Here is a 54,989-nt window from a genome sequence, read left to right on the forward strand (position 1 = left end):
AGGAAGGCATCGGAGACGGCAACCGCCTGGTCCAGCAGGCCGCCCGGATTGAGGCGAAGATCGAGCACGAAGCCCTTGAGCTTGTCGGCGGGAACCTTGCTCTGGATGTCCTTGATCGCCTTCTGCAGGTCTTCAAAGGTCTGTTCGGTGAAGGAAATCACCCTGACATAGCCGACATCGTTCTCGACGCGGTACTTGACGGCCTTCACCTTGACCACGTCGCGCACGATGGTCAGCTTGATCGGCTTGTCGGCGCCCTGACGGATCAATGTCAGCTCGATGGGGGTGTTGACATCGCCGCGCATCTTGTCGACCGCATCGTTCAGCGACAGGCCGCGGACATCGGTTCCGTCGATCTGCGAGATATAATCGCCGGCAAGAACACCGGCCTTGGAGGCAGGGGTGTCTTCGATGGGGGCAATGACTTTCACAAGCTCATTTTCCATCGTGACTTCAATGCCAAGGCCACCAAACTCGCCCTTGGTCTGCACACGCATATCCTGGGCCTGGTCGGCGTTCATGTAGGACGAATGGGGGTCAAGCGACGTCAGCATGCCATTGATGGCGCTTTCGATCAGCTTCTTGTCATCCGGCGGCGTCACATACTGGTTGCGCACCCGCTCAAAAATATCGCCGAAAATCGACAACTGCTTGTATGTGTCAGTGCCCGCAGCTTCTGCAACGGTTGTGGGCAGTGCACCCTGCACAACCACCATTGCCGTTGCACCCAACAGGGCTCCGGCCATGAGAAGCGTTAACCTACGTATCATTTGTGGTCCTTCCAGCGAGCCTATCCGCCCACCAGGGAGCGGGATTAACAGGTTTTGTATCTTTTCGGAACTCAATGTAAAGCATTGGCGCTCCATTTCCCAACGGAACGGTGCCGGTACTCGCAACAAGTTGCTCGTTCATCACACCAACCGGCTCTCCCGCCAAAACAAACTGATTCTGCGAAACATTGATTCTCTTCATTCCTGCCAACACGACATGATAGCCATTGCCGGCATCCAGGATCAAGAGTTGGCCATAGGAACGAAAGGCGCCAGCATACAGCACCACGGCGTCCGTGGGCGCGGTAATTGTTGCGCCTGCCGGGGTTTCCAGCGTGTCGCCCTGAACGACACCGCCCAATCCGTCCTCGTCGCCAAAATGCCGAACCAGTTTTCCGGCACCCGGCATGGGAAGATGTCCCTTCAGCGAGGCAAAATTCACCTTGGCTGACAGGCGTTCCTGGTTGGAGGCGAAATTGTCGGCCCGCTCCTTGCTGGCTGCAAGCTTCTGTTCTTCCTGCTGGTTCGCCGCGCTGGCTGCCTTGCGCGCCTCTTCCATGTCCTGTTCCATCGAGGCGATCAATTCGCGCAGGGATGTCGCCCGCCGGGCCAGTTCTTCCGCCCGCTGCTGTTCGGCCTTGCGCGTTTCCTCGGATGTTGTCTGCAGTTTCTGCTTTTCGGTCAAAAGCAGATCGAGGCGCTTCTTTTCCTCCGCCTGTCCTGACAGGGAAGCGGTCAGACGGGTCTGCTCATCGGAAATCGATGTCCTGATCCGCGAGAGCTCCTTGAGATCGGCAATCAGCACTTCCGTCTGTTCGCGCATTTCCGGAACGACAGCGCCCAGCAAGACGGCGCTGCGGACCGACGCAAGGGCATCGTCAGGGCGAACGAGGATGGCGGGGGGCGGATTGAGCCCCATGCGCTGCAAGGCGGCAAGGACCTCAGCGAGCGCCGCGCGCCGGCCCTTGAGAGAGAGCTTTATTCCGTCTTCCCGTTCATGCAGATCGGTCAGCTTGTCGCCGATAGCGGCTATATCTTCAGTCAGTTTTTTCTCGGTCTTGGCCGACTGGATCAACGCGGCCGTCAGGGTGGTCTGATCCTTCTTCAGATCGGCAATTTCCTTGTCGAGGGAAGCCAGGCGATCAGCAGACAAACTGATTTGGCCGGTGAGTTCGTCCAGTTGTTTGACGGTTTCAGCGCGCTTTGCGTCGACCTGTTCCTGCGCGTGCACCGGCGAAACGCAGGCAAACAGCAGGACAAGGAGGCCAGCACCCATGCGGGAACTCTTCCTTGAACCAATGATTGCATCTGTAACCCGAAAATGCATATGCGGACCGAAATGAATTAAGATTAGAGCCCGACAATAGGAAGACTTCGATTAATGAACTATTAACCATAGAGCATCCACGCGGGATATTAACGTGATGCTAGCATTTTAGTGCCGATCGGGATGGCGGAATTACGACGTCAGCTTCACTCTTGCGTGAAACCGCGGCGGGATCAGCCGGTATAAGGGGAAGCGGTTTCCGTTCGAAGCGAACATTTGTTTTGCTTTCTCCTTTTGAATGCTATGGGAACGGGCAGAGAACGTATCGAACATCCTGACGCATTGCGCCGATGCAATGATCTTTCGAAGCTGACCGGCATGACCGGATTTTGATCGTAGTGCGGAAGGTTCACCTTGGTTTCTGGATTTTTCAAATGACCGATCTGTCAGTCGTAATTCCTGCGTATAATGAATCCGGAAACATCGGCGCCCTTGTCACCGAGATCAATCAGGCTCTTTCGGGTGTGGTCAGCTATGAGATCTTGATCATCGATGACGGCTCGAATGACGGCTCGGCGGAGGAAGCGTTGAATGCGGGTCGCCACGTTCGCGTGCTGCGCCATAAAAACCGCACGGGCAAATCCAGGGCTCTTGTCAGCGGTTTTCAGGCCGCAAAGGGACAATGGATCGCGACGCTGGACGGTGACGGGCAGAACAATCCGCTGGATCTGGCGCGCCTCTGGCCGCGTATTGCGCAATCCCAGCCTGCGCTGTTTGCCGGGGTCAGAAAACGCCGCAATGACGGGGTCGTGAAGTTGCTGACATCGAAATCCGCCAATTTCATCCGCAAGCGCCTTCTCAGGGACAATTGCCGGGATGCGGGGTGCGGATTCAAAGTCCTGCCGGCGTCCGTGGCAAGAGGGCTGCCCTACTTCGACAACATGCACCGTTTTCTTCCCGCCCTCTCGATCCGGGCCGGGCTGACTGTCGTCGAAGTTGATGTGGAGGATCGTCCCCGGCTGGCCGGTGTCTCCAAATACGGGTTTTTCGATCGCGCTGCGGTTGCGTTTCTCGACACTGTGGGTGTCTTCTGGCTTATCCGCCGATACTCTGATCCGGCAGGGGTAAGTGAGATGAATAACGCTGAAAGCTGAACGTCCTGATCTGGCCGTTGAAGTTTCTCAATGGGCTGTCAACGCGGGTCATGGGGCCGGTCGCGGCCGCATCGGCGGGCAGGAGTTCGAGCGTTTCTTTATCCGGTGCATCGCCGCCCTCCCAGACAAGGACGATATCGTCGGCCTTGCCGCTTGCCGGCGGCCAATGGAGCTGCACGGCGATGTTGGCAGCGTCATCCTGCCGCTTCGCTGCTATCCGTGCTGGGGTTGAATTTTGCTCGTGAATGGCATTGGCAACCGCATCGAATGGTATCGATAGGCGATCGTCACCGAACAGCAGCACAATGGCGAAGGCAACGGGCGCCAATGCGTAGAAGCCGCCGGATATGATCAGCAGGTTTCGCGCGCCATGCTTTTGCGGAAAGTACAGCGCCAGCAAAATGGCAGTCGGTGCCAGAATGGGTGCCATATAGCGCTCTGCGACGGAATGGTAGTCGGCAAAAAAGACGATCAAGCCAAAGGCCGTCAAACCGAGTACGACGGTACGGAACAGGACTTTCCTGACGTCAGTGTCTCCGTCCGGAGCGGGTTTTGGATCGTCCTGCCAGCGGCCGACCAAAAAGATCACAAGAGCCGGGCCTGACCAGAGAAAGGTCGAGATGAAGAGACTGAGAAGCCCGTCCACCCCAAACCCAGGAAGATCAAAAGGCTGGAGCATCGGGATCAGGTGGTTGAGCTTGACCATTCGGCCGGCTGTCGCAGCCAGGGGTGCATTCAAGGAGGCCAAGGCCACAGGGCTCATGGCAAGCAGGAAAATGCCAAGGGATATCAATGCAGGTCTGCAGAAAATCTGACGGCGAATGGTCCTGTTGAGCGCGCAGGCGATCAGAAAGCTGAACAGGAACATGAAGAAGTTATACTTTGCCAGCCCGCCAATGGCGGCCCATAGACCAAGCCAGACATAGGCGCGGTATCCTCGTCCCGATCGGATCAGAGCCAGAGCATGGATCGTGCCGATGGATGCGACGATCACCAGAAGCGTATGCGCCGTTGTCTGGATCGACATCCAGACAATCTGCGGCAGAAGGGCGGATGCCGCCAGGGCCAATACCCCGGCACGGTCGCCGCCCAAGCGGCGTGCGGTATCGAATGAAAGCCAGTGATAGAGGCCAAGCAGGCAAAGACGAACCAGAACCGTCGCAACAACCCAGTTCCAACCGGTAAGATCGAGGGCCAGCCGCACCAGCCAATTGTAAAGCGGCGGGTGCGAATTGCCGTAAATCCAGGAAAAATCAACCGATCCGACAAACTGGGCTTCATCGATGTCGAGGAATGGCGACAGTGCCAGCCTGATCGCGATAAGGCCCGCTGTGTAGCATAGTATTGCAAGGGGGATTCGCCGGGCGAGGCAGGTCCAGTTGATCATCGGGCCGTCCAGTTTCAACGCTGCATGGAATCGAGAGGTGAATGCAGCCTGACCGTCAATTTCACATGTGTCGTATCCCACTACAACCAAGTGCCGGTCGCTGCAATGCTACAAATTTCCAATGAGAAACCGCGCCAATAAACAAAGGCCACCGGCTTGATGCCGGCGGCCTTTCACGCATTCAAATTCCTGTGACTATGCCTTGCGAAGCAGACCGGCGATCAAGGAGACGAGCAGCAACGCCAGGAACACAAAGAAAACAATCTTGGCTATCCCGACAGAAGCCCCGGCTATTCCGCCAAAGCCAAGTGCACCGGCCACGAGGGCAATAATAAGAAACACAACCGCATAATATAGCATTATCAACTCCCTATCCTGTTGCATGCACAACGATCTCGGGGGTGCCTTTGTTCCATGCGGCAGCAGGTGCGAATGCTTTGCCGGCTCCTATGCCTTTGCCTTGCTGCTTTCCTTGAAGAACAGCGCCTGTGTAATCAGGGCTTTGACCATGTCAGGGTTGAAGGGCTTGGTGACAAGGAAGGTCGGTTCCGGCCGCTCGCCGGTCAGGAGCCGCTCAGGAAACGCTGTGATGAAGATCACGGGAACCGCGTCCTGGCTCAGGATGTTGTTGACCGCATCGATGCCTGAACTGCCGTCGGCGAGCTGAATGTCGGCAAGAATCATGCTCGGATGTGTTTCCGCATAGAGTTTCACGGCCTCGTCGCGGGTACGGGCGATACCGACAACCCGATGACCCAGACTTTCCACCATATGTTCGATGTCCATGGCGATCAGCGGTTCGTCCTCGATGATCATGATATCGGTGGCGATCTGCTTGGAGATGCCGACGGAAGCCTCGTCGAGGAGAGCATAAAGCTCCTGCTCGTCTATATCGAGAATATCGAGGGTTTCAGCCTGGCTGAAGCCTTCAAGGCTGATGAGAAGGAAAGCCTGACGCGCGCGGGGGGCGATGGCCGTCAGGTTAGCCGCTGCGTGCTTTTCCCAGCCGAATTCCGATTGCAATTCGAGCGGGCGGACATTGACGGAATTGAAGTGCTTGATCAGCAGCTTGTAGAGGCTGACCCGGTCAGAGGTGGCTTCAGGAAAAAGGGAGACATCGCTGATAAGGATTTCGAGCGTCGCCGCTACATAAGCATCGCCTGATGATTGCGACCCGGTAATGGCGCGGGCGAAGCGGCGAAGATAGGGCAGATGTGGAGCGATCCGAGTGGACAATGACATTATGGTGATTTCCCGTTCCCGTTTGGGCATTGAAGACTAGTACGAACCAAAACACATTGGCGAAAAAAAAGTTCCCTGGCATGGAACTTTTCCTTCTCCAGGGGATTATCGACATTAATGTGCCTGCCAAAAGCTTTTGCGACGAACGACCAGCAAAGATAGTAGAATGAACGCCAACAAAAGTATCTCAGACGGCTCCGAAAAGGGTCGTGTCCGCCGCCGCGACGTCAGAAACGCGGAATCAGAAATTGGTTTGAAGCTGCGTGCGCTTTATGCCTCCGTACAGGAGGAGGAAATACCGGCACGTTTCCTCGACCTTCTGGAAAAGCTCGACGAAGCTGAACGTAACCATGCTCAGTCGTCAAAATAACAGGCGGTCGAATGGTACATGAATCCCCTGATTTCAAGAGAAATCTGATTGCGTCCCTGCCGAAGCTGCGCGCATTCGCAGTATCGCTGATCGGCAATCCCGACCGCGCGGATGATCTTGTCCAGGACACGATCATGAAAGCGTGGGCCAAGCAGGATTCGTTCGAGCCCGGCACCAACATAAAGGCCTGGCTGTTTACGATCCTGCGCAATGAATTTTATAGCCAGATGCGCAAGCGCGGGCGCGAAGTGCAGGACTCGGATGGCATTTTCACCGAACAGCTTTCGGTGCATCCCTCGCAATACGGCGCGCTTGATCTGCAGGATTTCCGCAAGGCTCTGGAAAAGCTGCCCGACGATCAACGCGAGGCAATCATTCTTGTCGGTGCGTCCGGCTTTTCCTATGAAGAGGCGGCGGATATCTGTGCATGCGCCGTTGGCACAATCAAGAGCCGCGTCAGCCGTGCAAGAACACGGTTGCAGGAACTTCTCGATGTCCAGGGAGAGGTTGATTACGGCCCAGACTCCATTTCCACGCAGGTAACATCAAACAAGTTCGCCTGACGCGCCGCCTTCTTTTGCCGGCAGTGTTCTCGGAGCCATTCTGGCAAAAGCGGTGGTGACGGCTTGCAGGATCTGGGTCTTGCCATAGGGCTTCAAAACCACGGGAACATCGGCAAAACCGGCAATGCCGCTCCTTTGCTGATCATAGGCGGTGGCAAAGACGACGGGAACGCCCCGTTGCAGCATGAGGCTTGCGGCGTCCAGAGAGGAGGTGCCGCGTGCCTTGACTTCGAGAATGGCGATGTCGCATGGCGGCTGGCTCTCAATCCAGAATAGAAGCTCTGCAACGGTCGAGACGACATGAACGGATTTTGCGCCACATTCCTCCGCAATGCGCTCCAACTCGAGTGCGATCAGATATTCGTCCTCCAGAACCAGAAGTCGCTTGCCGGTCAATTCCATATCAACTGCTCCTAAAAGCAGTGCTTATGCGCTGAACGGAATAGGGTGTCATTTAACTATGACATGTCGAACGCGAAGAATTATCGGTCATTTCAATGGCAGCATGTTAGCGTGCTCAACAACTCTTAATTGAGAAATCAAATGAAAACAGCAACAGCTTCAGCAGTACGGCAATTCCCCTGCGAAAAATGCCCCTTGCAGGATTTCCCGCATTTCCAACCGCACGACAAGGACGAACTGGAGTTCCTGTCGGGCTTCAAGACGGGCGAGCTTGTTGCCGATGCCGGGACGACATTTCTGGTCGAAGGTGCCAACAGCGCGCACCTTTTCACGGTTCTGTCCGGCTGGGCGTTTCGCTACAAAACACTGGAAGACGGCCGCCGGCAAATCCTCAACTACGTACTGCCCGGCGACCTCATCGGGCTGCAGGGATCGCTGATGAAGGAGATGCAGCACTCCATCGAAGCCATGTCGCCCGTGATTTTGTGCGTTTTCCAGCGTGACAAACTCCCCAACCTTTTCCGCACCTTTCCAAGCCTTGCCTACGATATTACCTGGCTGGCGTCCCGCGAAGAACAGATGCTGGATGAAATCCTGCTCAGTGTCGGGCGTCGCACCGCATTGGAGCGCGCGGCCTATCTGTTTGCCTTCATTTTTCAGCGTGCCAAGTCGGTCGGCATGGTCAAGAACAACAAGCTGTTTGTGCCGCTGAGACAACAGCACGTTGCCGATACGCTCGGATTGTCCATCGTGCATACGAACAAGACGCTCAAGAAACTAGCGGCGCGCGGTGCTTTGCGATGGGTTGACCGGGGCTGTGAAGTCCTCGATGAAACGACCCTTCTGGATATATCGGGATGGCAAGGTTTGCCGAAGCTGCCAAGACCCTTTATCTAGTTCGTGTATATGGCGGGCCGAGCATACGAGGCCTGTTTTGGCAGGAGCAGTGCAGTTGGTGCAGTGGCGCAGAGTTTTGGCAGGTTTTTCGGAGAGACCCCGGCGCGGGTTGGCCATCATCATCTCGCTTGCCCTGATCATCACCGCTGCGACGTCGACCATCATCCTGACCCGCGGCTTCAACAACCAGATGGACGACGTCATTGCCACCTACCGGGTCCGGGAGCAGGCGGATGGCGCACTCGCCCTCTTGAACGAAGCGCATACCAGTCAACGCGGTTATCTCCTGACCCAAAACCCCGCCTTCCTCGATCTCTACCGTGCGGCCGCATCCCACCTTGCCGAATCGCTGAATACGCTGAACGAGATGACAAGAGGCAATCCCCGGCAACAGGCCATTGTCAGCCAAATTCAGGATTTGGCGAAGCAGAAGCAGCAAAAGGTCGAAGCGGCCATATCGATGTCTCTTGCGGGGAACAACAGCGAAGCTCTGGCTTCACTCGGTTCCGATTTCGGCATCGGCCAGATGGATGAAGTCAGGAAAACCATCAACAGTTTCCTGGGTGAAGAAGATCGTCGGCTTATTGCCCGCAACATAGCCATGGACAAGTTGCGCTTTTGGCTGACCATTGCCTCGATCCTGGCCCTCGCAGGTGCACTGATACTCGCCTATATCCTTGCCAGCCGCACCAAGCGCTATGTGCGCAAGCTGACCGAAGGTCAATCGACGCTGCTTTCTGAAAAATCGCAACTGGAAGAAATGGTTCAACTGCGCACCGCCGAGCTCGAAAAGGCGATGCTGATTGCCAAGCGGGAGAGAGCGCGCGTGGAAACGCTCCTGCAGGATTCCGATCATCGCATCGGTAATTCGCTGGCGACCGTGTCATCGCTTCTTGGCATCCAGATGCACGGCGTTTCGTCAGACGAAATCCGAGTGGCCCTCGGCGCGGCGCGTGATCGAATCCAGACGATTTCTTCGGCACACCGTCGGCTCCGGCTGGGAAAGGATCATGAGACCGTTCGGGCCGATGAATATTTGCCGGAGATTATGGCCGACATCAGGGAAGCGCATTTTCACGGCCGGGATATCCGGATCGAAGCCCATTTCGAACCAATTGATCTGAGCTCCCGGGATGCCACAACCCTCGGTATCATTATCGGTGAGCTGACGATGAACGCGATCAAACACGCATTTCCGCATAGTCGCGCGGGGTTGATCGAAATCGGCCTGCAGCGCGATGCCCACGGCATTATAGCCCTCACCATTGCTGACGATGGCATCGGCATCCAGAAAAAACTCCACAAGCGGGCGACAGGTTTGGGCTCCGTGATCGTCGCACAGCTCTGCCAGCAATTTGGTGGTGCGGTGACCTATGGCGCCAAAGATGGTGGCGGCACGATCGTGACGGTCACGTTCCCCTCCCTTCACAGTGCAGCTGCGCCCGAAAATGCGAAGGCGGAAGACGAATGAGTGGCAGTCAGAGGGTTGCCGCCCCGGTTTCCGGCATGTCGGCGTTCAGCTGTTCCAGCGCAAGTTCGATGTCGCGCAAGGTCCGGGTGGAGCCATCCTCATTGTCCATTCCGCCTTCCGTCGCTGCCCGCTGCAATCCTCTGGCTTCGCTGAGCAGTTCCCGCAGCTTTTCGATTTTCACGGTCCTGTCCAGACTATTGTCCGATAGAATGTCCTTCGCGTCGCGCATAGATTTCTCCTTTGCATTCTTCACGCAACAGAAACGACGGGCGCTATTAAATGTTCCGGGCGGGGAACAAAGGGGTATGCGTTGCGTTGATAATCGAAGCTGTTTCAACGTTAAGAGTAAGGACGGCTCGATGAGGGGCGTCATGTGACTATGAAGTCAGACCAAATTTCAGAAAACATGTCAGGATTTCTGTCAGAGCCCGCTCGTCTGGATGCTGTTTCCGTGCTGAGCGGCCTTGAATTTCAGCCTGAAAGCGAGCTTCACGGACTGGCCTCCCTGGCCTTGTCATTCTCGAATGCCGATGTTGCGCTGATCGTGGCGGTCGGTGAGACGCAAATCCGGATACTGGCGCAGGCCGGAAACGCGCCGGCGGGACGCACCGATTTCTGGGCATTCGGCGCAAATGCGCTGGTCCTGCCAGAGGGAGAATCGCTGGTCGTTCCCGATGTGACGGCAGACAAGCGATTTTCCGGGGGTGTGGCGGGCTCGGCCGGCAACGATGTGCGGTTTGTTGCAGCGACGCCGGTCGAGGTTGGTGGCGCGCGTGTAGCTGCGCTTGTCATCGCCTCGGCGCAGCCCGGACAAACGGCAAGCACGCTGCTGCAATCCCAGTTGAAGCAGGTGGCCAGGCTTGCCGGTTCCTTTCTCAAGATGAAGTGCGATGCACAAAGCAATGTTCGGTCCATCGAAACCCTGAACAGGGATGAACTGCGCCATGATATGGCACTGGAAGTCGGGAATGTCGGCAGCTGGGTTTGGGACCTGAAGACCGGAAAATTCACCGGCAACAAGATGGCTTATTCCATGCTCGGCCTCAGCGACGACAAGCCGATAAGCGGCGAAGATGTTTTCCGCGCCATGCATCCGGATGATTTTCCATTGATGAAATCGGCGTTCACCCGCGCAATGGCACATAACCAGGATTACGTCGGCGAATTTCGCGCCGCATCCTCCGGTCAGTGGCTACTCGGACGCGGCCGTGTTTTTGAACGGGATGCCGCCGGCAGGCCGCTTGTAGCCGTTGGTGTCAATATCGATATCACCAGCACGCGAAATGCCGCCGAGAAAACCCGGCTGCTGTTGCGGGAATTGAACCACCGGGTGAAGAATACGCTGGCCATGCTGCAATCGCTGGCGCGGCAGACCTTGAACCGGACCTCGGATCCGGCGGAATTCATGGAGGCTTTCTCCGGCCGGCTGCGGGCGATCTCCGAGGCACACACGCTTTTGTCCGATCGTGAATGGAGCGGCATCAGTCTCGTTGACCTCATCACCAAGCAGGTCGAACCCTATGCGATCTATGATCCGGCCCAGGTCGTGCTGGAAGGCGAGGACATGATTCTCCCGCCCGATCACGCCTTGGGACTTGGCATCGCATTGCACGAACTTGCCACCAATGCGGCTAAGCACGGTGCGCTGTCCTCCGCGCGCGGCAGGGTGCGTGTGTCATGGCAGACGGAAACCGGGCTCGATGAATCCAGGGTTGTGATTCACTGGGTCGAATCCGATGGCCCTCGTGTCATACCTCCGGCCGCCCGAGGACTTGGCGAGCGGCTGATTGAACGCAGCCTGGACAAGGTTCTGTCGAGCAGTGTTCGGTTGAGTTACCCCGAAACCGGCATGGAAGTTCTGATTTCGATGCCGATAAAGGAAGGGTCAGCTGCTGTCGTTGGATGATGGTTTCTTCTTGGTGAGAAGCGAAAGTCCGGCAAAGGCGATGACCGGTACGGCCAGCATCAGCAACCCCCGCGATTTCAAGACGGTTGGTGCGGCGGCAAGTGCAGCGACGGTCAGTAGGGTTGATGTATCGACCTTTGACCGCTCGCGCTGCCGCTTGCGTGCAACCGTTTCAGCAACTTTCATGATGATGTAGGCCAGAAGCGCAAGGGCGATCGCGCCGCCGGCCAGGATCAGGGCTGAGTACAAATCGCCGAAATGCCGAGAAAGCGCGATATAGCCCGCGACGAGCAGGAAGACGCCGGCAATCGCCAGCAGAATGCCGATCAGCGCAAGGAAGACCGCACGGCGCTTTGCCCGGCTCACAGCGGAACCGAGCTCTCCAGAAACCGCACTGGACAGAAGGGGGGCCAGCAGTTTCAGCATGTCAGCGGCGGGCGATCAGAGCCAGAAGAAATCCCACGCCCGCAGCGACGGCAACGGTTGTCAGGGGGTTCTCGCGCACAGTCTCTGTCAGTTGATCCTCAAGCGCCTTGGCCTGGGACCGTATTTCATCCAGAGCGTCTTCGCCGCGTGCCCTGGCGTTCTCGAAGGTCGAGGATGCATTGCTGCTCGCCTCTTTTGCCGAGGTCTTGCCAATTTTGGCGAGTGTTGCCGCAATGTTCGCGATGTCCTCTTTCAACGCGGCAACCTGAGCTTGCAAATCCGGGTTGGACTCCGTTGCATCGTCCACGGCTTTGCGAACTTTCGAAGAAACTGACGCCATTAAAGGAACTCCTTGAGAAATATAAGTTTCATAGGGATTGAAACGCCTCACATGCGGGTTGGTTCCATGCGGAAGCGGAGACCGCTGCGTGAGCAGCGGTCTCCCGGCATTGGGCTGCAAACACTGTTATTCGGCGCTGCCGCGCAGCAGGATTTTCTCGCTGTCGGCTTTGTATGCTTCCTCGCTATAGGCGGGATGGGCCTGCAGCTGCTGCTTCGTGAAGGGGGTGTAGACGGCGATCTTGCCGTCCTTGTCCGACAAAAGGTCGAGATTCTCGATGGAAATGGCGATGGGTTTCTTGCCCAGGCCAAGGAAACCGCCGACGTCCACGACGAAGGCTTCCACCTGACCGTCTGGGGTCATCAACGCGTCACCCACGGAACCAAGGGTCTCGTCATCCGAGCCATAGACGGTCGTGCCGATCAATTTTTCCGCGCTGACGGCAGTTGCCGGTACAGCTTTCAGCCCGTCACGCGTCGCCATCGTGGCTTGCGGTGCCGGCTTGGCAGGCGCAAGAGACGGCTTCAGAACATCGGTCGCGGGGTGCCCATCGAGCAAAGCCGCCTTGTCAAAGGCAGGCGCCTTTTCCAGCTCTTCCTTGCTGGTGGCGATGACGAGCCAACGTGTGCCGTCCGCCCGGTCAGCCCAGGCCAGACCATCCAATCCAACGGCCACATCCTTCTCGCCGATGCCGACAAATCCACCAACGCCGATGATTGCCGCATCAGCCGTGCCATTGGCGTCAAGCACCAGATCTTTGACCGCGCCGATCGAGACCGAATCGTCCTTGGCTCCGTTATAGACTTTCTGCCCGATCAAGCCGGAAGCCAGGATTTGCCCGGCTGCAGATTCGACATAGCGCCCGGCATTTTGTGCCGGCTTGCTTTTGTCGTGGAAAATGCCGTGCGTTGCCGCTGAACCGGGTTCCTGGGCCTGGGCGAAACCGGATGTCGCCAGGACAGTGATCAAGGCAGTGGTCATCAAGAGACGTTTGGTCATGCGAATATGATTCCTGTATAATATCGTGATGTGAAGAAGCACCGGGACAATGGCCGGCATGAAGGCAGCGCCGCGCAACGTTCCTACGAGAGATAGCCGAGGAACCAGAGAATCAGGATGATCGGTAGTGGCAGGCCGATGAGCCAAAGTAAAACTCCACGCAGCATAGTGTGTCGATCCTTTCGTCAGGTCTGATCCGGGCAATCAGAGTTCAAACAGTTCCGTTAGATGCGGCCCAAAAGCAGCAAGATGAGCAGAATCACCAGGACAATCCCAAGCAAACCGGAAGGGCCGTAACCCCATGCCCGCGAGTGGGGCCAGCTTGGAAACACGCCGATCAGCGCCAGTATCAGAATGATGATCAGGATCGTTGTCACCGGCATTCTCTGCTTCTCTCCTTTGAGCGGCCCGATGTATTGAAAACTTCCGATATCGATTTTTGTTCCGGCCGCTGCAGCGTTTCGGTGCTGCTCCATGCAATGCGAAGGAACGGGTTGGCGTCGTTTTCGCAGGTCTTGGCGGGGGGCATGCAACCAAATTCAGCCGGCTTCGTTTCAGAGTGTCATTGAACGGAGAGGGATTTTCATGAATTCGGAGAAGCGGGCTGGTTATGCCGTCTGAGAATGTAAGGGAGGCGTCGCCGCGCGCCGTTGAGCGCGTCAGTCAAAGGTCAATTTATGCGCCTGCTCCTCCCGATACCGACGGGCGAATGCAGTTCCCGCCCATCATTGTGGCCATTGCAGTGGTCGCTGCGCTGTATTTTGCCCGGGATATTTTTGTCCCGCTGGCGCTGGCGCTGCTCTTGACCTTTGCCTTGTCGCCGCTGGTCACGCAGCTTCACCGCTTCGGTGTGCCGAAGATTCTTTCGGTTATCGCCGTGGTGCTGACCGCGTTTATCGCCATATTCCTGTTTGCCACGATTGTGGTTGGGCAGCTCACGGTTCTGGCGCAAAACCTGCCAAGCTACCAATACAACATTGAGGCAAAGATCAGGACCATCAAGGACGCGCAGTCCGGTAACGGTATTTTTGACCGCGGTGCGCGCATGTTCAAACGGCTCAATGAAGAAATAGGCCGCTCCGATGAAGTGGAGCGGTTTCCCGCACAAAACGGTGCGGGCACACAGGCACAACAACCTCCCGAGAACGTGACGCCGAACAATCAGGCAGAAAACAAGTCTCCCCTGGCGAAAGGTGATCCGGATAAACCCGTTCCGGTTGAAATCCGTTATCCGGCCCCGGATCCCCTGCAATTGCTGCAAACCGTCGCCGTGCCCTTGATTCAACCGCTGGCAACGGTCGGCATTGTCGTTGTCTTTGTCATCTTCATGTTGCTGCGGCGGGAAGATCTGCGTGACCGCTTCATCCGGCTTGTGGGAGCCAGCGACATTCACCGCACGACCACTGCATTGCATGATGCGGGGAAGCGGGTCGGGCAATATCTCCTGATGCAGCTTGTGATCAATATCTGCTTTGGTGTCCCGATCGGCATCGGCCTTTGGCTGATTGGTATCCCCAATCCGATGCTGTGGGGCCTTCTCGCCATCGCCCTGCGTTTCGTGCCCTATATCGGACCATTCATTGCCGCATCTTTCCCGCTCATGCTTGCGTTGGCGGTCGATCCCGGCTGGATGCTCCTGTTGTGGACCGCCGCCTTGTTCATCGTTCTCGAGTTGATCAGCAACAATGTCATGGAGCCGGTGCTCTACGGCTCGAGGACCGGGCTCTCGCCGGTTGCCATCCTGCTTGCGGCGATCGTCTGGACCTGGATATGGGGCCCGATCGGGCTCCTGCTTTCCACGCCGCTGACGGTCTGTCTCGTGGTGCTCGGGCGTCACGTGCCGCGCTTCGAGTTCCTGGATGTGCTGCTTGGCAACGAACCGGTGCTGTCACCGCCGCAACAGCTTTATCAGCGGTTGTTGTCCGGCGATCCCGACGAGGCGACGGAAAAAGCGGAAGACTATCTGCAGTCATCGGCGATTGCGGATTACTACGCATCCGTTGCTGTCCCTGCGCTGTTTCTCGCCGAACATGACCGGGGACGGGGCGTGCTGGATGCTGCGCGCCGCAGCCGCGTGGCACAAAGCATGATACGCCTTGTGGAAAATCTCTCGGAACATCAGGATATGCAAGGCGAGGACGGTGAAGATCATGTCGAACCGGCCGGGAGCGGGCGCAGCAAGAGCGAAGAGCCAAGGACGATCATTTCAGCGGGTGGGCGAGGCGATCTCGACGACGCGGCAGCGGTGATCATTGGCGATATCCTGGAGCGGGGTGACTTCGAGGTTCGCGACATCACGCATGACGAGCTTGAAGCCGTGAATATCGGCAAGCTCGACCTTGCCGATGCGAGTGCGATCTATATCAGCTATCTCAATATGTCTTCGGTGGCCCATGCCCGTTATCTCGTCCGCCGCATTCGCAGGCGGAATGCGCGCATCAAAATCATTGTCGGCTTCTGGGCCGAGGATGCGGGCACTGTTGAAGGTGACAAGATCGTTGGATCAAGCCGAAACTGCTATTTTGCCTCAAACATCGAAGCGGCAATCAAACAGGTTGCCGGGTGATATCCGAGATATTCGGGAAAGCCTTCCCGCGGATGGGAACCAAGATGACTCTGTGACGTTTCGCAGAAGCTGGTCACACGTTGACCGGCACGTTCAGAACCCGGTGCCTGTTCCCCCGTGGGCACCGGGTTTTTGCTTTGATCTGAAAAATTATCCTTTTAATTCAATATTTTAAGTATTCTCGATTTCACGGGAACCGGAAGCGTCACCGCCCGTTTACCTCTGGTGAGTGAACATTCAAGGAGTGTACCGATGGGTAGCACAGGTGACAAGATTTCCGGGCTTGCCAACAAAGCCGCTGGCAACATCAAACAGGCAGCGGGCAAGGTAACAGGCTCCAAGAAGCTGCAGGCCGAAGGCAAGGCTCAGGAACTGAAGGGCGATGCCCAAGAGATGAAGGGCAAGGCCAAGGATGCCGTGAAGAAGGTCGTTGACCGCGCTTGACTGTTCCTGTGGCTGAAGTTTGAACCGGCTCGCAATCGAGCCGGTTGCTTTTTGCGCAATAGTCTGTCGTGCTGAGCTGCGATTTTCAAAAAGCGATATTCTTATAGGTTGATGGGGATGTGTTCATGAGACTGAATGTCGGGTGTGAATTGCGTTTTGATTTTGTTCAGGAAACACCCTTGATTGCCATCTTGAACGTGCACCATTCGCGCGTCGAGGACATTGAAGGCATCGAGACATTCCAGTCGACATTCGGTTCGAGCGTCGACGGTTATCACGACCAGTTCGGCAACTGGTGCAACCGCGTCCTGGCTGCGCCCGGCCCGTTCATCTGTTCGACCAATGCGATTGTCCGCGATAGCGGTATGCCGGATCCTGTTGTGCTGGAGGCTGTTCAGCACCGCGTGCAGGACTTGCCTGCGGAGACACTGGTCTATCTCCTGGGCAGCCGCTATTGCGAGACGGATGTCTTGAGCGAAGAAGCATGGCGGCTGTTCGGCAATACGCCAGAGGGTTGGCAACGGGTGCAAGCCGTTTGCGACTACGTCCATAATCACATCACATTCGGCTACGCGTTTTCCAATCCGACACGGACCGCCGCATCGGGCTATGCGGAAGGCCGAGGCGTTTGCCGGGATTTTACCCATCTGGCCGTGGCTTTTTGCCGGTGTCTCAATATTCCGACGCGCTACAGCACGGGCTATATCACCGATATCGGTGTGCCGCCGCCCCATTCGGCGATGGATTTCTGCGCCTGGATGGAAGTCTATCTGGGTGGACAGTGGCATGCGTTCGATCCGCGCAACAACAAGCCCCGTATCGGACGGATCAAGGTGGCGCACGGAAGAGATGCGGCCGATGTTCCATTGACCAATATTTTTGGTCCCAATGTGCTGACAAAATTCACGGTTTGGGCTGAAGAGGCGGTGTGATATCCTGCTTTTTTCGCAACCTTCTCCGCTGCCAGCAGTTTTGACTGGTGATACATAGGAGGAAAGCATGAGCCAACGTGCGATTGATTTCGTCAATAGCTGGATAGAAGCCAATGTTCATGCCACGCGTCCGGCGGATATGGCGCATCATGATCCAAGGCCCAAACAACTGGTCGCCAAATGCACCGCCGCAGCGGAGGCTATCGGCATCTCGAAGGAAGAGATTCTGGATGGCTTGGGGGATCTGGAAATTTGCATGATCGCCGCCATTGACCGGGCTGCTTTGGCCAAGGATATCAAGCGGGCCTAGGCTGCGACTCAATGAAAATCCCGGGATTTTGGCAGAATCCGGACCTTGCGCGGATGACGGGCTCTCGGTTGATCGGGAACCGGATGAACCACTTCATCGGCATGCAATACCGGAAAGGGCGGCAGGTGTTCCGAAAGCCGATACACATCCGCCGTCCGGTCAATCAGTTTCCGGGCAACGATATGCGTGACATTATCGCTGCTCTGGACCGTTCCCTCGATCAGGATGAGGCGGGAACTCATCACTTCCTTGCGATAGGTGGCCATTGTCTTCGCCCAGACGATGATGTTGGCAATGCCGGTTTCATCCTCGATCGTCATGAAGACAACACCTTTGGCGCTGCCCGGCCTCTGGCGGACCGTGACCACGCCGGCAAGCTTGACGCGCCTGTTGCTGGCCAGAGCAGTGGCCTGTCTGCAGGTCACGACGCCTTCACTGCCAAGCATGCCCCGCAGAAACTGCATGGGGTGTCCCTTGAGCGATAGCCGGAAGGATTCATAGTCGGCAATGACATGCTCAGCCATCTGCATAGGCGGCAACCGTGTCTGCGCTTCGACTGCAAGTTCGTTGGTTTCGGCAATCTGGAAGAGTGGCAGGGTTGTATTGTCGGGAAATCTGCGCACGGCCCAGAGTGCTTCGCGCCGGTCAATGGCTAACGAGCGAAACGCATCCGCATCGGCGAGCAGGACAAAGGCGCGGCGCTCCAGCCGCGTCAGACGGCGAACCTCTTCAATGTCCGCATAGGGTTTTTTCCGCTTTACGCAAATTTCGTCGGCCCAGGCTTTCGAGAAGCCGTCGACCTGCCGAAAGCCCATGCGCATGGCAGGATTTCCACTGCTTTTCTTTTCCAGCGTGTTGTCCCATTCGCTGAAATTGACATCGACAGGACGCACTTCGACATCGTGTTCCCGCGCGTCGCGGATGATCTGGGCCGGGGCATAAAAACCCATGGGCTGCGAATTCAGGAGAGCGGCGGCAAACACTTCCGGATGGTGGTATTTGATCCAGGAGGAAATGTAGACAAGAATGGCAAAACTTGCCGCATGGCTTTCCGGAAAACCATATTCACCGAAACCCTTGATCTGGTTGAAGCAGTTTTCGGCAAAGCTGCGCTCATAGCCGCGGCGTACCATGCCCTCGACCATCTGCTCCTGCATCTTGTGAATGGTGCCGCGGTTGCGGAATGTTGCCATGGCGCTGCGGAGCTTGTTGGCCTCATCGGGGGTGAACCCCGCCGCTTCAATGGCAATGCGCATGGCCTGCTCCTGAAACAGGGGAACACCCAATGTTTTAATCAGAACTTTTTTCAGTTCATCCTTGTCGCCATATTCGGGAGACGGCGATGGGTAATCGACGTTCTCGATGCCTTTGCGGCGCCGCAGGTAGGGATGAACCATATCGCCCTGAATCGGACCCGGGCGCACAATGGCGACCTCGATGACCAGGTCGTAAAATTTCTGCGGGCGCAGGCGCGGCAGCATGTTCATCTGGGCACGGCTTTCCACCTGAAACACCCCAAGGGAGTCCGCCGCGCACAGCATATCGTACACCTTCAGATCACCTTGCGGGACAGTCGCAAGTTCTAAGCGCTCGCCCCCCTTATGCAGATGAATGAGATCGAAAGCCTTGCGGATACATGTCAGCATGCCGAGTGACAGCACATCGACCTTCATGATCCGGAGCGTGTCGATATCGTCCTTGTCCCACTCGATGAAGGAGCGGTCCTCCATGGCTGCGGGGCCGATGGGAACGGTTTCATCAAGCCGCTCCCGCGTCAGGACGAAGCCGCCGACATGCTGCGAGAGGTGGCGCGGAAAACCGAGCAACTCCGTTGCCAGTTTAACGGCACGGCGGATCATGATGTTGTCGGGGTCAAGACCCGCCTGCCGCACATGCTGCCGGTCCACGGTGGAGCCCCAGCTGCCCCAGACCGTGTTGGCAAGCGCAGCCGTCACATCTTCGGTCAGCCCCAGGGCCTTGCCGACATCGCGGATGGCGCTGCGCGGGCGGTAGCTGATAACCGTCGCGACGATGGCTGCACGGTCGCGGCCGTAGCGCTTGTAAACCCATTGCATGATTTCCTCGCGGCGCTCGTGTTCGAAGTCGACATCGATATCGGGCGGTTCCTTGCGCTCGGCCGAGAGAAAGCGCTCGAACAGCGCATTGCCGTTCGTCGGATCGACAGCGGTGATGTGCAGGCAATAGCAGACGGCTGAATTGGCTGACGAACCCCGGCCCTGGCACAGGATATTCTGCGACTGCGCATAGGTAACAATGTCGTGGACCGTCAGGAAATACGGCGCGTATCCCAATGTTGCGATCAGTGTCAGTTCCTTGTTCAGGAGGTCGCGGACCATTTCCGGAATGCCGTCGGGATAACGTTTCGCCGCGCCCTTCCATGTCTCGTCAGCCAGATGCTGCTGCGGGGTTTTGCCCGGCGGCACGGGTTCATCGGGATAATGGTATTGCAGTTCACCAAGAGAGAAGGTGACCGGCGCGGTGAAACGGCGGATTTCCTCAAGGGCTAAGGGAAAGTGCCGGAAGAGATGCTGCATTTCTTCCGGTGATTTCAGATGCCTTTCTGCGTTCTTCTCCAGCCTTCGCCCGGCCGTATCAATGGTGACATGGTCCCGGATGCAGGTCAGCACATCCTGCAGGGGGCGGCGGGAAGGGGTGTGGTAGAGCACATTGTTGACCGCCAGCAGCGGAACACCGGCTGTAGTGGCGATACGCTCCAGCTTTTCGCCATGACGCCGGTCAGCGCCTTCGTAAGACATGGCAAGACCAAGCCAGACACATCCCGGCGCGACGACGCTTAGTTTTTTCAGTACAGGTCCGAGATTTTCATCCGGCTGTCCTGATGGCATGACCACCGTCTGGAAATCCTTGGCGCGGAAAAGGAAATCCTCCAGCACCAGATGGCACTCGCCCTTGATCTCAGCCCGCTTTTTCCCCTCGCTCAAAAGGCGGCACAGCTGCCCATAGGCCGGGCGGTCGCGCGGATAGACGACCAGATCGGGCGTGCCATCGATGAACATCAGCCGGCAGCCGATAAAGAGGTTGAGCTTTATTCCCTGCTCCTCCGTCAGTTCCTGATGCGCCTTGTAGGCCCGGACAACCCCGGCAAGCGTGTTGCGGTCGGCGATGCCTATGCCTTCAAGGCCGAGCAATGCTGCTGCCTGCACCAATTCCTCCGGCTGCGAGGCGCCTTCGAGAAAGGAGAAATTGCTGGTGACGGCAAGTTCCGTGTAGCCGGGCATCAGGCAAAAAGCCCATGCAGATACCAGCGCGGGGTGGTCTGGCCGCGCTCGTACAGGCCTTCGCGAAAGACCCAGAAACGGTGCCCCTGATTGTCTTCGAGACGATAATAATCCCGTGTCAGCGCCCCGGCATGTTCCCGCCACCATTCCGGCGCGATGCGCTCCGGCCCTTCGGCCAGGACGATATTGTGCCGGACCCGCCGCCAGACGAATTGTGCCGGGGCGCCATCGGGAATTCCCGCCGTGGTTTCAATCTGTTCCGGCGGCTGGAACAGCCGGACCGGGCGCTCGGGCGGCTCGCCCGGGTGCTGAACGGGCGCCCATTCGACCGGCAGATTTGCGGTGGTGTGAACAGCCGGTTCCAGTGAAACGGCGCGTTCGGGAATATGCGTATCGACGGGGTGCGGACGCAGAACCCGGCTGGTGCCGAGACGAATGGACAGGCGGTCGATCAGCCCGCCGATCTCTTCGGTTTCCTGAACAGTGCTATCGAGGCTTTTTTGCATGGTTTGGGTTCGCTCGGCCCGCACCGCCGCAAGACGGATGATGTCAAAGCCGTAACCGGCATCGAGCGGTTCTGCGAGGGTGGTGAGCCGCTCCTTCAGCAGCCTGAACAGGGTTTTGGTGTCGGTCAGCGGCCGACCGGCCTGAATGCCGATCCGCCTGACTTCGCCATCGACGCGGAAAAACGAAGCCTCGACTTCCCGCGCGCCCTCGACACGCTGCTGCAGCTGCCGGAAAAGTTCATCGCCCAGCGCATGCAGCACCAGCTCAACACTGTCCATGACAATCAAGGGTTCGGCCATGCGCCGCTCGACCATGCAGGCGGGTACGATGCGTCGGGGGGAGATCGGGTGGTGCGCATATCCGAAAAGGGCATCGAGGCGATCGACCAGCCCGGCGCCGAAACGCGCGGCAAGGGCAGCACGGGGAAGCACTTCGACATCGCCGACCGTGCGCAGTCCGGCCCTCTTCAGACCGGCCAGATGAACATCCTCGATCTCGAGGCTGACGAGGCGCAACCGCCGCAATTTTTCCTTGAGCGCGGAATCCTCGATCACATCTCCCGGTGAATGACGGGCAAATGCGTGGGCTGCCGCCGCATTGCCTGTAATGGCCGAGCGGACCACCACGCCATGCTGGCTCAGGCGCTGGTGGATATCCCGGCGCAATTGATGCTCGTCACCGAAGAGATGCACGCAGCCGGTGATATCGAGCATAAGCCCATCGGGGCCGTCGAGTGCGACCAGTGGCGTGTAACGGTCGCACCAGTCAGCGAGTTTCTCCAAGAGGGCGGCGTCCTTGCGCGGTGAGGCGAAGGCGATGTCTAGGTTTTCAAACTGCGCCCGGGCATCGGTCAAAGCCATGGTCTTGAACAGGCCTGCCTTGGCGGCACGTTCGTCAAGGGCTGTCAGGCGTAAGGCGTTGGCGACCTTGTCGACGACAATCAGGAACTGTCCGGACTCAGCCCGTTGCGGATTTTCGCGTTTGAGGCGGTCGGTGGGCAGGTGTGGAAACCACAGCGCCAGAAACCGGTTCGATCTGTCTGAAAACATGATTGTCACTCTCCCATTGCAGGATCCAATGGCCTGTCATGCCCTGCCTGTTGCGTATAAGGGTGGCGTCAAACACCGGATGACCCGGCGCACTGGCGCCGCTCGACCGTGACGCGTTCGAGCGGATCATCCAGCGTGTCACGGCGGAATTGTCGATTGGAACGGCGCCGAGCCGAAGCAGGAAGGCGGGCACACCCGTCTGCTGGGCGGTCAGCAGCAATTTGCGCGTGGCTGTCAGGTCAAGGCATTTCGGATTGCTCCACGGCGCTATGATGACCGCGCCCGTTCCGCGGATGCCAAGGCTGTCCGACGCAGCTTTCAGTACATCCTGCGGCGACGAACAGCGCACGATGACGAGCCGCTGCGGATCAAGCCCGAGATGCTTCAACCCCGGCGCATAGGGAAAACCGTGTTCCTGCGCGGCAAAATCCTCTTCCAGCCAGATAAGAGGGCTCCGGGCGCTGGATGAGCGCAGGGCAAGGGCGATGACGAAGCCCGTTGCTGCGCCCGCATCGTGCATTTCCGCCGAAAAGACCTCATGCAGCGCGCCGCGTTGCAATCCCTTGCCAAGCACCCTGTCGATGCTTCTGTCGCCAAAACCAAAGGCACTGCGCGGCGCCTGCGCTTCCAGCGCATTCCGCTCGCTTAAAGACGCGATGTCGCGCCGCAACGCCGTAAGGTCGACGGTTGTCACCACGGTTACCTCTGAATGTTCATGATATGTTCTATTATGGAATCCATTCGACCAAAGAGTCAAGCGGAGTCCATGGAGGGACGGATTATATGACTCAGCGGTCGATGCGCGTGGAAAGGATGATGGACGAAATGGTGCGTTCCACGCCTTCCAACGCGCCGATCCGATCCAGCAATGTATCGAGTTCGCTGATGGAGGGCGCTTCCAGGATGACAATCATGTCGTACTGTCCGCTGACCGAATGCAGGGTCCGTACCCAGGCAATCTCGCGCAATGCCGCTTCGACCCGCTTGGCAAATTTCGGCAGGGCCGTGACCAGCACATGCGCCTTGACCAGATCCCGCTCATATTCGGGGGAAAGCAGCACGCTGTAGCCGCGAATCATGCCGCGCTTTTCCAGCCGTTCGATGCGGCTTTGTACGGTGGTGCGCGACACGCCGAGCTTGCGGGCAAGGTCGGCGGTCGAGGCGCGGGCGTTCTCGCGCAGCAGGGAAAGCAGGGCGTGGTCGGCATCTGTCAGCATAATGTCAAACTCATACGGCGTATTGCCAAAAAATAGGGTGTTATATCGTCAGTTTACACACTTCATTTCGACGAACAAGGGTGAGAAAATAATGAAAGTTCTGAAATCCTGAGGGGAATCACATGAAAGAGATCGTCATCGTCGGTGCAGGCAAAATCGGCGGAACAATCGCCAACCTGCTCGCAAACACCGGAGACTACCGCGTAACGGTCGTCGACCGGGCCCAGGCACAGCTTGATGCCCTGGATGTTTCCCCGCTTGTCGTTACCCGTTGCATCGAGATTGCTGAAGAGGGCGCGCTTGAAAAGGTTCTCGCCGGCAAATTCGCCGTGCTCAGCGCCGCTCCCTTCCACCTGACCACGCGGATTGCGCAAGCCGCTGCGTCGTCGGATGTGCATTATCTCGACCTGACCGAGGATGTTGCCAGCACCCGCATCGTCAAGCAGCTTTCGGCGACGGCAAAGACAGCCTTCATTCCCCAGTGCGGTTTGGCTCCGGGCTTCATTTCGATTGTCGCCAATGATCTGGCCAAGCGCTTCGATACGCTGGAAAGCGTGCGCATGCGCGTCGGTGCGTTGCCGCAGTACCCGTCGAATGCGCTCAACTACAACCTGACCTGGAGCACGGACGGCGTCATCAACGAATATTGCGAGCCATGCGAAGCCATCGTCGACGGTGAGCTGACCGAAGTGCCGCCGCTGGAAGAGCGCGAGGAATTCTCGCTCGACGGCGTAACCTATGAGGCTTTCAACACATCGGGCGGTCTTGGCACCCTGTGCGAAACGCTGCTCGGCAAGGTCCGTACGCTGAACTACCGCACGATCCGTTATCCCGGGCATGCCGCCATCATGAAGGCCCTGCTCAATGATCTTGGCCTGCGGGACCGCCGCGACGTGTTCAAGGACATCCTGGAAAACGCCCTGCCTTCGACCATGCAGGACGTCGTGGTGATTTTCGTCACGGTCAGCGGCCGCAAAAAGGGCCGTCTCTTGCAGGAAACCTACGCCAACAAGGTCTATAGCGGCCATATCGGCAACGTGCTGTACAGCGGTATCCAGATTACCACGGCATCGGCCATTTGCGCCGTTCTAGACATGCTGGCCAATGGCGACCTGCCGCAGCAGGGCTTCCTCAAGCAGGAGGATATCGCGCTTGATGCCTTCCTCGCCAACCGTTTCGGCAAGGCCTATGCCCAGACCGAAACGGCGGGGCGCCTCGTCGCCTGATCGTTCCGCTTGTCGGCTAACCTTTAAAACAACGCGCCGGATCCCGTATCCGGCGCGTTTTTTTGTTGCGGTGTTTCGTCCATTTCCTTGCCTTGCGCTTCCGGAATCCGGGTGGTAGCGTTTTGAAAACATGTGAAAACAGTAAACATCACGCGGCTCGCCAAGGCGTTTCTATGTCTTGCTGAACGGGAGGTGATGCCGGGAGGAAGACAATGGAACGGCGTGAATTTCTGGTGGGCGCAGCGGCCCTGTCCATGCTGGCTGCATCGAACACGGGACTGATGGCACAGACAGGCGGGGCGCTGGAAAAGACCAGCCTGACGCTGGGTGTCGGCGGAAAGCCGCTTCTCTATTACCTCCCGCTGACCATTGCCGAGCGCCGCGGCTTTTTCAAGGATGCCGGTCTTGATGTGACGATCAACGATTTCGGCGGCGGGGCAAAATCCCTGCAGGCGCTGGTGGGCGGCTCCGTCGATGTGGTGACCGGTGCTTACGAGCACACGATCCGCATGCAGGCGAAGGGACAGGATGTTCGTGCACTGTGCGAGCTCGGGCGTTTCCCGGCCATCGTCATTGCCGTGCGCAAGGAACTGGCCGACAAGGTCAAATCTCCCGCCGACTTTGCCGGCCTGAAGCTTGGTGTCACCGCCCCCGGTTCGTCGACGGCCCTGACCATCCAGTATGCCATGGTAAAGGCGGGCTTGAAGGCCAACGATGCGCCGCTGATCGGCATTGGTGGTGGTGCCAGCGCTGTCGCTGCGATCAAGCAGGGGCAGGTGGATGTGATTGCGCATCTGGATCCTGTCATTGCCAAGCTGGAAGCGGACGGCGATATCAAAATCCTCATTGATACGCGTACGGAAGAAGGCACGCGCGCCCTGTTCGGCGGCTCCAATCCGGCGGCGGTTCTCTATGTGAAAAAGGACTTTGCCGACGCGAACCCCAACACCTCGAAGGCGCTGGTGGGTGTCTTCGTCAAAACGCTGAAATGGCTGCACAGCGCTACGCCGGAAGAGATCGCCGACAGCGTTCCCGCTGAATACCAGCTGGGTGACAAGCCACTTTATCTCAAAGCCATTACCAATTCGTTGCCGACCTACTCGCTGGATGGGGTTCTTCCCATGGAGGGCATGCAGTCGGTTCTCAATACGCTGAAAATCCTCGACCCCGAATTCGCCAATGCGACGATTGACCTTGCCGCGACCTATGATGACCGTTTCATCAAGGGGTGAGGCATAAGGCCCAATGATCATTGCACGGAAGACCACGCGGGACCTGAACGAGGCCCAGGATGTCAATGCCGTTGAGCTCAACGGCATCCATATTGCGTTTCCCCTGCAGGGGGGCGGCACCTATGAGGCTGTCGGTGAGACGAACCTCGTGGTCAGCGACCGCGAGTTCGTGGCGATTGTAGGCCCCACCGGCTGCGGGAAATCGACACTGCTCAATGCCACGGCGGGTCTTCTCAAGCCGGCGCAGGGGCAGGTCCGCACGTTTGCCAAGCCGCTGTCGGGCTTGAACAAACATGCAGGCTATCTCTTCCAGCAGGATTCACTGATGCCCTGGAAGACTGCGATCGACAATGTGGCCATCGGGCTGGAAGTGGCGGGCACGCCGCGCCGCGACGCCCTGGCGCAGGCACGGGTCTGGCTCGGTAAAGTGGGTCTCGCGGCCTTCGCCGACCGCTATCCGCACATGCTGTCGGGCGGTCAGCGCAAGCGCGTGGGGCTGGCGCAGGTGCTGATCCGTCATCCCAAGATATTGCTCATGGACGAGCCGTTCGGACCGCTCGATGCCCAGACACGGCTGATCATGGGTGACCTCCTGCTCGATCTGTGGTCGGCGGACCGCAAGGCGGTGATGTTCGTCACCCACGACCTTGATGAGGCCATCGGTCTTGCCGACCGGGTAATCATCATGTCGGCGGGACCCTCATCCCGCATCATCGGCAATTACACGATCCCGCTGGCCCGACCGCGCAACATGGCCGATATCAAGTCGGAGCCGCAATTCCACGAGGTGCACCGGGAAATCTGGAATGCCTTGAAAGAGGAAGTTCTGAAGGGCTACCGGCAGTCCGAAGAGGTCCGGCCATGAACAGGCTTACACTGATCAGCCTGCAGGTGCTTGTGGCGGTTGTCACCTTGGTGTTTTGGCACATTGCCTCGACGACAACCCTCATCGGCAACCCGAAAACCATCAGCTTTTTCTTTGCCGAACCTCTCGCCGTCGGCAAGCGCATGATCCAGTGGTTCATGGAAGGATCGATCTGGTACCACCTCGGCATCACGCTGACCGAGGCGGCGCTTGCCTTCATCATCGGTTCGCTCGGCGGGGTCATCATCGGGTTCTGGTTTGCCCGCAAGCCCTTGCTCGCTGCGGTGTTCGATCCCTATGTCAAGGCGGCCAATGCCCTGCCGCGCGTCGTGCTCGCGCCGATCTTTGCGTTGTGGCTGGGGCTCGGCATCTGGTCCAAGGTGGCGCTGGGCGTGACGCTGGTGTTCTTCATCGTCTTCTTCAATGTCTATCAGGGCGTCAAGGAAGTCAGTCCCGCCGTTCTTTCCAACGCCCGTATGCTCGGAATGAACGAGCGCCAGCTGCTGCGGCATGTCTACATGCCGTCGGCCCTGTCATGGATGTTCTCGTCGCTGCACACATCCGTGGGTTTTGCCGTGGTCGGTGCGGTGGTGGGTGAATATCTGGGATCCGCTGCCGGGCTCGGCTACCTCATCCACGAGGCCGAAAGCGTGTTCGATGTCACCGGCGTTTTCGCGGGGATGTTCGTGCTGATGGGCTTTGTCATACTGGTGGACTGGCTGGTTACGCTGGTCGAAAACAGGCTGCTCGTCTGGCGGCCCAGGACCTCGGTCATTACCAACAGATAAGAGACCGCCATCGGCATTCCGGTGGCGGTCTTTGCTCAGATGGCCGTCAGATCCGCTCCGCGCGTTTCCTTCGACAGGAGCACGCAGATAATGCCCGGTATGACCATGACCGCTGCGTAGATGATGACCGCATGCGGCGTGCCGGTTGCGTTGAGGAGCAGCGTTGCAATCAGCGGTGCAACAGAGCCGCCGACCACCGAGGCGACCTGATAGCTGATGGACATGGCGGAATAGCGCACATGGGTCGGAAACAGCTCCGTGAAGAACGGGGCCATGCTGCCGACGATAATGCCGTGGAATGTCAGGGTGAGCAGGGTTGCCTGCAGGACCAGACGCGGATCGGCACCGTGCGGCAGGCTGAACAGATAGGCACCCGCAGCAAGGCCGCCAACCAGTCCCAGCAGCATCAATGGCTTGCGGCCAAAACGATCCGAGGCATAGGCTGCGGCCATGATGACGATGACTTCAAGGATCGAGCCCCAGAACAGGGCGCCCACGCCGACGGACCGCGCCAGTCCAAGGAACTGGACGGTGAGAACGAGAAAGAAGGTCGTGAACAGATAGAACAGGGTGTTTTCGGCTGTTTTGACCAGAAACACCTGGCCCATGGGCTTGCTGAAATGCTTGAAGGCTTCCGACAGAGGGGCGGCCGGTACGGATTTGCGCTTTTCGACCAGCTCGATGAAGGCAGGGGATTCCTCCACCTTGCGGCGCATCCAGAAACCAAGGACAACCAGAACGATTGAGAACAGGAACGGCAGGCGCCATGCCCAGTCGACAAAGGCCTGCTCACCGAAGCGTAGGGTCAGGAAGCTGATCGTGGCTGCGGCCAGCACGTTTGCGGCGGGGCCGCCGATCATCGGGAAACTGGTCCAGAAGCCGCGCTGCTTGCCCGGCATGGATTCGGCGACGATGAGCAGCGCTCCGGTGGCTTCGCCGCCCACGGCAATCCCCTGGAAAATGCGCAGCAGCACCAGCAGGGCGGGGGCAAGAACGCCAACCGAGGCATAGGTCGGCAACAGGCCCATGGCAAACGTTGAACCGCCCATCATGGCGAGGCTGACCACAAGCGCGTTCTTGCGGCCGATGCGGTCGCCCAGCACGCCGAAGATGATGCCGCCGAGCGGGCGGGCAATAAAACCAATGGCAAAGGTGCTCAGGCCGAGCAGAATGCCGATTGCCGGGTCGGCGGTCGGAAAAAACGCCTTGTCGAAAACCAGCACCGCGCAGGTGGCGAAAACAAAGAAGTCATACCATTCGATGATGGTGCCCACCGCGCTGGCAAAAAGCAGCCGCGCGCGTTTTCCGAATCCGTCCTGAGCCATGAATTTTCCTCCCAATGGCATGGTTGACCCCGGGAGGCGTTCTACTGGCTCATTTTGTAACCATCAACGCATGCGTTTCAGGTGTTTTTCAGGCCCATTCTCCCCGGCGCATGACGGGGACTGTGCTGCCGTCCGCATTGACGCCATCCACATCGATCTCGCCCGATCCGATCATCCAGTCGATGTGAATGAGGCTCTTGTTGCCGCCGCGTGCTGCAACCTCTTCGGCTGACAGCGTGTCGCCATTGACGAAGCACTTGGAATAGCACTGGCCGAGCGCGATATGGCTCGCGGCATTTTCATCAAACAGGGTGTTGAAGAAGAGAAGGCCGGAAGCAGAGATCGGCGAGGAATGCGGCACCAGCGCCACTTCGCCCAGACGCCGCGCCCCGTCATCGGTGTTCAGCACCTTGTTGAACACCTCTTCGCCGCGCGAAGCCTTCGCCTCGACGATCCTGCCGCCTTCAAAACGCACCGAGATGTCTTCAATCAGCGTGCCCTGATGGGACAGAGGCTTTGTGCTGGAGACATGGCCGTCCACACGCGAGGCGTGCGGCGTGGTGAAAACCTCTTCTGTCGGGATGTTCGGGTTGCAGGTGATGCCATTCTTGGCGGTCGAGGCGCCGCCCTGCCACCGGTGCTCGTCGGCAAGACCGACAACCAGATCGGTACCCGGGCCCTTGAAGTGCAGGGAGGCGAAGTTGAGGCCATTCAGCCATTCGCGGCGTTTGGCAAGCACGGCATTGTGCTCCCGCCATGCGGTGACAGGATCATCAATGTCAACGCGTGATGCGGCAAAGATGGCGTCGGCCAATTTGACAACCGCTGCGTCCTCGGAAAGATCCGGGAAAACCTGCTTTGCCCAGGATGGATTCGGATACGAAACAATGTTCCAGTTGACGTCGAAACCGGCAATTTTCTCCAGTGCCGGCTGATAGGCCTTGGAGGTTGCCCGGTTGGCGCGGGCGACCTTTTCCGGGTCTTCCGCCGAGAGCAGCATCGGATTGTCACCGGCTATGGCAAGCCGCGCTGTGTTCGATGAAAAGGCCTTGGCCATTCCCTCGAAGAGCCATGTGGCGGCGTGGTCGAAACTCTCCGCCGGCGCGTGGCGATAGCGCATCAGCGTTGCTTCTTCGTCCGCATAGAAGGAGGTGACCAGACCGGCGCCCGCCTTGTAGGCGTGCTCGGTGATGCGGCGCACCAGCGGCAGGGCAGCCAGCGGCGCGGTGATCAAGAGGTCCTGCCCCGCTTGCAGTTGCAGGCCGATTTTGACGGCAACTTCGGCCAGACGGTCGAGCTTTGCGGAATCGATGGAGGTGGTCTTTGCGGATGTGGTCATGACGGTTCCAGAGTGACGGCGGAATGGAAAACGGGAGATAAGGCGGGGATCGCGGGATAGTCTGCTCCCCCGACTGTCTGATCAATCCTCGTGGATGAGGCTGTGGTCGCGGCTGTCGCGCATCTTGATATAGACGATCAGGGACAGGCCGATCATGATGGTGACATACCAGAAGAACCAGGTTTCGTGGCCCTTCTCCTTGAATTTCAACGCCACCCATTCGGCAGTGCCGCCAAAGAGCGTGTTGGCAAGCGCATAGGGCAGGGCAACCCCAAGCGCCCGGATATGCGCGGGGAAAAGCTCAGCCTTCACCACGGCGTTGATGGATGTATAACCCGTCACGATCAACAGACCGACCAGCGACAGGGCAAAAGCGGTATAGGGGTTGGTTGTGACCGCCAAAGTCGAGAAGATCGGATAGGTGAAGAGAACGCCGAGAATCCCGAAGCCGACCATCAACGGCTTGCGGCCGATCTTGTCCGAAAGAGCCCCGGCAATCGGCTGGCACAGCATGAAGATCAGCAGGGCAAGCGCGGTGATCTCGGTGGAGGATTCCTTGCTGAAACCGGAGGTGTTGACGAGGAATTTCTGCAGGTACGTGGTGTAGGCATAGAAGGCGAGCGTACCGCCCGATGTCAGCGCCAGAACGGTGAAGGCTTCTTTCGGATAGTGCCGGAACAGGGCAAAACCGCTGGATTTCGGCTTGTCATCGTTCTTGGCGTTGTGAAAGGACTGGGTTTCGGCAAGGCCGCGACGAATGTAGAAAACCGCGATGGCCAGGAAGCCGCCAATGGCGAAAGGAATGCGCCAGCCCCACGCTCCAAGCTGTTCCGGCGTCAGGATACGCTGCAGGATAAGCAGAACCACAAGGGCAACGAGCTGTCCGGAAATCAGCGTCACGTACTGGAAGCTTGAATAGAAGCCGCGACGGTTCTTGCCGGCCATTTCGCTGAGATAGGTTGCGCTGGCGCCATATTCGCCGCCGACGCTCAGGCCCTGCAACAGGCGTGCCAGGACCAGAAGGGTTGGAGCCAGAAGGCCGATCGATTCGTAACCCGGTGTGATGGCAATCAGCAGCGAGCCCAGGCACATCAGCGTCACCGACAGGGTGAGGCCAGCCTTGCGACCCTTGCGGTCGGCATAGATGCCCATGACCCAGGCACCGATCGGGCGCATCAGGAAGCCGACGGCGAAGACAGCTGCGGCGCTCAGAAGCTCGGCGGTCTGGTTGCCGGAAGGGAAAAAGACGGGCGCGAAATAAAGCGTGAAAGCGGCATAGACATACCAGTCATACCATTCGACAAGATTACCCGCTGATCCGCCGATGATGGATTTCAGTCGGGTTTTAACGTCGGGTGCAACGGCAATGGGTGCGGTTTCGGCAATATCGCTCATGAAAATTCCTACCTTTGATTGTGGCTGACCGTCTGCGCGGCGCTGATTTCCGGCATGGCGTTTCTTCGGTGTGAAACAGGGACTCCCTGCCTCCAAGTCTTAGGGCAGCCCCCGCCAGAATTCAAATCCTTATCTGCCCGGCCGATTTTGACGCGATCCGCTGACGTGCAACTGCACCAAAGCGTGATCGAAAAGATCAGAAAATTGCCATGATCCGGGAACTCCCTCTGGCCGGTGCCGTTTTTCACGATGGGAAGGACGCGAGACAAGATACGTTGCACTCGAATACCCCTGTCATTTTGCCCGCAACAATCCTCAGGAGAAGAAGATGGATCTCAACAGACGCGATATGCTCGTCCTCTCGGGCGCCGTGGCAGCCACAACGCTCTTTGCTCCAAACATCCAGGCGCATGCGGCCGCCCCTTTCAAGCAGCCGGAACTGCCCTATGCTGAAGACGCTCTGGCGCCTGTCATCTCCGCGCACACGGTCGGCCTGCATTATGGCAAGCACCATGCGGGCTATTTCAAAAAGCTGAACACCCTGGTGGAAAAGACGCCCTATGCCGACCTTTCCCTTGAAGAAGTGGTGGTGCGGGCGAAGAAGGAAGGCAATGCGCCGGTCTTCAACAATGCGGCGCAGGCTTGGAACCATAACCTGTACTGGCAGCAATTCCAGGGCGGGTCCGCGCCCGCCAAGGGTGCTTTTGCAACGGCGGCAGAAAGCGGCTTTGGTGGGCTCGATGGCCTGAAGAAGAAGATCGTTGCCGAATCAGACAATGTTTTCGGGACAGGCTGGGTCTGGCTGGTCAGGGATGGCGACAAGCTTGCCGTGGCGGGCATGAAAGACGCTGGCGATCCGTTGGCTGAAGGCGGCAAGGCCGTGCTTGGCATCGACGTCTGGGAGCACGCCTATTATCTCGACTATGAAAACCGCCGTGCCGAGCATGTGGCCGCGGTTCTCGACAAGCTGGTTAACTGGCAGTTCGTTTCCGACCGGTTTGACGCCTGATCCGGCTCTGGCTGCGATGGTTCGGAAAATATCCTAGCCGAAATTCGGGACGCGGATGTAGTGTTCGAGCGGGCTGATGTGTCCTTGCGATTCATCATCCTGCCCGTCATCCGCCGCTTCCTGCGCCAGCGCCGCATCCTTCTCCAGGCGCGCCTTGCGGATTTCCTTTTCCGAACTTTCGCCCATGCACAGGGCGCCAAGCAGGATCATGCGCGCCTTGCCGGCAAGGCCGGAATGGTCTTCATCCAGGGCGATATCGAGAATGACCCGGCTGAAATCGGTTGGCTCCGGCGCAGCTTCAGCGGTGTGGCGGCGCCGATTCTCCGCATCGATCAGGCTGTAGAGCTTTTCGCGCAGGTCCGCGCCGACGTTCTCGTATTGAGCTGCAAGGCTCGGTGCAGCCGCGGCGAGCTTCTGCTTTTGCCGCTCCCGGTGCCGTTTCTGTCTCTCTGCGTTGGATAGTGCCATGGGTATGTCTGTGCCGTAACGAACGCGAATCACTTGCATGAACTTGATAGGGGTGTGTTCCCTAACGGGCAACATTATGGTCACGTAACACACAGACTGTGGATAACAATCGTTACGATTGCGTGAGTTACGTAACGCGAGCCGTTATGGCATTGGGCCTCGCCGTAACGCCTGTGACGGAACCATAAGAAGGTGGTGGCGTTCTTTGACGCGCAGGGTTAGGGATATTGCACGATAAGGTTGCAAATCTGTCGGCCTGAATGAATGGAATTGTGAATGGAAACCAAGGCCAATTATCTTGTGGTCAGTATTTTCACCCTGCTGGTGAGTGCGCTGGCCCTTGGTTTCGTCTACTGGATCGAGCGTTTGGGCGACACGCGGCCCACGGCAATGCTTGAGATCCGCATTCCAGGCTCTGTTACGGGACTGGCCGTGAAGAGCCAGGTTCTGTTCAACGGTCTGAAGGTTGGCGACGTGACCCGGCTTTTCGTCGATGCCAGCAATCCCGATGTGGTGATCGCCCAGACGCAGATCGATGCAACCACGCCAATCACGCGGTCGACCCAGGCGCAGCTGGCTTTCGTCCTTTTGACCGGGCAGGCCTATATCGAGCTGAAGGGCGGCAAGAGTTATGAACCGAAGCTCCTTGAAGAAGCGGAAAAGGAAGATACGGTCGCGCGTATCGATATTGACCCGTCATCCCTGAAAACCCTTGTCCAGACGGTGCAGGATGTGCTGCAGCGCGTGGATCGTGCCATGGATGCCACCGAAAACTATCTGGACGAGATGAAAGGGCCGGCGCTCGACCGGGCGCACGAAGCCAAGGCGTTCACCCAGCAGCTTGCCGACAGCACGGATATGATCAACCGTTACGGACAGCGGGCACAGGACGTGCAAGCGGTGATACAGGATGCGCGTGAAACCATGTCGCGGATCAACCAGGCTTCTGTCAAAGTCGACGATGCGCTGACGAAGCTGGACAAGGAACTCTCCGAAGACAAGGGCAGCACGGTCGCCAATATCCGCGAACAGCTGCAATCCTATCGCGATACGGCTGACAGCCTGCAGGCCCGGCTGGCGCCAATCCTGAAAACACTGGGAACCTATACCGGTGAAAAGCTGCGCAACGCGCAAAAGTTTATTTCCGACAGCCGGCGCTCGGTCGAGTCTATCGAACGGGCGATTTCGAACTTTGACAGCAATCCGCGGGACGTTCTGTTCGGTGGAGACAGCAAGGTTCCGGAGTATAACGGGCGGCGCTGAATCCGGGATCGCCGCCGCATAGGCGCTCAAGCTAGTGCTCGACACACCGGCATTCGATGGATAGCGTTGCAACCCTCTATGGGGGATATGATGCGGTTCAATGTGATCGGAACGGGACTTTTGATTGCGGCACTTGCGGGCTGCACGACGCCATCCGGCGGCAGGAGCGGCGAAGCCGCGCTTGTGGCGGATGTCAAACAACTGGTGACCACATCCTATCGGTGCCAGAATGCGCTTGGCCGCGAGCCGCATTACTCCGCCATTGAAAGCAGCGAGACGATCCTCAAGGCGCTTGGCCGCTCACCTGAGGAGGCTGACCGGACCGTTCGCGGCTGGCTGAAAGGCCTGATCGCGTCACCGAGGCAGCCAACGGATATGGACCGCAAGTCGTGCAAGGATACGCTGCTGAAACTGGCGGAGAAAGTCAGGGTCGAATTCGAGGCGCGCAAAACCAGGGGATGATGCATGGCTGAGCCGGAACCCCCGCAATCTGCCTCCCTGTCACCGGTATTGTTTGTTCTGGTGCTTGTGTTCGCTGCCGGTGTGAGTTCGGTTTTGTTCTATCCGGCAATGTCTCTGCTGGGCCGCATTGTCGGGCTGTTCCGGGCGACGGGTTAGCCCCCACATTTCAAACGGTCTTGACGCGTTGCGGACATGTTGCCGTAATCCGTGCGATGTATATTGCCGCGCCTATGGAGGCTTCGTAATGGCTCGCATGTCTGGCATGTTTCTGGTTGTTTTGTTTTTCATTGCTCTGGTTTCCTTCGAGATTCTCAAGAAAGAGCAGATCGCCGGTTCGGGACATGTCATTGCCAAGACGATCGATATCGAGACATTCGACGGGATTACGCTGGAAGGTATCGGCAATGTCCAGATGAAGCAGGGCGACGGCGAGAGTCTCGTCGTCACGACGGACGACAATATCCTCCCGCTGCTGGATATCGGTGTTCGCGGCGGCGATCTCGTGCTTGGCACCCGGGGCAGGATCGAAATCGTGCCGTCGAAAACGGTTGCATACGACATTACGGTCAAGGACCTCAGCCGGGTCACATTGTCCGGTTCCGGCAGCATCCGCGCCGGCGCATTCAAAGGCAGCACGGTGAAGATCGATTTGTCCGGCTCCGGCGATATCCAATTCGACGCGCTGAGCGCTGAGCAGATCCTGCCCCGGGTCACCGGCTCGGGCAGCGTAAAGCTGGACAATATAGCGGCCGGCGATGTCGCTGCCGCGATCACCGGATCGGGGCAGATCAGCCTTGGCGGCAAGGCGCAGACGCAGGAACTCGATCTGGACGGCTCGGGCGCCTATAACAATGGCGACCTGGCCACCGATGCCACGAAGGTGGATATTTCGGGAAGCGGCAGCGCCTTGGTCCAGGCAAAGAACACGCTGGATATTTCGGTGAACGGCAGCGGCAGGGTGGAATATTACGGCCAGCCGGCGGTCGAACAGCGCGGCCACGGTTCGATGCGCGTCACGCCGCTCGGGGAGAGGTAGGCATTCGGGTGGCAGTGCTGTTTGGATTGAAAACAGGAAAACTGATGGGAAAAACGCTTGGAACAGAAAAACACAAGGCGCTGATCGCTTTGCTGATCGCCAAGCGGGAAGCGGCCGGCCTCACGCAGACGCAGCTTGCCGATGCGCTGGGCGAATATCAGTCCTTTGTCGCCCGGCTCGAAAGCGGTCAGCGTCGGGTGGATGTGGTCGAACTGATCGAGCTTGCGAGCATTCTCGGATTTGATGCGGCGCAGATGGTGAAGGCAGTTGAACTGTCCGGCGAAGCGGACCGGGCTTAAGTCTGGAGACGCGTCTTCAGGAAAGTAATGGCGGAGAGGGAGGGATTTGAACCCCCGATGGAGTTGCCCCCATGCCGCATTTCGAGTGCGGTGCTTTCAACCACTCAGCCACCTCTCCGCGTAAAAGCGCCTGTCGTGGACAGACGCCTGATAAAGCCGGGATGTTCTCCCTGCCGATGCCGCGATGTCCCGAAGGACTTGGCTTGAGCGTGCGACGCGCTAGATAGCGGGCAAAGCGCAAGGATACAAGAGCAATTTTGCGTTAAATTTCTTGACTCTCGCATAATCCTCACCTTATAAGCGCCCGACGACTGGCGTGGGGGATTCTCCGCGCCGTTTGTTTTTGAGTCCGGATGCCCGGATCCGCAAGGGTTGCAGGCATCTTTCGATTAATATGTCACGACTGACAAAAAGACGGTTAGCGCCCTTCAAACGGCAAAAAACCGAACCGAACGCCGAAAGGGCATAAAATGTTCGCAGTCATCAAGACCGGTGGTAAGCAGTATCGCGTTGCCGCCAATGACCTTCTGAAGGTCGAGAAAGTTGCCGGCAATGCCGGTGATATCGTTGAATTTGCCGAAGTTCTGATGGTTGGCGTCGGTGCAGACGCTACGATCGGTGCTCCGACCGTTGGCGGCGCGCTGGTCACAGCCGAAGTCGTCGAGCAGGGCCGGGCACGCAAGGTCATCGCTTTCAAGAAGCGTCGCCGCCAGAACTCCAAGCGTACACGCGGTCATCGTCAGGAACTGACGACGATCCGGATCGCCGAGATCCTGACGGGTGGTGCCAAGCCTTCGAAGACTGCCGCTGACAAGCCGGTCAACAAGAAGCCTGCTCCGAAGGTGGAAGCTGCCGCTGCGGAAGCAACCGAGACGAAAGCCGCCCCGAAAGCCAAAGCTGCGCCGAAGAAGGCTGCTGCCAAGGCCGAAAAGCCCGCTTCGGGCGAGTAAGAACAGGTTTAAAGGAGCAATCCCATGGCACACAAAAAAGCTGGTGGTTCGTCGCGCAACGGTCGTGATTCCGAATCAAAGCGTCTTGGCGTGAAGAAGTTTGGCGGCGAGCGCGTGCTTGCTGGCAACATCCTCGTTCGTCAACGCGGCACCAAATGGCATGCGGGCGTCAATGTTGGCATTGGCAAGGATCATACACTCTTCGCACTTGAAGCCGGTGTTGTATCTTTCCGTACCAAAGCCAACGGCCGTAGTTTCGTGTCGATCGTGAACCCGATCGCCGAAGCAGCAGAATAGCTGGTCCTGCTTGAAGCACCGGCGTCCCCATCGGACCCGGTGACTGGCATCCAAGCCAAGAGATCAAAGGGGAGATGGGGTTTCACCCATCTCCCTTTTCGCATCTGGAGGATAGCAAAATGGTTGCCGAATTACTGGAAGACGATGAAGACAGGCTGGATCTGATAGACTGTCCGGTCCTCGTGACCGAACGCCTGGTCCTGCGCGCGCCGCACACCGAGGACGTTGACGCAATTGCCCGTCTCGCCGACAATCCCCGTGTGGCGGAAATGCTTTCCCGCATGCCCCATCCCTACACGCAGGATCATGCGGTGGACTTCGTGCGCCGCGCCAATGCGGGCGAGATCGGCAAATGCGTCTACGCGATTACCCTTGCGCAATCCGGCACCTTCATCGGCTGCTGCGGCATCAATTACCGCCGCAGCAAGGACTTGCGGATGAGCGAGCCTCGCCGGGATGAGCTGGAGATCGGCTATTGGCTGGGCGAACCCCACTGGGGCAAGGGCTATGCCACGGAAACCGCCCATGCGCTGGTGGATCTCGTGTTCCGCGCCACGCAGGTGGAAAAGCTGCACGCGTCGTGCCGGGTCTCCAACATCGGTTCGCGGCGCGTGCTCTACAAGAGCGGGTTCCAGTATGCCAATACCGGCATGATGGATTCGCTCGCTGCAGGCAATGTGCCCGTCGAACGCTACATGCTGGATCGCCGGACATGGATCGGGCTTCGCAGCTGGAACGCATAAATTACAATTGGCCGCCGCGATCTCTTGCGACGGCCAGTTTTCTTCCCGCGTATTTTCCTGTAATGGCTCGGGACATCAAAAAGGACTGAACTTCCATGAAATTTCTCGATCAGGCGAAAGTCTATATCCGCTCCGGCGATGGTGGTGCCGGCTCGGTATCGTTCCGCCGTGAAAAATTTCTGGAATTCGGCGGTCCCGATGGCGGTGATGGCGGGCGCGGCGGTGACGTCTGGGCCGAGGCCGTGGACGGTCTCAACACGCTGATCGACTATCGCTACCAGCAGCATTTCAAGGCCAAGACCGGCATGCACGGCATGGGCCGCAACATGACTGGCGGCAAGGGCGCCGATGTGGTGCTCAAGGTTCCCGTGGGAACGCAGATTTTTGAAGACGACAACGAAACCCTGATCTACGATTTTACCGCCGTGGGGCAGCGTTACCGTCTTGCCAAGGGCGGCAATGGCGGCTTCGGCAATCTGCACTTCAAGACATCGACCAACCAGGCGCCGCGCCGCGCCAATCCGGGACTCGAGGGTGAGGAGCGCAATCTGTGGCTGCGGCTGAAACTGATCGCCGATGCCGGTCTTCTCGGCAAGCCGAATGCCGGGAAGTCGACATTTCTCGCCAGCGTGACGGCAGCCAAGCCGAAAATCGCCGACTATCCCTTCACCACCCTGCATCCGAATCTGGGCGTTGCCCGCGTCGATGCGCGCGAATTCGTCATTGCCGATATTCCGGGATTGATCGAAGGCGCACATGAGGGCGTCGGCATCGGCGACCGGTTCCTTGGTCATGTCGAGCGCACGCGGGTTCTCCTGCATCTGGTTTCAGCACAGGAAGAGAATGTGGCCGAGGCCTACAAGACCGTGCGCACCGAGCTTGAAGCCTATGGCCACGGGCTTGCCGACAAGCTGGAGATCGTGGCGCTGAGCCAGATCGATACGCTGGATGCCGCGGCGCGCAAAAAGAAGGTGGCCGCGTTGAAAAAGGCCGCGGGCCGCGAGCCGATGCTGCTGTCTTCGGTCAGCCGCGAGGGTGTCGAGCAGGTGCTGCGGGCCTTGTCTGCGATCATTCTCGAATCGCGCCAGTCAGAGGCCCCGGCAGAGGTCGATACCCGCTTCAAATATTGAGTGCATCATGTCCGTGCAGAACGAGCTCGCTTCTCCCGCCACCATCAAGCTTTCCGCCTATCGGCGGATCGTGGTCAAGATCGGTTCGGCATTGCTGGTGGACCGCGCCAAGGGGCTGAAGCGCGACTGGCTGGAGAGCCTCGGCGCCGATGTGGCAAAGCTGGTGCAGGCCGGTGTCGAAGTGATGATCGTCTCCTCCGGCGCCATCGCCCTTGGGCGGACGGTGCTCGGACTGCCGAAGGGCGCGCTGCGGCTGGAGGAAAGCCAGGCTGCGGCTGCGGCGGGCCAGATCGAACTTGCCAAAGCCTATTCCGAGGTGCTGGGCGGGCATCAGCTGCGCGCGGGCCAAATTCTCCTGACCCTGTCGGATACCGAGGAACGCCGCCGCTATCTCAATGCCCGCGCCACGGTCGGCACCCTGCTGCGGCTCAAGGCCGTACCCGTCATCAATGAGAATGACACGGTGGCGACCACGGAAATCCGTTATGGCGACAATGACCGCCTTGCCGCGCGGGTGGCGACGATGATGGGGGCGGACCTTCTGATTCTCCTGTCCGACATTGACGGGCTCTATACCGCGCCGCCGCATCAGAATCCCGATGCGCAGTTCCTGCCGGTTGTCGACGCCATCACCCCTGACATCGAGGCCATGGCCGGCGCGGCCGCGTCGGAATATTCGCGCGGCGGCATGAAGACCAAGCTCGATGCGGGCAAGATTGCCAATGCGGCGGGCACGGCGATGATCATTGCGTCCGGCACGCGCATGCATCCGCTGGGTGCCATCGATGCGGGCGAGCGGTCGACGCTGTTCAAGCCGAGCCTCAATCCGGTGAATGCATGGAAGACGTGGATATCGGGCAATCTCGAGCCGGCCGGGCGGCTGGTGATCGACGAGGGTGCGCTTGCGGCGCTCAAATCCGGCAAATCGCTTCTGGCTGCCGGTGTCCGTGACGTTGCCGGTCAGTTCACCCGCGGCGATACGGTTGCGGTTGTCGGTCCGGATGGACGCGAAGCCGCGCGCGGCCTTATTGCGTACGATGCCGCAGATGCCGTAAGGATTGCAGGACGCAAGACCAATGAGATTGCCGCGATCCTCGGTTACGATGCCCGGTCGGCGATGATTCACCGGGATGATCTGGTTGTACGCGTAGCAAAACGTGCTGCGAAGGAGTGAGAAATGCTGGGACGGGTCGAACCGATTGACGACGTTGCTGAATTGATGGCCGGAATCGGCCGCAAGGCCCGTGCCGCTGCCCAGCCGCTGTCCATCGCTTCACCGGAACAGAAAATGATTGCCCTGATCGCCATGGCGGATGCGGTGGATCGCCGTGCCCCGGAGATTCTGGACGCCAACCGGCAGGATATGGCCGATGGTGAAAAGGCAGGAATGGCCGCCTCGCTGCTCGACCGGCTGAAACTCGATGCCGGCCGTATCGCCGCGATCTCGGAAAGCATCCGCACCATTGCCGCCCTCAAGGATCCCGTCGGGGACATCATTGCCGAATGGGACCGTCCCAATGGCCTGCACATCGAGCGCGTGCGCACGCCGCTCGGTGTTATCGGCGTGATTTACGAAAGCCGCCCGAATGTAACAGCCGATGCGGGTGCCCTTTGCCTGAAGTCGGGCAATGCCGTCATCCTGCGCGGCGGGTCGGATTCCGCCCATTCCTCCCGCGCCATCCATGCGGCGCTGACCGAAGGGCTCGAAGCGGCGGGGTTGCCCAGGGATGCCATCCAGCTCATCCCGGTGACGGACCGTGCAGCGGTCGGTGAAATGCTGAAGGGGCTGGACGGCAATCTCGACGTCATTATTCCCCGTGGCGGCAAGAGTCTCGTGGCCCGGGTACAGGCGGAAGCGCGTGTGCCGGTCTTTGCCCATCTGGAAGGGCTCTGCCATCTCTATGTTGACGCCTCGGCCGATCTCGACATGGCGCGCCGGATTATCGTCAATGCCAAGATGCGCCGGACCGGCGTCTGCGGTTCGGCCGAGACACTGCTGCTCGACCGGCTGATCGCCCCCGCCCGCCTGTTGCCGCTGCTTGAGGATTTGCAGGCAGCAGGGTGCGAAATTCGCGGTGATGCCGCAGTGGTCCAGCTGTTTGCCGAAGCAAAACCGGCGACGGAGGAAGACTGGTCGACGGAATATCTCGATGCCATCATATCCGTGAAGCTGGTTGACGGTATTGGCGACGCGATCGCGCATATCAATCATTATTCGTCCCACCATACGGAAGCGGTGATTGCCGAGGACATGCATGTGGTTGAGCGGTTCTTCAACGAAATCGACTCTGCCATCCTGCTGCACAACGCCTCGACACAGTTTGCCGACGGCGGTGAATTCGGCATGGGTGCGGAAATCGGCATCGCGACGGGCAAGATGCACGCACGGGGCCCTGTGGGTGTGGAGCAATTGACATCCTTCAAATACCGCGTGCGCGGCAATGGCCAGACCCGCCCGTGACATCCATCGATGCGTTACGTCACGATTTTCCCGGCGTGAGCGACGCGCATCTGCGCATGCCTTTCGTTGAAAAGGGCATGACCGTCGGGCTGTTTGGCGGATCGTTCAATCCGCCCCATGCGGGCCACGCGCTGGTTGCGGAAATCTCGCTGCGCCGGCTGCAGCTCGACCAGCTCTGGTGGATCGTTACGCCGGGCAATCCGCTGAAGGACACGCGCCATCTGGCCCCTCTGGCGGAACGGCTGAAATTGTGCGAGCAGCAGGTGCATGACCCGCGCATCAAGGTGACGGCGTTCGAAGCGGCCTATAATGTGCGCTACACGGCCGACACGCTGGCTTTGATCAAGGCGCGCAATCCGGGTGTGAATTTTGTCTGGATCATGGGAGCGGACAATCTTGCCGATTTTCACCGCTGGCAGCGCTGGCAGAAGATTGCCATGACGTTTCCCATCGCCGTGATCGACCGTCCGGGCTCGACCCTGGCATTTCTCTCGTCGCGCATGGCCAAGACGTTTGACTATGCCCGCTTCGATGAGGATGACGCCCCGCTGCTGGCACGGGCACCCGCGCCGGCCTGGACTTTTATCCACGGGCCGCGTTCATCGCTGTCATCGACGGCGATACGCAACGGAGCCGTAAAACGGCAGGAATGAAAACGTGAACAAAGGCCGTGTCGCGACGTCTTGAAAGTGTCATGCGACTCTGCCTATCTTAATAACGTGCAGCAAGATTAAAGGCTGCGGCGCGTTGTTCTTATTGGAAAGGAAATACACTGAGAACAGCAATTCAGAAGAAGGATGCCTTGGCACCTTCAACGGCGGAGATGAACGGTGCAACTTCCGTTTCTCTTGCCCTCCAGACGGTCCTTGCCAGTCTCGATGACTCCAAGGCTGAAAAAATTGTCCCCATCGATCTTCGCGGAAAATCTGTCATCGGCGACCATATGGTCATCGCATCGGGCCGTTCGCACCGTCACGTAACGGCGGTGGCTGATCAGCTCCTGCGTGCGCTGAAGGAAAGCGGTCACGGAAACAATGCGAAGGTTGAAGGTCTTTCCAGCGGTGACTGGGTGCTGATCGACACGGGCGATATCATCATCCATATTTTCCGTCCTGAAGTGCGTGAGTTCTACAACATCGAAAAGATGTGGCAGGCTCCCGAACTTGACGGGGAAACCGTACATTAGAGCAAAGTGTGCCGTTACGGCACACGGAGCCTTGTGTGAGAAAGTTCTGACGGATCGGGGTATCCCGGCATAACGCCAGCGGGATGCGTCGGGCGGCTTACTGGATATGGACCGGTCATGCGCCGGAGAGCTATTCTTCGCGCCAAGTGACAAAGGACTGGACGTGCCATGCGTATCACCGTTTTTGCCGTGGGCCGGATGAAATCTGGCCCCGAACGGGAACTGGCAGACCGTTATTTCGACCGGTTGAAGAAAACCGGTTCGCCGCTTGGCCTCGAATTCAACTCCGTCACCGAAATCACCGAAAGCCGCGCCCAGCAGCCGGACCTGCGCAAACAGGAAGAGTCCGCCAAAGTGCTGGAGGCGCTGGATCAGGGCGGCGTGCTCGTTCTTCTCGATGAGCGCGGCAAGACCATGCCATCGGAAGACTTCGCCAATGCAATCGCCCGGTTTCGCGACGACGGTAAACGCCAGCTGCTCCTGGCGATAGGCGGGCCCGACGGCCACGATGCGGATTTAAGGAAGCGTGCCGATCTTGTGCTGGCGCTGGGTGCCATGACCTGGCCGCACCAGATTGTCCGGATTCTCGTGGCGGAACAGCTCTACCGCGCGACCACGATTCTTTCCGGGCACCCGTATCACCGGGTGTGAAGTGTTTTCGCCACCTCCGGCCGGAGGTGGCGAAAAACGAGGCCCGTAATGCCGATCAATAATCGTCCGGCTGGTAGTAACGGTCATCGCGGTATTCACGCCGGTAGTCGCGGCGGGGATAGCGATCATCCCGCCAACGCGGACGATCATTCTGATCCCGCCAGCGCGGACGCTCGGCACTGTCGGCAAAGACCGCCGAGCAGCCCTTGTCCACCCAGATGGTGCCGCGGCTGAAGCCCCAGCTCTGGCCGGGAATGCAGGCCGAACCCGAAAGCTGCCGGATGATCCGCGGCCGGCGCATGTCGGTCTCGCACTCATTGTAGCGGAAGCTGCGTGATTCGCATCTGATGGGCCGTTCCTGCGCCTGTGCGGCTGGAACCGTTGCGAACTGCATACCCCCCAGGGTCACAGCCAAAGCTAGTATATATCGGTACATTTTCCCTCTCCGATATGATGACAACACACGCTGAAAGCGCATGTGTTCAAGGCGCAATTGTGGTGTTTGTTCCGTGCTCGTCAATCACATTTCCACCGCTGCCTGTTATGCTTTGTCAGGTGAATCGTCCAGTCTCGCTGTTCACGAGATCGGAGATGAAGCTGGAGACCGCCGTGATGCGGCGCAGGGTGCGTACGGATTCGTGGTAGGCAAGCCAATAGGACCGGTGAATCGTCCGTTCCGGCAGGACCGGCACAAGGTCGGGATATTCCCGTGCGATGAATGTATGCAGAATGCCGATGCCCGCCCCGGCCTTCACCGCTTCCACCTGTCCGATGGCACTGGAAATCTCGAAAGCGGGGCGCCATTCGCGGGTGATTTCAGGCGCATAATTCAGCGAAGGGCTGATGACCAGGTCGTCGACATAACCGACCAGCCGGTGCGCCGCGAGATCTTCGATGCTGCGGGGTGCCGGGTGCGCAGCCAGATAGGACCGGCTGGCGTAGAGGCAGAGCGTGTAGTCGACGAGCTTTTTCGCCACGAGGCGGCCCTGATCGGGCCGGTCGACCGTAATGGCTATGTCAGCCTCGCGCCGTGACAGCGAGAAGGAGCGGGGAACCGGAACAAGCTGGATCTTGAGATCGGGATAGCGGGCGGTGAGGGTGGCAAGGCGCGGTGCGAGGAAGGAGACACCGAAGCCATCCGGCGCGCCAATGCGCACCGATCCGGAAATGGACACATCGGCATCGCCAAGCGAGGAGCGGATCGACAGCATTTCAGCTTCCATGCGCTCAGCTGACAGGAGGAATTCTTCACCGGCATGGGTCAGCTCGCAGCCGTTGGTGCGGCGGGTCAGCAGCTTGGTGTTGATGTCATTTTCCAGCGCGGTGAGACGGCGCGCCACGGTCGCATGGTTGACGCCAAGCCGTTTGGCCGCGCCGAGTATTTGACCCGAACGCGCGACAGCCAGAAAAATCCGTACATCGTCCCAGCTCATCGTTTGACCTCCTGTGCTATTCGTACTTCAATTTTTGCACAACGGATACGCTTTCGCTCGGCTTGCAATAAAAAATTTGAAGCGCGATGATAGGGCAACGAAATTCAGTCAATCCCAGGGAGGTTGCTCGCAATGCGTGAAGTCGGACATTTTATCGGTGGCAAGCATGTCGCCGGAACAAGCGGTCGTACGACCGAAATTTTCCAGCCCATGGACGGCACCGTTCAGGGCCGCGTGGCGCTGGCAACCCCCAATGAAGTGCGCGCTGCCATTGCCAATGCCAAGGCGGCTCAGCCGGCATGGGCCGCAACCAACCCGCAGCGCCGTGCGCGCGTGTTGCGCAAGTTCCTTGATCTCGTCGAAGCCGAATACGACTCGCTTGCCGAACTTCTGGCGCGCGAGCATGGCAAGACCATTCCCGATGCCAAGGGCGATATCCAGCGCGGTCTGGAAGTGGTTGAAGTTTGCCTCGGCTCAGCCCACATGCTCAAGGGCGAGTTCACCGACAATGCCGGCACGGGCATCGATGTTTATTCCATGCGCCAGCCGCTCGGCGTCGTTGCCGGTATCACCCCATTCAATTTCCCGGCAATGATTCCGCTGTGGAAGGCCGGTCCGGCGATTGCATCGGGCAATGCCTTCATTCTGAAGCCTTCCGAGCGCGATCCGGGCGTGCCGATGCGTCTGGCCGAACTCTTCATCGAGGCCGGTTTGCCGGCGGGCATCTTCAATGTCGTCAATGGCGACAAGGAAGCTGTCGACACCATTCTCGATGATCCGGATATCAAGGCTGTCGGCTTTGTCGGCTCGACGCCGATTGCCCAGTACATCTATTCGCGCGCCACGGCCAACGGCAAGCGTGCCCAGTGCTTCGGCGGTGCCAAGAACCACATGATCATCATGCCCGATGCGGACATGGACCAGACAGTTGATGCCCTCATCGGTGCCGGTTACGGTTCAGCGGGCGAGCGCTGCATGGCGATCTCCGTTGCCGTTCCCGTCGGCAAGGATACCGCGGATCGTCTCGTCGAGCGCCTGATCCCCCGGGTTGAAAGCCTGAAGGTCGGACCCTCCACCGATGCGTCGGCGGATTACGGCCCGGTTGTGACCCGGCAGGCGCTGGATCGCATCAAAGGCTATGTCGATCTGGGCATCCAGGAAGGTGCGAAGCTCGTCGTCGACGGCCGCGGCTTCAAGATGCAGGGCTATGAGAACGGCTTCTACATGGGCGGCTGCCTGTTCGATCATGTCACGCCTGACATGCGCATCTACAAGGAAGAAATTTTTGGTCCGGTTCTGGGCATTGTCCGCGCCGATACCTATGAGGATGCGATCCGTCTGCCGAATGAACACGAATACGGCAATGGCGTTGCGATCTTCACCCGTGACGGCGATGCTGCCCGGGATTTTGCCTCGCGCGTTCAGGTCGGCATGGTTGGTATCAATGTGCCAATTCCGGTTCCGATCGCCTATTACACCTTCGGCGGCTGGAAGGGTTCCGGCTTCGGCGATCTGAACCAGCATGGCCCGGATGCATTCCGCTTCTACACCAAGACCAAGACCGTCACATCGCGCTGGCCGTCGGGCGTCAAGGACGGGGCCGAGTTCGTCATTCCGACGATGAAGTAAATCGCTTTGAGCTTTGAAATCGCCGTCCAGTTCCGCACCGGGCGGCGATTTTCTTTTGGGCGAAACCCGGTTTACGGGGCCATTGTCCGGAGATAGCCGATCAGCCGGGTCGCCTCGTCGGCGGCCTTGTCCGGTTCGCGGGCGATGATCGCCTTGATCAGCGCCGTGTGCGCCCCGGCGGATTGTTCGAGGCTGCCGGGCCGCTGCAGGCGGAACCAGAACCGGCGGCTATGGGTTTGCAGCGGGGACGCGAGACGGGCCGCATAGGGGTTTTCCGCCGCCTGTCCGAGCACCGTATCGAAAATCTTGTCGGCGTTGAGAAAGCCGATCACATCGTTGCCGGAGCGTGCAGCCATCATCGCGTCGGATGCCGCCTTCAGTCTTTCATGGTGTAGCGATGCGCCATAGAGCGCCGCATCGCGTGCAAGAACCCGCTCGACACCCTCGCGTGCATCGAGAACCTTGGTAAAGTCCTGCGGATTGAGCGCGGCAATGGCAATGCCCGAGCGGGGGCGAATTTCCATTAAGCCTTCCCAGGCCAGCTTCTGCACCGCTTCGCGCACCGGCGTGCGGCCCATATTGGTAACGTCCGTGAGCGTGCGCTCGTTGACGACCGCGCCAGGCTCAAGCTTCAGCGTGACGATCATCTCTTCGATCTGGCGATAGGCCAGTTCAGCAAGACTTTCGCCCGTCTGGGCCATGGTGTGGACTGCGGTTTGATCCATCAGATAAACTTTCTTTTCAAGGCAATTGACAGCCACACGTCATATAGATATATTTCTGATATATCAAGAAGGAGAAGAGACATGTGGTCAGGCGTTTTCCCTGCGGTTACAACCAAATTTACTGAAGATGATAAACTCGATCACAAGGAAATGGAACGTTGCTTCTCGCTCCTGATGGATGCGGGTTGCGATGGTTTGATTGTTGCAGGTTCGCTCGGCGAAGGCCCGATGCTCAGCCACGAGGAAAAACTCGCGGTGCTGAAAACGGCGCAGGGTGTTGCCAAGGGCAAGCCGGTGCTTCTCACCATCAATGAAGCGGCAACCCGCGATGGCGCCGCGCTTGCCAAGCAGGCGGCCAAGGCCGGTGCCGACGGCCTCATGCTGGTTCCAAGCCCGATCTATCATACGGACCCGGAAGAAACGGTCACCACTTTGAAGGCCGTTGCTGCTGCCGGCGATCTGCCCGTGATGATCTATTCGAACCGCATTGCCTATCGCGTCGATGTGACCAGCGAAATCCTGGCGGAACTTGCGTCCGACAAGCATTTCGTGGCGATCAAGGAATCCTCCGACGACGTGCGCCGCACCACCGATATCATCAATACGTTCGGCAAGCGTTACGACCTCTTCACCGGCGTCGACAACCTTGCTTTCGAAGCGCTGACTGCAGGCGCCATCGGTTGGGTTGCCGGGCTGGTCACGGCCTTCCCGAAAGAGACCGTTGCGATCTACAAGCTCATCGGTGCCGGCCGCTATGCCGAGGCACTGGATATCTATCGCTGGTTCCGCCCCTTGCTTGACCTCGATGTCTCCACCTATCTTGTGCAGAACATCAAACTGGCGGAAGTCCATGAAATCGGAACCAATGATCGCGTGCGTCTGCCGCGGCAGCCTTTGCGCGGTGCGCGCCGGGCGGCTGTCGACACGATCGTCAGGGATGCCATGGCATCGCGGCCGAAGCTGCCTGTTCTCTGAGGCTGCGCCATGAGCGCTGCTCCGGAAAAGCATGATGTTGTCATTGTCGGCGCCGGTATCATCGGCGTCGCCATCGCAGCTTTTCTGGGCGAAGCCGGGCGCAAGGTTCTGGTGATCGATCACCAGGGCATCTGCGAGGGGACGAGTTCCGGCAATGCCGGGGCCCTGGCTTTTTCCGACATATTGCCGATGGCCTCGAAAGGGGTCATGGCCAAGGTTCCGGGCTGGCTGATGGACCCGCTCGGGCCGTTCACCATCCGGCCGTCCTACCTTCCCAGGCTGGCGCCATGGCTCTACCGGTTCTGGCGCGCCAGCCGGCCGGACGTGCTGGAGCACACCACGGTGGCGCAGGGCGCGATGATGCGCCTCGCCGAGCCGGAAATGCTGGATCTGATGCTGCGCGCCGGTATCCGCCATATGGTGCGCGAGGATGGTTCGCTTGAGCTTTACGAGAGCGAGCACGAGCTCAATCTCTGTCTGCCCGGCTGGGCGGCACGGGAGAGGGCGGGCATCGCCTTCGAACATTTGCGCGGCGAAGCACTGGCCGCATGTCAGCCGGGTCTGGCACGGCGCTTTGTCGCCGGAACGTTCGTTCCGGGATGGAAGACAGTCAGCGATCCCAAACATGTCGGCAAAGGGCTGTGGGCCCATGCGGAAAAACTGGGCGCCCGCTTCGAGCGCGCAGACGTCGTTTCCGTCAGCGCGAACGATACGGGTGGTACAGTCACGCTTGCCGATGGGCGGACGGTCGAAACAGGCAAGCTCATCATTGCGGCCGGAGCCTGGTCACACCGGCTGGCGCGGCATCTCGGAGACCATATTCCGCTGGAGACGGAGCGCGGCTACAACACCACATTGCCTGTCGGGGCCTTTGATCTGAAACGCCAGTTGATTTTCTCCGGTCACGGATTCGTCGTAACACCGCTCGAAACCGGCGTGCGCGTCGGCGGAGCCGTCGAACTGGGCGGTCTCGACTTGCCCCCCAATTACAAGCGCTCGGACGTCATGCTGCAGAAAGCGAAGGCTTTCCTGCCGGATCTCGATGTATCCGGCGGGAGGCAATGGATGGGATATCGTCCGTCGATGCCCGATTCCCTGCCGGTTATCGGCTATTCCAGGCAAAGCAAAAATGTTCTCTATGCCTTTGGCCACGGACATCTGGGCTTGACCCAGTCCGCCGCCACGGGACGACTGATCTGCGATCTCATCGAAGGCCGGCGGCCGTCGATCCCGATCGATCCCTTTAATCCGCAACGCTTTTAGGACCCTGTACATCATGGCGCGTCATTCCTTCTTCTGTGTCGACGGTCACACCTGTGGTAACCCGGTACGTCTCGTGGCAGGGGGAGGGCCAAACCTCACCGGCTCGACCATGATGGAAAAGCGGGCGCATTTCCTGCGCGAATTCGACTGGATCCGCACCGGTCTGATGTTCGAGCCGCGCGGCCACGACATGATGTCCGGTTCCATTCTCTATCCGCCAACCCGCGAGGATTGCGATGTGGCGGTGCTGTTCATCGAGACGTCGGGCTGTCTGCCCATGTGCGGCCACGGCACCATCGGCACGGTGACGATGGCGATTGAACACGGCCTGATTACCCCGAAGACACCGGGCATATTGAGGCTGGATACCCCGGCCGGTCTGGTGGTCGCCGAGTACACGCAGGAAGGCCAGTATGTCACCAGCGTGCGTATCACCAACGTTCCGGCCTTTCTCTATGCGGAAGGGCTCGAAGTGGAATGTCCGGATCTCGGGACACTGCATGTGGATGTTGCCTATGGCGGCAATTTCTATGCAATCGTCGATCCGCAGAAAAACTTCCGGGATATGGCGGATTACCGGGCGCTCGATCTTATCGGCTGGAGCCCGGTTTTGCGCGAGCGTCTGAACGAGCGATATACGTTCCAGCACCCGGAAAAGCCCGATATCAACACACTCAGTCATATCCTGTGGACCGGGGCGGCGACCAAGCCGGAAGCGCATGCGCGCAATGCCGTGTTCTACGGTGACAAGGCGATTGACCGCTCCCCCTGCGGCACGGGTACATCGGCCCGCATGGCGCAACTGACGGCAAAGGGAAAATTGAAGCCTGGAGACGACTTCGTGCATGAATCGATCATCGGCTCGCTGTTTCATGGCCGGGTGGAATCGGCCACCCATGTCGGCGATCGCGATGCAATAATACCCTCGGTCGCGGGGTGGGCGCGGATGACCGGTTACAGCACGATCTTTATCGATGATCGCGATCCCTTCGCTCACGGCTTTGTGGTCAAGTGAGCCTCACCAGGCTCGTTCCGACAATAAGGCGGGGATAGGTAATTCGGTTAAATCAGAGGCATTTGCTGTAAATTTCGTCAACAAATGACGAAAATTTGGTGAAAAATTTCGCACGGAGTATGCAAGCAAATGTGATGCCGCTGTTTGTGCTAAAAAAGCTGTTGCTTTCTTTAACGCAGACGTTACGTGTAAAGAGGTTGGGGTAAACGGGAACCGGATAAAAAAACCGGATAAGAAACTTCCCAATGAAAATGAGGGGTATCGTTGCGATGGAGTACTTCATCCAGCAATCGATCAACGGTCTGACACTCGGTTCAATCTACGGACTGATCGCAATCGGCTATACGATGGTCTACGGGATCATCGGCATGATCAACTTCGCCCATGGCGACGTTTTCATGCTTGGCGCGTTCATGGCGATGATCGTTTTTCTTGCTTTAACCACGTTTATCGGCGGTGTGCCTGTTGTGCTGGCGCTGCTCCTTATGATGCTTGTCGCCATGCTGCTGACAGGGTTGTGGAGCTGGACAATCGAGCGTCTTGCCTACCGGCCGCTACGCGGATCGTTCCGCCTCGCGCCGTTGATCACGGCGATCGGCATGTCGATCGCGCTGTCCAATTTCGTGCAGGTCACACAGGGCCCGCGCAACAAGCCGATCCCGCCGCTCGTCAATGGCGGTGTGACAATCTACGGCACGGGCATCACCATCGCCTACAAGCAGATGGTGATCGTTATCGTCACCGCGATCCTGCTTGCCGCATTCTGGTATCTGGTCAACCGGACTACGCTCGGGCGGGCCCAGCGTTCCTGCGAGCAGGACCGCAAGATGGCCGCACTCCTCGGTATCGACGTGGACAAGACGATTTCCATGACCTTCGTCATGGGCGCCATGCTCGCTGCGGTCGCCGGAACGCTCTACCTCATGTTCTACGGTGTCATCTCCTTCACCGATGGTTTCACACCCGGCGTCAAGGCGTTCACGGCCGCGGTGCTCGGCGGTATCGGCTCATTGCCCGGTGCGGTGGTCGGCGGCCTGCTGATCGGGCTGATCGAAGCGCTGTGGTCTGCCTATTTCTCCATCGATTACAAGGATGTGGCTGCATTTTCGATCCTCGCAATCGTCCTGATCTTCCTGCCCTCCGGCATTCTTGGTCGGCCCGAAGTCGAAAAGGTCTGAGCTTATGGCTGATATCCAATCTTCAGGACAGGATTCCGTCTACGTGAAAGCCGCCAGGGAAGCGGTGATTACCGGAATCATCGCGTTCGGCCTGTTCTTCCTTGTCATTGGTTTCCGCACCGACCAGAACATCAACAATGAACTGGTTCTCGCCCAGCGCTGGGGCTTGCTGGCGATCTTCGTGGCCGTGGCTGCCATTGGGCGCTTCATCTTCGCAGCGTTCATCACGCCCTCACGGGAGCAGGCGAAGCTGGCCAAAAGCAAGGTGCCAGCCGCTGCCAAGATCGACCGGCGCTCGCTGAAGGCAACGGTGTCGCGGTTTGGCCTTGCCCTGCTTTTCACCTACCCCTTCGTCGTCATCCTGATCCTGGCGCTGATCCAGTTCGCGGTGACCGGACAATGGTCGTTCCAGAGCGGCGTGCAGGGCTCGCTCAAATATGTCGACAATTTCGGTATCCAGATCCTGATCTACGTCATGCTGGCATGGGGTCTGAACATCGTCGTGGGTCTCGCTGGCCTGCTCGATCTTGGGTATGTCGCCTTCTATGCGGTTGGCGCCTACTCCTACGCCCTGCTCTCCGCGCATTTCGGCCTGTCCTTCTGGCTGCTCCTGCCGATGGCCGGTATCTTTGCCGCCACGTGGGGCATTGTGCTCGGCTTTCCGGTGCTGCGGCTGCGGGGTGACTATCTTGCCATTGTCACGCTGGCCTTTGGTGAGATCATCCGTCTTGTGCTGATCAACTGGACCGTTGTGACCAAGGGCACATTCGGTATTTCCGGCATTGCCAAGGCCACCCTGTTCGGCATTCCCTTCACGCCGGGCCCCACCGGTTTTGCTGCCATGTTCGGCCTGCCGAACTCCGGCGTCTACTACAAGATTTTCCTCTATTATCTCATTCTGTTCCTTGCTCTCCTGACCGCCTGGGTGACGATCCGCCTGCGCCGCATGCCGATTGGCCGTGCCTGGGAGGCGTTGCGCGAGGACGAGATCGCCTGCCGGTCCCTCGGCATCAACACGACGACCACCAAGCTGACGGCTTTTGCCACCGGCGCGATGTTCGGCGGGTTTGCCGGATCGTTCTTCGCTGCCCGCCAGGGGTTCGTCAGTCCCGAATCCTTCGTGTTCCTCGAATCGGCGATCATTCTTGCCATCGTCGTGCTCGGCGGCATGGGATCGCTCATCGGTATCGCCATCGCGGCGGCGGTGATGATCGGCGGTACGGAACTCCTGCGCGAACTGGAATTCCTCAAGCTGATCTTCGGCAACGATTTTACGCCGGAACTCTATCGTATGCTGCTGTTCGGTCTCGCCATGATTGTCGTCATGGTGTGGAAGCCGCGCGGATTTGTCGGTAACCGGGAACCGAGTGCCTTCCTGCACGAGCGCAAGATGATCTCCAGCGAGTTTACGAAAGAAGGGCACGGCTGATGGTTTCGGAAGTGCGTAACAATCCCAGCGCCGTGCTGCGCGTTGAACATCTCTCGATGAAGTTTGGCGGGCTTATCGCCATCAACGACCTGAACTTCGAAGCCAAGCGCGGGGACATCACCGCCCTGATCGGCCCGAACGGTGCAGGCAAGACCACGGTGTTCAATTGCATCACCGGATTTTACAAGCCGACCGAAGGCATGCTGACCATGACCCGGCAGAATGGCGAGGAATATCTTCTGGAGCGCATGGCCGACTTCGTCATCACCAAGAAGGCGAAAGTGGCACGCACGTTTCAGAACATCCGGCTGTTCTCGGGGCTGACCGTTCTGGAGAACCTGCTGGTCGCCCAGCATAATCCCCTGATGCTGTCGTCGGGTTATACGATCCTCGGTCTTCTCGGCTTTCCCACCTACAAGAAGGCCGCTGCCGACGCGATCGAGAAAGCCCGTTTCTGGCTGCAGAAGATCAACCTCATCGACCGCGCCGACGATCCGGCAGGCGATCTGCCCTATGGCGCGCAGCGGCGTCTCGAGATCGCCCGTGCCATGTGCACCGATCCGGAGCTTCTCTGCCTGGACGAACCCGCCGCTGGTCTCAACGCGCGTGAATCGGCGGAGCTGAACCAGCTGCTGCTGAGCATCCGCGATGAAACCGGGACCTCGATCATCCTGATCGAGCATGACATGTCCGTGGTGATGGAAATCTCCGATCACGTCGTTGTTCTGGAATACGGCACGAAGATTTCCGACGGAACGCCGGCGAGCGTGAAGAATGACCCGAAGGTCATTGCCGCCTATCTCGGTGTCGAGGACGAAGAGGTGGTCGAGCTGATCGAGCACGCAGCGGCGACCGGCGCTGATGATATCACGGCGGCCGTTGATCTTTTGTCCACGGAGGCCATCCAGGAAATCACGGAGACGCACCCGGAAGCGCCTGCTGCTGCAACCGCCGAAGCCGCGGCAAAGCCCGCCGGTCCGGCAATCAAGGCGGGAGCAACCGCCAATGCGCTCGCCGCACCGCGCGGCGGCACGCCCGACAATCTGACCCTGATCAAGGGGATTGGCCCGGTCAACGAGCGCCGGCTCAACGCACATGGCATTTTCCATTTCGACCAGATCGCGGCCTGGAAGAAGGCCGATGTGATCGCCGCCGAAGCCTACCTGGCGTTTGACGGGCGCATCGCGCGCGAAGACTGGATCGGCCAGGCCAAAAAGCTGGCGAAAGAGAGCCAGGGCAAGCCGGCTGCGAAGAAGACCGGAGGGGCTAAGTAATGTCGGAAACACAAACTCTTCCGAGAACCGGGGCCCTTCTCAGCGTCGAGAACGTTGAAACCTATTACGGCAATATCCGCGCGCTCAGCGGTGTCAGCGTCCATGCGGATGCCGGTGAAATCGTCACGCTGATCGGCGCCAACGGCGCCGGAAAATCGACGCTGATGATGACTATTTTCGGCATGCCTCGAGCCCGCAAGGGCCGGGTGATGTTTGCCGGCCAGGACATCACGCAATTGCCGACCCATGAGATCGCGCGCCTGCGCATCGCCCAGTCGCCGGAAGGCCGCCGGATATTCCCGCGCATGACTGTGCAGGAAAACCTGCAGATGGGCGCCAGCCTCGACAATCTGGAGTTTTATGACGAGGACGTGCGCAAGGTTTTCGACCTGTTTCCGCGCCTGAAGGAACGCATCAACCAGCGCGGCGGTACCCTGTCGGGCGGTGAGCAGCAAATGCTGGCC

General features: G+C 58.8%; 59 protein-coding genes and 1 tRNA gene (1 of these 60 running past the window's edge). 37 read left to right on the plus strand and 23 right to left on the minus strand.

Annotation, left to right across the window (positions count from 1 at the left end; translation table 11 throughout):
* Both RDL77_RS11630 and RDL77_RS11635 read right to left on the minus strand, forming a co-directional pair.
* The coding region (locus RDL77_RS11630; RefSeq protein ID WP_288192924.1) for a S41 family peptidase at positions 1-770 on the minus strand (770 nt) is incomplete at its 3' end.
* Positions 760-2,097: a murein hydrolase activator EnvC gene (locus tag RDL77_RS11635; protein ID WP_374042707.1), complete on the minus strand. Its 1,338-nt coding sequence runs from the start codon at positions 2,095-2,097 to the stop codon at positions 760-762. The genes RDL77_RS11630 and RDL77_RS11635, both read right to left, overlap by 11 nt.
* 374 nt (positions 2,098-2,471) lie before the next feature.
* Here RDL77_RS11635 and RDL77_RS11640 point away from each other — a divergent pair, with 374 nt between their 5' ends.
* Positions 2,472-3,191 carry a glycosyltransferase family 2 protein gene (locus tag RDL77_RS11640; RefSeq protein WP_288192926.1) on the plus strand — a complete coding sequence of 240 codons (720 nt, stop codon included), beginning with the start codon at positions 2,472-2,474 and terminating at the stop codon, positions 3,189-3,191.
* Here RDL77_RS11640 and RDL77_RS11645 read toward each other — a convergent pair.
* The 3 genes from RDL77_RS11645 to RDL77_RS11655 form a co-directional block, all read right to left on the minus strand.
* Positions 3,133-4,578, minus strand: coding sequence for a glycosyltransferase family 39 protein (locus RDL77_RS11645; RefSeq protein ID WP_288192927.1), 1,446 nt, complete (start codon positions 4,576-4,578; stop codon positions 3,133-3,135). The two genes, RDL77_RS11640 and RDL77_RS11645, sit on opposite strands and share 59 nt — an antisense overlap.
* 195 nt (positions 4,579-4,773) lie before the next feature.
* On the minus strand, positions 4,774-4,938 hold the full coding sequence (locus tag RDL77_RS11650; protein ID WP_223613788.1) for a DUF1328 domain-containing protein: 165 nt from the start codon (positions 4,936-4,938) through the stop codon (positions 4,774-4,776).
* A gap of 87 nt (positions 4,939-5,025) precedes the next feature.
* Positions 5,026-5,820 carry a response regulator gene (locus RDL77_RS11655; RefSeq protein WP_223613787.1) on the minus strand — a complete coding sequence of 265 codons (795 nt, stop codon included), beginning with the start codon at positions 5,818-5,820 and terminating at the stop codon, positions 5,026-5,028.
* 166 nt (positions 5,821-5,986) lie between these two features.
* Here RDL77_RS11655 and RDL77_RS11660 point away from each other — a divergent pair, with 166 nt between their 5' ends.
* A complete protein-coding gene (locus tag RDL77_RS11660) occupies positions 5,987-6,190 on the plus strand; it encodes a NepR family anti-sigma factor (RefSeq protein ID WP_223613786.1) in 204 nt (67 codons plus the stop codon).
* Between the two features lie 11 nt (positions 6,191-6,201).
* On the plus strand, positions 6,202-6,753 hold the full coding sequence (locus tag RDL77_RS11665; RefSeq protein WP_223613785.1) for an RNA polymerase sigma factor: 552 nt from the start codon (positions 6,202-6,204) through the stop codon (positions 6,751-6,753).
* Here the strand turns inward: RDL77_RS11665 and RDL77_RS11670 are convergent.
* Positions 6,736-7,155 carry a hypothetical protein gene (locus tag RDL77_RS11670; RefSeq protein WP_288192928.1) on the minus strand — a complete coding sequence of 140 codons (420 nt, stop codon included), beginning with the start codon at positions 7,153-7,155 and terminating at the stop codon, positions 6,736-6,738. The genes RDL77_RS11665 and RDL77_RS11670 overlap by 18 nt on opposite strands.
* A gap of 141 nt (positions 7,156-7,296) precedes the next feature.
* On the opposite strand from RDL77_RS11670, the gene RDL77_RS11675 reads away from it, so the two are divergent.
* Together RDL77_RS11675 and RDL77_RS11680 are read left to right on the plus strand one after the other, a co-directional pair.
* On the plus strand, positions 7,297-8,052 hold the full coding sequence (locus tag RDL77_RS11675) for a Crp/Fnr family transcriptional regulator (RefSeq protein WP_223613783.1): 756 nt from the start codon (positions 7,297-7,299) through the stop codon (positions 8,050-8,052).
* Positions 7,985-9,523, plus strand: coding sequence for a sensor histidine kinase (locus tag RDL77_RS11680; protein ID WP_288192929.1), 1,539 nt, complete (start codon positions 7,985-7,987; stop codon positions 9,521-9,523). Before RDL77_RS11675 ends, RDL77_RS11680 begins: the two co-directional genes overlap by 68 nt.
* Before the next feature lie 7 nt (positions 9,524-9,530).
* On the opposite strand, the gene RDL77_RS11685 is transcribed toward RDL77_RS11680, so the two are convergent.
* The gene (locus tag RDL77_RS11685; RefSeq protein WP_223613781.1) at positions 9,531-9,752 is read right to left on the minus strand and encodes a hypothetical protein; all 222 of its coding nucleotides are present in this window, start codon (positions 9,750-9,752) and stop codon (positions 9,531-9,533) included.
* Positions 9,753-9,974: 222 nt separating this feature from the next.
* Between RDL77_RS11685 and RDL77_RS11690 the strand changes: the two genes are divergently transcribed.
* Positions 9,975-11,429, plus strand: a complete 1,455-nt coding sequence (locus RDL77_RS11690; protein ID WP_223613780.1) for a sensor histidine kinase — start codon at positions 9,975-9,977, stop codon at positions 11,427-11,429.
* On the opposite strand, the gene RDL77_RS11695 is transcribed toward RDL77_RS11690, so the two are convergent.
* The 4 genes from RDL77_RS11695 to RDL77_RS11710 form a co-directional block, all read right to left on the minus strand.
* Positions 11,409-11,855 (minus strand): hypothetical protein, encoded by a 447-nt coding sequence (locus RDL77_RS11695; protein WP_288192930.1) that lies wholly within the window; start codon positions 11,853-11,855, stop codon positions 11,409-11,411. The two genes, RDL77_RS11690 and RDL77_RS11695, sit on opposite strands and share 21 nt — an antisense overlap.
* A 1-nt stretch (position 11,856) precedes the next feature.
* Positions 11,857-12,195, minus strand: coding sequence for a YqjD family protein (locus tag RDL77_RS11700; protein WP_223613778.1), 339 nt, complete (start codon positions 12,193-12,195; stop codon positions 11,857-11,859).
* 126 nt (positions 12,196-12,321) lie between these two features.
* Positions 12,322-13,194, minus strand: coding sequence for a PRC-barrel domain-containing protein (locus tag RDL77_RS11705; RefSeq protein ID WP_288192931.1), 873 nt, complete (start codon positions 13,192-13,194; stop codon positions 12,322-12,324).
* A 224-nt stretch (positions 13,195-13,418) separates the two neighbouring features.
* Entirely contained in the window at positions 13,419-13,577 is a 159-nt protein-coding gene (locus tag RDL77_RS11710) for a DUF3309 family protein (RefSeq protein WP_223613776.1), read from the minus strand.
* A gap of 326 nt (positions 13,578-13,903) precedes the next feature.
* Here RDL77_RS11710 and RDL77_RS11715 point away from each other — a divergent pair, with 326 nt between their 5' ends.
* From RDL77_RS11715 to RDL77_RS11730, 4 genes are all read left to right on the plus strand, one after another.
* A complete protein-coding gene (locus RDL77_RS11715; RefSeq protein WP_288192932.1) occupies positions 13,904-15,760 on the plus strand; it encodes an AI-2E family transporter in 1,857 nt (618 codons plus the stop codon).
* Positions 15,761-16,012: 252 nt separating this feature from the next.
* On the plus strand, positions 16,013-16,204 hold the full coding sequence (locus tag RDL77_RS11720; RefSeq protein WP_223613774.1) for a CsbD family protein: 192 nt from the start codon (positions 16,013-16,015) through the stop codon (positions 16,202-16,204).
* Between the two features lie 125 nt (positions 16,205-16,329).
* Positions 16,330-17,136, plus strand: coding sequence for a transglutaminase family protein (locus RDL77_RS11725; protein WP_288192933.1), 807 nt, complete (start codon positions 16,330-16,332; stop codon positions 17,134-17,136).
* A gap of 67 nt (positions 17,137-17,203) precedes the next feature.
* Positions 17,204-17,446, plus strand: a complete 243-nt coding sequence (locus RDL77_RS11730) for a hypothetical protein (protein ID WP_288192934.1) — start codon at positions 17,204-17,206, stop codon at positions 17,444-17,446.
* Between the two features lie 8 nt (positions 17,447-17,454).
* On the opposite strand, the gene RDL77_RS11735 is transcribed toward RDL77_RS11730, so the two are convergent.
* The 4 genes from RDL77_RS11735 to RDL77_RS11750 all read right to left on the minus strand — a co-directional run bounded on the left by RDL77_RS11735 (position 17,455) and on the right by RDL77_RS11750 (position 23,479).
* A complete protein-coding gene (locus RDL77_RS11735) occupies positions 17,455-20,706 on the minus strand; it encodes an error-prone DNA polymerase (RefSeq protein WP_288192935.1) in 3,252 nt (1,083 codons plus the stop codon).
* Positions 20,706-22,262, minus strand: coding sequence for a DNA polymerase Y family protein (locus RDL77_RS11740; RefSeq protein ID WP_288192936.1), 1,557 nt, complete (start codon positions 22,260-22,262; stop codon positions 20,706-20,708). The genes RDL77_RS11735 and RDL77_RS11740 overlap by 1 nt, the downstream gene beginning before the upstream one ends.
* Positions 22,171-22,956: an ImuA family protein gene (locus RDL77_RS11745; protein WP_223613769.1), complete on the minus strand. Its 786-nt coding sequence runs from the start codon at positions 22,954-22,956 to the stop codon at positions 22,171-22,173. Before RDL77_RS11745 ends, RDL77_RS11740 begins: the two co-directional genes overlap by 92 nt.
* A gap of 94 nt (positions 22,957-23,050) precedes the next feature.
* Positions 23,051-23,479: an Lrp/AsnC family transcriptional regulator gene (locus RDL77_RS11750; RefSeq protein WP_223613768.1), complete on the minus strand. Its 429-nt coding sequence runs from the start codon at positions 23,477-23,479 to the stop codon at positions 23,051-23,053.
* A 122-nt stretch (positions 23,480-23,601) separates the two neighbouring features.
* On the opposite strand from RDL77_RS11750, the gene RDL77_RS11755 reads away from it, so the two are divergent.
* From RDL77_RS11755 to RDL77_RS11770, 4 genes are all read left to right on the plus strand, one after another.
* Positions 23,602-24,705, plus strand: a complete 1,104-nt coding sequence (locus RDL77_RS11755; RefSeq protein WP_223613767.1) for a saccharopine dehydrogenase family protein — start codon at positions 23,602-23,604, stop codon at positions 24,703-24,705.
* Between the two features lie 212 nt (positions 24,706-24,917).
* Positions 24,918-25,937, plus strand: a complete 1,020-nt coding sequence (locus RDL77_RS11760) for an ABC transporter substrate-binding protein (protein WP_288192937.1) — start codon at positions 24,918-24,920, stop codon at positions 25,935-25,937.
* 13 nt (positions 25,938-25,950) lie between these two features.
* Entirely contained in the window at positions 25,951-26,802 is an 852-nt protein-coding gene (locus RDL77_RS11765) for an ABC transporter ATP-binding protein (protein WP_288192938.1), read from the plus strand.
* Positions 26,799-27,590, plus strand: coding sequence for an ABC transporter permease (locus RDL77_RS11770; protein WP_288192939.1), 792 nt, complete (start codon positions 26,799-26,801; stop codon positions 27,588-27,590). The genes RDL77_RS11765 and RDL77_RS11770 overlap by 4 nt, the downstream gene beginning before the upstream one ends.
* Before the next feature lie 35 nt (positions 27,591-27,625).
* Here RDL77_RS11770 and RDL77_RS11775 read toward each other — a convergent pair whose 3' ends face one another.
* The 3 genes from RDL77_RS11775 to RDL77_RS11785 all read right to left on the minus strand — a co-directional run bounded on the left by RDL77_RS11775 (position 27,626) and on the right by RDL77_RS11785 (position 31,649).
* Positions 27,626-28,915, minus strand: a complete 1,290-nt coding sequence (locus RDL77_RS11775; RefSeq protein ID WP_223613763.1) for an MFS transporter — start codon at positions 28,913-28,915, stop codon at positions 27,626-27,628.
* Positions 28,916-29,003: 88 nt separating this feature from the next.
* Complete coding sequence (locus RDL77_RS11780) at positions 29,004-30,254, minus strand: aminopeptidase (protein ID WP_288192940.1); 1,251 nt, start codon at positions 30,252-30,254, stop codon at positions 29,004-29,006.
* Positions 30,255-30,335: 81 nt separating this feature from the next.
* Positions 30,336-31,649, minus strand: coding sequence for an MFS transporter (locus RDL77_RS11785; RefSeq protein ID WP_223613761.1), 1,314 nt, complete (start codon positions 31,647-31,649; stop codon positions 30,336-30,338).
* Positions 31,650-31,977: 328 nt separating this feature from the next.
* Here RDL77_RS11785 and RDL77_RS11790 point away from each other — a divergent pair, with 328 nt between their 5' ends.
* On the plus strand, positions 31,978-32,658 hold the full coding sequence (locus RDL77_RS11790) for a superoxide dismutase (protein WP_288192941.1): 681 nt from the start codon (positions 31,978-31,980) through the stop codon (positions 32,656-32,658).
* Positions 32,659-32,691: 33 nt separating this feature from the next.
* Here RDL77_RS11790 and RDL77_RS11795 read toward each other — a convergent pair whose 3' ends face one another.
* Positions 32,692-33,126: a hypothetical protein gene (locus RDL77_RS11795; RefSeq protein ID WP_288192942.1), complete on the minus strand. Its 435-nt coding sequence runs from the start codon at positions 33,124-33,126 to the stop codon at positions 32,692-32,694.
* A 276-nt stretch (positions 33,127-33,402) separates the two neighbouring features.
* On the opposite strand from RDL77_RS11795, the gene RDL77_RS11800 reads away from it, so the two are divergent.
* From RDL77_RS11800 to RDL77_RS11820, 5 genes are all read left to right on the plus strand, one after another.
* A complete protein-coding gene (locus RDL77_RS11800) occupies positions 33,403-34,389 on the plus strand; it encodes an MlaD family protein (protein ID WP_288192943.1) in 987 nt (328 codons plus the stop codon).
* 90 nt (positions 34,390-34,479) lie between these two features.
* Positions 34,480-34,851, plus strand: coding sequence for a hypothetical protein (locus RDL77_RS11805; protein WP_223613757.1), 372 nt, complete (start codon positions 34,480-34,482; stop codon positions 34,849-34,851).
* Positions 34,852-34,854: 3 nt separating this feature from the next.
* Positions 34,855-35,007: a hypothetical protein gene (locus tag RDL77_RS11810; protein ID WP_288192944.1), complete on the plus strand. Its 153-nt coding sequence runs from the start codon at positions 34,855-34,857 to the stop codon at positions 35,005-35,007.
* A gap of 88 nt (positions 35,008-35,095) precedes the next feature.
* Positions 35,096-35,887, plus strand: a complete 792-nt coding sequence (locus RDL77_RS11815; protein WP_288192946.1) for a head GIN domain-containing protein — start codon at positions 35,096-35,098, stop codon at positions 35,885-35,887.
* Between the two features lie 44 nt (positions 35,888-35,931).
* Positions 35,932-36,186: a helix-turn-helix transcriptional regulator gene (locus tag RDL77_RS11820; protein ID WP_288192948.1), complete on the plus strand. Its 255-nt coding sequence runs from the start codon at positions 35,932-35,934 to the stop codon at positions 36,184-36,186.
* A 28-nt stretch (positions 36,187-36,214) separates the two neighbouring features.
* On the opposite strand, the gene RDL77_RS11825 is transcribed toward RDL77_RS11820, so the two are convergent.
* A tRNA-Ser gene (locus tag RDL77_RS11825) sits at positions 36,215-36,304 on the minus strand.
* A 352-nt stretch (positions 36,305-36,656) separates the two neighbouring features.
* Here RDL77_RS11825 and rplU point away from each other — a divergent pair.
* The 9 genes from rplU to rlmH all read left to right on the plus strand — a co-directional run bounded on the left by rplU (position 36,657) and on the right by rlmH (position 43,604).
* A complete protein-coding gene (rplU, locus tag RDL77_RS11830) occupies positions 36,657-37,136 on the plus strand; it encodes a 50S ribosomal protein L21 (protein ID WP_223613754.1) in 480 nt (159 codons plus the stop codon).
* 24 nt (positions 37,137-37,160) lie between these two features.
* Positions 37,161-37,433, plus strand: a complete 273-nt coding sequence (gene rpmA, locus RDL77_RS11835) for a 50S ribosomal protein L27 (protein WP_223613753.1) — start codon at positions 37,161-37,163, stop codon at positions 37,431-37,433.
* Between the two features lie 119 nt (positions 37,434-37,552).
* The gene (locus tag RDL77_RS11840) at positions 37,553-38,176 is read left to right on the plus strand and encodes a GNAT family N-acetyltransferase (protein ID WP_288192949.1); all 624 of its coding nucleotides are present in this window, start codon (positions 37,553-37,555) and stop codon (positions 38,174-38,176) included.
* Between the two features lie 95 nt (positions 38,177-38,271).
* Positions 38,272-39,306, plus strand: a complete 1,035-nt coding sequence (gene obgE / locus RDL77_RS11845) for a GTPase ObgE (RefSeq protein ID WP_223613751.1) — start codon at positions 38,272-38,274, stop codon at positions 39,304-39,306.
* A gap of 7 nt (positions 39,307-39,313) precedes the next feature.
* A complete protein-coding gene (proB, locus tag RDL77_RS11850) occupies positions 39,314-40,480 on the plus strand; it encodes a glutamate 5-kinase (RefSeq protein ID WP_288192950.1) in 1,167 nt (388 codons plus the stop codon).
* A 3-nt stretch (positions 40,481-40,483) separates the two neighbouring features.
* Complete coding sequence (locus RDL77_RS11855) at positions 40,484-41,767, plus strand: glutamate-5-semialdehyde dehydrogenase (RefSeq protein WP_288192951.1); 1,284 nt, start codon at positions 40,484-40,486, stop codon at positions 41,765-41,767.
* Between the two features lie 56 nt (positions 41,768-41,823).
* Positions 41,824-42,420, plus strand: coding sequence for a nicotinate-nucleotide adenylyltransferase (locus RDL77_RS11860; protein ID WP_223614128.1), 597 nt, complete (start codon positions 41,824-41,826; stop codon positions 42,418-42,420).
* A 149-nt stretch (positions 42,421-42,569) separates the two neighbouring features.
* Positions 42,570-42,953, plus strand: coding sequence for a ribosome silencing factor (gene rsfS / locus RDL77_RS11865; RefSeq protein ID WP_223613748.1), 384 nt, complete (start codon positions 42,570-42,572; stop codon positions 42,951-42,953).
* A gap of 168 nt (positions 42,954-43,121) precedes the next feature.
* Positions 43,122-43,604, plus strand: a complete 483-nt coding sequence (rlmH, locus tag RDL77_RS11870) for a 23S rRNA (pseudouridine(1915)-N(3))-methyltransferase RlmH (protein ID WP_223613747.1) — start codon at positions 43,122-43,124, stop codon at positions 43,602-43,604.
* 55 nt (positions 43,605-43,659) lie between these two features.
* Here rlmH and RDL77_RS11875 read toward each other — a convergent pair whose 3' ends face one another.
* Both RDL77_RS11875 and RDL77_RS11880 read right to left on the minus strand, forming a co-directional pair.
* Positions 43,660-44,040, minus strand: coding sequence for a DUF3011 domain-containing protein (locus RDL77_RS11875; RefSeq protein WP_288192952.1), 381 nt, complete (start codon positions 44,038-44,040; stop codon positions 43,660-43,662).
* A gap of 115 nt (positions 44,041-44,155) precedes the next feature.
* The gene (locus RDL77_RS11880; protein WP_288192953.1) at positions 44,156-45,037 is read right to left on the minus strand and encodes a LysR family transcriptional regulator; all 882 of its coding nucleotides are present in this window, start codon (positions 45,035-45,037) and stop codon (positions 44,156-44,158) included.
* Positions 45,038-45,169: 132 nt separating this feature from the next.
* On the opposite strand from RDL77_RS11880, the gene RDL77_RS11885 reads away from it, so the two are divergent.
* On the plus strand, positions 45,170-46,666 hold the full coding sequence (locus tag RDL77_RS11885) for a CoA-acylating methylmalonate-semialdehyde dehydrogenase (RefSeq protein WP_223613744.1): 1,497 nt from the start codon (positions 45,170-45,172) through the stop codon (positions 46,664-46,666).
* A 71-nt stretch (positions 46,667-46,737) separates the two neighbouring features.
* Here RDL77_RS11885 and RDL77_RS11890 read toward each other — a convergent pair whose 3' ends face one another.
* On the minus strand, positions 46,738-47,391 hold the full coding sequence (locus RDL77_RS11890) for a GntR family transcriptional regulator (RefSeq protein WP_223613743.1): 654 nt from the start codon (positions 47,389-47,391) through the stop codon (positions 46,738-46,740).
* A gap of 81 nt (positions 47,392-47,472) precedes the next feature.
* On the opposite strand from RDL77_RS11890, the gene RDL77_RS11895 reads away from it, so the two are divergent.
* The 7 genes from RDL77_RS11895 to RDL77_RS11925 all read left to right on the plus strand — a co-directional run.
* Positions 47,473-48,366 (plus strand): dihydrodipicolinate synthase family protein, encoded by an 894-nt coding sequence (locus tag RDL77_RS11895; RefSeq protein ID WP_223613742.1) that lies wholly within the window; start codon positions 47,473-47,475, stop codon positions 48,364-48,366.
* A gap of 9 nt (positions 48,367-48,375) precedes the next feature.
* Entirely contained in the window at positions 48,376-49,629 is a 1,254-nt protein-coding gene (locus RDL77_RS11900; protein ID WP_288192954.1) for an FAD-binding oxidoreductase, read from the plus strand.
* A 13-nt stretch (positions 49,630-49,642) separates the two neighbouring features.
* Entirely contained in the window at positions 49,643-50,644 is a 1,002-nt protein-coding gene (locus RDL77_RS11905; protein ID WP_288192956.1) for a 4-hydroxyproline epimerase, read from the plus strand.
* Positions 50,645-50,913: 269 nt separating this feature from the next.
* Positions 50,914-51,822 (plus strand): branched-chain amino acid ABC transporter permease, encoded by a 909-nt coding sequence (locus RDL77_RS11910; protein ID WP_105734358.1) that lies wholly within the window; start codon positions 50,914-50,916, stop codon positions 51,820-51,822.
* A 4-nt stretch (positions 51,823-51,826) separates the two neighbouring features.
* On the plus strand, positions 51,827-53,251 hold the full coding sequence (gene livM / locus RDL77_RS11915; protein WP_223613739.1) for a high-affinity branched-chain amino acid ABC transporter permease LivM: 1,425 nt from the start codon (positions 51,827-51,829) through the stop codon (positions 53,249-53,251).
* Positions 53,251-54,525 carry an ATP-binding cassette domain-containing protein gene (locus RDL77_RS11920; RefSeq protein ID WP_288192958.1) on the plus strand — a complete coding sequence of 425 codons (1,275 nt, stop codon included), beginning with the start codon at positions 53,251-53,253 and terminating at the stop codon, positions 54,523-54,525. The genes livM and RDL77_RS11920 overlap by 1 nt, the downstream gene beginning before the upstream one ends.
* Positions 54,525-54,989: the 5' portion of an ABC transporter ATP-binding protein gene (locus RDL77_RS11925; RefSeq protein ID WP_223613737.1), read on the plus strand. Its footprint extends 285 nt past the window's final position; 465 of the gene's 750 nt are visible here — the first part of the coding sequence; its start codon is at positions 54,525-54,527; its stop codon lies off the right edge, out of view. The genes RDL77_RS11920 and RDL77_RS11925 overlap by 1 nt, the downstream gene beginning before the upstream one ends.

This window comes from uncultured Phyllobacterium sp. (assembly GCF_902479695.1).
Taxonomy (GTDB): domain Bacteria; phylum Pseudomonadota; class Alphaproteobacteria; order Rhizobiales; family Rhizobiaceae; genus Phyllobacterium; species Phyllobacterium calauticae.

Excerpts from the sequence above, each read along its gene's own strand:
- RDL77_RS11635 (WP_374042707.1), bottom strand. The coding sequence starts at position 2,097 with ATGCATTTTCGGGTTACAGATGCAATCATTGGTTCAAGGAAGAGTTCC.
- RDL77_RS11640 (WP_288192926.1), top strand. The coding sequence starts at position 2,472 with ATGACCGATCTGTCAGTCGTAATTCCTGCGTATAATGAATCCGGAAAC.
- RDL77_RS11645 (WP_288192927.1), bottom strand. The coding sequence starts at position 4,578 with ATGATCAACTGGACCTGCCTCGCCCGGCGAATCCCCCTTGCAATACTA.
- RDL77_RS11650 (WP_223613788.1), bottom strand. The coding sequence starts at position 4,938 with ATGCTATATTATGCGGTTGTGTTTCTTATTATTGCCCTCGTGGCCGGT.
- RDL77_RS11655 (WP_223613787.1), bottom strand. The coding sequence starts at position 5,820 with ATGTCATTGTCCACTCGGATCGCTCCACATCTGCCCTATCTTCGCCGC.
- RDL77_RS11660 (WP_223613786.1), top strand. The coding sequence starts at position 5,987 with ATGAACGCCAACAAAAGTATCTCAGACGGCTCCGAAAAGGGTCGTGTC.
- RDL77_RS11665 (WP_223613785.1), top strand. The coding sequence starts at position 6,202 with ATGGTACATGAATCCCCTGATTTCAAGAGAAATCTGATTGCGTCCCTG.
- RDL77_RS11670 (WP_288192928.1), bottom strand. The coding sequence starts at position 7,155 with ATGGAATTGACCGGCAAGCGACTTCTGGTTCTGGAGGACGAATATCTG.
- RDL77_RS11675 (WP_223613783.1), top strand. The coding sequence starts at position 7,297 with ATGAAAACAGCAACAGCTTCAGCAGTACGGCAATTCCCCTGCGAAAAA.
- RDL77_RS11680 (WP_288192929.1), top strand. The coding sequence starts at position 7,985 with ATGAAACGACCCTTCTGGATATATCGGGATGGCAAGGTTTGCCGAAGC.
- RDL77_RS11685 (WP_223613781.1), bottom strand. The coding sequence starts at position 9,752 with ATGCGCGACGCGAAGGACATTCTATCGGACAATAGTCTGGACAGGACC.
- RDL77_RS11695 (WP_288192930.1), bottom strand. The coding sequence starts at position 11,855 with ATGCTGAAACTGCTGGCCCCCCTTCTGTCCAGTGCGGTTTCTGGAGAG.
- RDL77_RS11700 (WP_223613778.1), bottom strand. The coding sequence starts at position 12,195 with ATGGCGTCAGTTTCTTCGAAAGTTCGCAAAGCCGTGGACGATGCAACG.
- RDL77_RS11705 (WP_288192931.1), bottom strand. The coding sequence starts at position 13,194 with ATGACCAAACGTCTCTTGATGACCACTGCCTTGATCACTGTCCTGGCG.
- RDL77_RS11710 (WP_223613776.1), bottom strand. The coding sequence starts at position 13,577 with ATGCCGGTGACAACGATCCTGATCATCATTCTGATACTGGCGCTGATC.
- RDL77_RS11715 (WP_288192932.1), top strand. The coding sequence starts at position 13,904 with ATGCAGTTCCCGCCCATCATTGTGGCCATTGCAGTGGTCGCTGCGCTG.
- RDL77_RS11720 (WP_223613774.1), top strand. The coding sequence starts at position 16,013 with ATGGGTAGCACAGGTGACAAGATTTCCGGGCTTGCCAACAAAGCCGCT.
- RDL77_RS11725 (WP_288192933.1), top strand. The coding sequence starts at position 16,330 with ATGAGACTGAATGTCGGGTGTGAATTGCGTTTTGATTTTGTTCAGGAA.
- RDL77_RS11730 (WP_288192934.1), top strand. The coding sequence starts at position 17,204 with ATGAGCCAACGTGCGATTGATTTCGTCAATAGCTGGATAGAAGCCAAT.
- RDL77_RS11735 (WP_288192935.1), bottom strand. The coding sequence starts at position 20,706 with ATGCCCGGCTACACGGAACTTGCCGTCACCAGCAATTTCTCCTTTCTC.
- RDL77_RS11740 (WP_288192936.1), bottom strand. The coding sequence starts at position 22,262 with ATGTTTTCAGACAGATCGAACCGGTTTCTGGCGCTGTGGTTTCCACAC.
- RDL77_RS11750 (WP_223613768.1), bottom strand. The coding sequence starts at position 23,479 with ATGCTGACAGATGCCGACCACGCCCTGCTTTCCCTGCTGCGCGAGAAC.
- RDL77_RS11755 (WP_223613767.1), top strand. The coding sequence starts at position 23,602 with ATGAAAGAGATCGTCATCGTCGGTGCAGGCAAAATCGGCGGAACAATC.
- RDL77_RS11760 (WP_288192937.1), top strand. The coding sequence starts at position 24,918 with ATGGAACGGCGTGAATTTCTGGTGGGCGCAGCGGCCCTGTCCATGCTG.
- RDL77_RS11765 (WP_288192938.1), top strand. The coding sequence starts at position 25,951 with ATGATCATTGCACGGAAGACCACGCGGGACCTGAACGAGGCCCAGGAT.
- RDL77_RS11770 (WP_288192939.1), top strand. The coding sequence starts at position 26,799 with ATGAACAGGCTTACACTGATCAGCCTGCAGGTGCTTGTGGCGGTTGTC.
- RDL77_RS11775 (WP_223613763.1), bottom strand. The coding sequence starts at position 28,915 with ATGGCTCAGGACGGATTCGGAAAACGCGCGCGGCTGCTTTTTGCCAGC.
- RDL77_RS11780 (WP_288192940.1), bottom strand. The coding sequence starts at position 30,254 with ATGACCACATCCGCAAAGACCACCTCCATCGATTCCGCAAAGCTCGAC.
- RDL77_RS11785 (WP_223613761.1), bottom strand. The coding sequence starts at position 31,649 with ATGAGCGATATTGCCGAAACCGCACCCATTGCCGTTGCACCCGACGTT.
- RDL77_RS11790 (WP_288192941.1), top strand. The coding sequence starts at position 31,978 with ATGGATCTCAACAGACGCGATATGCTCGTCCTCTCGGGCGCCGTGGCA.
- RDL77_RS11795 (WP_288192942.1), bottom strand. The coding sequence starts at position 33,126 with ATGGCACTATCCAACGCAGAGAGACAGAAACGGCACCGGGAGCGGCAA.
- RDL77_RS11800 (WP_288192943.1), top strand. The coding sequence starts at position 33,403 with ATGGAAACCAAGGCCAATTATCTTGTGGTCAGTATTTTCACCCTGCTG.
- RDL77_RS11805 (WP_223613757.1), top strand. The coding sequence starts at position 34,480 with ATGCGGTTCAATGTGATCGGAACGGGACTTTTGATTGCGGCACTTGCG.
- RDL77_RS11810 (WP_288192944.1), top strand. The coding sequence starts at position 34,855 with ATGGCTGAGCCGGAACCCCCGCAATCTGCCTCCCTGTCACCGGTATTG.
- RDL77_RS11815 (WP_288192946.1), top strand. The coding sequence starts at position 35,096 with ATGGCTCGCATGTCTGGCATGTTTCTGGTTGTTTTGTTTTTCATTGCT.
- RDL77_RS11820 (WP_288192948.1), top strand. The coding sequence starts at position 35,932 with ATGGGAAAAACGCTTGGAACAGAAAAACACAAGGCGCTGATCGCTTTG.
- rplU (WP_223613754.1), top strand. The coding sequence starts at position 36,657 with ATGTTCGCAGTCATCAAGACCGGTGGTAAGCAGTATCGCGTTGCCGCC.
- rpmA (WP_223613753.1), top strand. The coding sequence starts at position 37,161 with ATGGCACACAAAAAAGCTGGTGGTTCGTCGCGCAACGGTCGTGATTCC.
- RDL77_RS11840 (WP_288192949.1), top strand. The coding sequence starts at position 37,553 with ATGGTTGCCGAATTACTGGAAGACGATGAAGACAGGCTGGATCTGATA.
- obgE (WP_223613751.1), top strand. The coding sequence starts at position 38,272 with ATGAAATTTCTCGATCAGGCGAAAGTCTATATCCGCTCCGGCGATGGT.
- proB (WP_288192950.1), top strand. The coding sequence starts at position 39,314 with ATGTCCGTGCAGAACGAGCTCGCTTCTCCCGCCACCATCAAGCTTTCC.
- RDL77_RS11855 (WP_288192951.1), top strand. The coding sequence starts at position 40,484 with ATGCTGGGACGGGTCGAACCGATTGACGACGTTGCTGAATTGATGGCC.
- RDL77_RS11860 (WP_223614128.1), top strand. The coding sequence starts at position 41,824 with ATGCCTTTCGTTGAAAAGGGCATGACCGTCGGGCTGTTTGGCGGATCG.
- rlmH (WP_223613747.1), top strand. The coding sequence starts at position 43,122 with ATGCGTATCACCGTTTTTGCCGTGGGCCGGATGAAATCTGGCCCCGAA.
- RDL77_RS11875 (WP_288192952.1), bottom strand. The coding sequence starts at position 44,040 with ATGTACCGATATATACTAGCTTTGGCTGTGACCCTGGGGGGTATGCAG.
- RDL77_RS11880 (WP_288192953.1), bottom strand. The coding sequence starts at position 45,037 with ATGAGCTGGGACGATGTACGGATTTTTCTGGCTGTCGCGCGTTCGGGT.
- RDL77_RS11885 (WP_223613744.1), top strand. The coding sequence starts at position 45,170 with ATGCGTGAAGTCGGACATTTTATCGGTGGCAAGCATGTCGCCGGAACA.
- RDL77_RS11890 (WP_223613743.1), bottom strand. The coding sequence starts at position 47,391 with ATGGATCAAACCGCAGTCCACACCATGGCCCAGACGGGCGAAAGTCTT.
- RDL77_RS11895 (WP_223613742.1), top strand. The coding sequence starts at position 47,473 with ATGTGGTCAGGCGTTTTCCCTGCGGTTACAACCAAATTTACTGAAGAT.
- RDL77_RS11900 (WP_288192954.1), top strand. The coding sequence starts at position 48,376 with ATGAGCGCTGCTCCGGAAAAGCATGATGTTGTCATTGTCGGCGCCGGT.
- RDL77_RS11905 (WP_288192956.1), top strand. The coding sequence starts at position 49,643 with ATGGCGCGTCATTCCTTCTTCTGTGTCGACGGTCACACCTGTGGTAAC.
- RDL77_RS11910 (WP_105734358.1), top strand. The coding sequence starts at position 50,914 with ATGGAGTACTTCATCCAGCAATCGATCAACGGTCTGACACTCGGTTCA.
- livM (WP_223613739.1), top strand. The coding sequence starts at position 51,827 with ATGGCTGATATCCAATCTTCAGGACAGGATTCCGTCTACGTGAAAGCC.
- RDL77_RS11920 (WP_288192958.1), top strand. The coding sequence starts at position 53,251 with ATGGTTTCGGAAGTGCGTAACAATCCCAGCGCCGTGCTGCGCGTTGAA.